The 50758-nt window shown below is 41.8% G+C and carries 49 protein-coding genes; 6 read left to right on the top strand and 43 right to left on the bottom strand.

What is annotated here, in order from left to right:
* Positions 1-98: 98 nt before the first annotated feature.
* From J2S23_RS08225 to J2S23_RS08200, 6 genes are all read right to left on the bottom strand, one after another.
* On the bottom strand, positions 99-1055 hold the full coding sequence (locus J2S23_RS08225; RefSeq protein ID WP_307122238.1) for a siderophore ABC transporter substrate-binding protein: 957 nt from the start codon (positions 1053-1055) through the stop codon (positions 99-101).
* Between the two features lie 21 nt (positions 1056-1076).
* Entirely contained in the window at positions 1077-1826 is a 750-nt protein-coding gene (locus J2S23_RS08220) for an iron ABC transporter ATP-binding protein (RefSeq protein WP_307122237.1), read from the bottom strand.
* Positions 1823-2788, bottom strand: coding sequence for an iron chelate uptake ABC transporter family permease subunit (locus J2S23_RS08215; protein ID WP_307122236.1), 966 nt, complete (start codon positions 2786-2788; stop codon positions 1823-1825). Before J2S23_RS08215 ends, J2S23_RS08220 begins: the two co-directional genes overlap by 4 nt.
* Complete coding sequence (locus tag J2S23_RS08210) at positions 2781-3737, bottom strand: ABC transporter permease (RefSeq protein WP_307122240.1); 957 nt, start codon at positions 3735-3737, stop codon at positions 2781-2783. Before J2S23_RS08210 ends, J2S23_RS08215 begins: the two co-directional genes overlap by 8 nt.
* 189 nt (positions 3738-3926) lie before the next feature.
* The gene (gene galT / locus J2S23_RS08205) at positions 3927-5393 is read right to left on the bottom strand and encodes a UDP-glucose--hexose-1-phosphate uridylyltransferase (protein ID WP_307122235.1); all 1467 of its coding nucleotides are present in this window, start codon (positions 5391-5393) and stop codon (positions 3927-3929) included.
* Positions 5394-5415: 22 nt separating this feature from the next.
* A complete protein-coding gene (locus tag J2S23_RS08200; protein ID WP_307122234.1) occupies positions 5416-6591 on the bottom strand; it encodes a galactokinase in 1176 nt (391 codons plus the stop codon).
* Positions 6592-6734: 143 nt separating this feature from the next.
* On the opposite strand from J2S23_RS08200, the gene J2S23_RS08195 reads away from it, so the two are divergent.
* Positions 6735-7739, top strand: coding sequence for a LacI family DNA-binding transcriptional regulator (locus J2S23_RS08195; protein ID WP_307122233.1), 1005 nt, complete (start codon positions 6735-6737; stop codon positions 7737-7739).
* Positions 7740-7762: 23 nt separating this feature from the next.
* Here J2S23_RS08195 and J2S23_RS08190 read toward each other — a convergent pair whose 3' ends face one another.
* From J2S23_RS08190 to J2S23_RS08165, 6 genes are all read right to left on the bottom strand, one after another.
* Positions 7763-8638 carry an aldose 1-epimerase family protein gene (locus tag J2S23_RS08190; protein WP_307122232.1) on the bottom strand — a complete coding sequence of 292 codons (876 nt, stop codon included), beginning with the start codon at positions 8636-8638 and terminating at the stop codon, positions 7763-7765.
* 68 nt (positions 8639-8706) lie between these two features.
* Entirely contained in the window at positions 8707-9618 is a 912-nt protein-coding gene (gene whiA / locus J2S23_RS08185) for a DNA-binding protein WhiA (protein ID WP_307122231.1), read from the bottom strand.
* On the bottom strand, positions 9615-10589 hold the full coding sequence (locus J2S23_RS08180) for a gluconeogenesis factor YvcK family protein (protein WP_307122230.1): 975 nt from the start codon (positions 10587-10589) through the stop codon (positions 9615-9617). The genes whiA and J2S23_RS08180 overlap by 4 nt, the downstream gene beginning before the upstream one ends.
* Positions 10586-11476, bottom strand: a complete 891-nt coding sequence (gene rapZ, locus J2S23_RS08175) for an RNase adapter RapZ (RefSeq protein ID WP_307122229.1) — start codon at positions 11474-11476, stop codon at positions 10586-10588. The genes J2S23_RS08180 and rapZ overlap by 4 nt, the downstream gene beginning before the upstream one ends.
* A 43-nt stretch (positions 11477-11519) precedes the next feature.
* On the bottom strand, positions 11520-12287 hold the full coding sequence (locus tag J2S23_RS08170; protein ID WP_307122228.1) for an alpha/beta fold hydrolase: 768 nt from the start codon (positions 12285-12287) through the stop codon (positions 11520-11522).
* A 5-nt stretch (positions 12288-12292) separates the two neighbouring features.
* Complete coding sequence (locus J2S23_RS08165) at positions 12293-12676, bottom strand: RidA family protein (RefSeq protein WP_307122227.1); 384 nt, start codon at positions 12674-12676, stop codon at positions 12293-12295.
* Between the two features lie 128 nt (positions 12677-12804).
* On the opposite strand from J2S23_RS08165, the gene J2S23_RS08160 reads away from it, so the two are divergent.
* Positions 12805-13215, top strand: coding sequence for an OsmC family protein (locus tag J2S23_RS08160; RefSeq protein ID WP_307122226.1), 411 nt, complete (start codon positions 12805-12807; stop codon positions 13213-13215).
* Positions 13216-13432: 217 nt separating this feature from the next.
* Here the strand turns inward: J2S23_RS08160 and J2S23_RS08155 are convergent, their stop codons facing one another.
* The 7 genes from J2S23_RS08155 to J2S23_RS08125 all read right to left on the bottom strand — a co-directional run bounded on the left by J2S23_RS08155 (position 13433) and on the right by J2S23_RS08125 (position 20200).
* Positions 13433-14605, bottom strand: a complete 1173-nt coding sequence (locus tag J2S23_RS08155) for an ATP-grasp domain-containing protein (protein WP_307122225.1) — start codon at positions 14603-14605, stop codon at positions 13433-13435.
* Positions 14606-14614: 9 nt separating this feature from the next.
* Positions 14615-15355 (bottom strand): esterase family protein, encoded by a 741-nt coding sequence (locus tag J2S23_RS08150; RefSeq protein WP_307122224.1) that lies wholly within the window; start codon positions 15353-15355, stop codon positions 14615-14617.
* A 270-nt stretch (positions 15356-15625) separates the two neighbouring features.
* Positions 15626-16453 carry an alpha/beta hydrolase gene (locus J2S23_RS08145; RefSeq protein ID WP_307122223.1) on the bottom strand — a complete coding sequence of 276 codons (828 nt, stop codon included), beginning with the start codon at positions 16451-16453 and terminating at the stop codon, positions 15626-15628.
* A gap of 184 nt (positions 16454-16637) precedes the next feature.
* Positions 16638-18074, bottom strand: coding sequence for a 6-phospho-beta-glucosidase (locus J2S23_RS08140; protein ID WP_307122222.1), 1437 nt, complete (start codon positions 18072-18074; stop codon positions 16638-16640).
* 136 nt (positions 18075-18210) lie between these two features.
* The gene (locus tag J2S23_RS08135) at positions 18211-18555 is read right to left on the bottom strand and encodes a Lin0368 family putative glycerol transporter subunit (protein ID WP_307122221.1); all 345 of its coding nucleotides are present in this window, start codon (positions 18553-18555) and stop codon (positions 18211-18213) included.
* Positions 18540-18908: a Lin0368 family putative glycerol transporter subunit gene (locus J2S23_RS08130; RefSeq protein ID WP_307122220.1), complete on the bottom strand. Its 369-nt coding sequence runs from the start codon at positions 18906-18908 to the stop codon at positions 18540-18542. Before J2S23_RS08130 ends, J2S23_RS08135 begins: the two co-directional genes overlap by 16 nt.
* A gap of 125 nt (positions 18909-19033) precedes the next feature.
* Positions 19034-20200 carry an MFS transporter gene (locus tag J2S23_RS08125; protein WP_307122219.1) on the bottom strand — a complete coding sequence of 389 codons (1167 nt, stop codon included), beginning with the start codon at positions 20198-20200 and terminating at the stop codon, positions 19034-19036.
* 174 nt (positions 20201-20374) lie between these two features.
* On the opposite strand from J2S23_RS08125, the gene J2S23_RS08120 reads away from it, so the two are divergent.
* Positions 20375-21250, top strand: coding sequence for a MurR/RpiR family transcriptional regulator (locus J2S23_RS08120; RefSeq protein ID WP_307122218.1), 876 nt, complete (start codon positions 20375-20377; stop codon positions 21248-21250).
* A gap of 71 nt (positions 21251-21321) precedes the next feature.
* Positions 21322-22245 carry a KPN_02809 family neutral zinc metallopeptidase gene (ypfJ, locus tag J2S23_RS08115; RefSeq protein WP_307122217.1) on the top strand — a complete coding sequence of 308 codons (924 nt, stop codon included), beginning with the start codon at positions 21322-21324 and terminating at the stop codon, positions 22243-22245.
* Positions 22246-22379: 134 nt separating this feature from the next.
* Here ypfJ and J2S23_RS08110 read toward each other — a convergent pair whose 3' ends face one another.
* From J2S23_RS08110 to J2S23_RS08045, 14 genes are all read right to left on the bottom strand, one after another.
* Entirely contained in the window at positions 22380-23732 is a 1353-nt protein-coding gene (locus J2S23_RS08110) for an MATE family efflux transporter (protein ID WP_307122216.1), read from the bottom strand.
* A 165-nt stretch (positions 23733-23897) separates the two neighbouring features.
* The gene (gene araA, locus J2S23_RS08105; RefSeq protein WP_307122215.1) at positions 23898-25319 is read right to left on the bottom strand and encodes an L-arabinose isomerase; all 1422 of its coding nucleotides are present in this window, start codon (positions 25317-25319) and stop codon (positions 23898-23900) included.
* A 45-nt stretch (positions 25320-25364) separates the two neighbouring features.
* Positions 25365-26060 carry an L-ribulose-5-phosphate 4-epimerase gene (locus tag J2S23_RS08100; protein ID WP_307122214.1) on the bottom strand — a complete coding sequence of 232 codons (696 nt, stop codon included), beginning with the start codon at positions 26058-26060 and terminating at the stop codon, positions 25365-25367.
* 8 nt (positions 26061-26068) lie between these two features.
* Positions 26069-27658, bottom strand: a complete 1590-nt coding sequence (locus J2S23_RS08095) for a xylulokinase (RefSeq protein WP_370868706.1) — start codon at positions 27656-27658, stop codon at positions 26069-26071.
* 112 nt (positions 27659-27770) lie between these two features.
* Positions 27771-28589 carry an aldo/keto reductase gene (locus J2S23_RS08090; protein ID WP_307122213.1) on the bottom strand — a complete coding sequence of 273 codons (819 nt, stop codon included), beginning with the start codon at positions 28587-28589 and terminating at the stop codon, positions 27771-27773.
* A 15-nt stretch (positions 28590-28604) separates the two neighbouring features.
* Entirely contained in the window at positions 28605-30044 is a 1440-nt protein-coding gene (locus J2S23_RS08085; RefSeq protein ID WP_307122212.1) for an alpha-N-arabinofuranosidase, read from the bottom strand.
* A 61-nt stretch (positions 30045-30105) separates the two neighbouring features.
* On the bottom strand, positions 30106-31614 hold the full coding sequence (gene arfA / locus J2S23_RS08080) for an arabinosylfuranosidase ArfA (protein ID WP_307122211.1): 1509 nt from the start codon (positions 31612-31614) through the stop codon (positions 30106-30108).
* A gap of 14 nt (positions 31615-31628) precedes the next feature.
* Positions 31629-32828, bottom strand: coding sequence for an arabinan endo-1,5-alpha-L-arabinosidase (locus J2S23_RS08075; RefSeq protein WP_307122210.1), 1200 nt, complete (start codon positions 32826-32828; stop codon positions 31629-31631).
* A gap of 38 nt (positions 32829-32866) precedes the next feature.
* On the bottom strand, positions 32867-34522 hold the full coding sequence (locus J2S23_RS08070; protein WP_307122209.1) for a glycoside hydrolase family 43 protein: 1656 nt from the start codon (positions 34520-34522) through the stop codon (positions 32867-32869).
* A gap of 29 nt (positions 34523-34551) precedes the next feature.
* On the bottom strand, positions 34552-35499 hold the full coding sequence (locus tag J2S23_RS08065; RefSeq protein WP_307122208.1) for a glycoside hydrolase family 43 protein: 948 nt from the start codon (positions 35497-35499) through the stop codon (positions 34552-34554).
* The gene (locus J2S23_RS08060) at positions 35489-35902 is read right to left on the bottom strand and encodes a DUF4064 domain-containing protein (RefSeq protein ID WP_307122207.1); all 414 of its coding nucleotides are present in this window, start codon (positions 35900-35902) and stop codon (positions 35489-35491) included. Before J2S23_RS08060 ends, J2S23_RS08065 begins: the two co-directional genes overlap by 11 nt.
* Positions 35903-35910: 8 nt before the next feature.
* The gene (locus J2S23_RS08055) at positions 35911-36753 is read right to left on the bottom strand and encodes a carbohydrate ABC transporter permease (RefSeq protein ID WP_307122206.1); all 843 of its coding nucleotides are present in this window, start codon (positions 36751-36753) and stop codon (positions 35911-35913) included.
* A 9-nt stretch (positions 36754-36762) separates the two neighbouring features.
* Positions 36763-37641 (bottom strand): carbohydrate ABC transporter permease, encoded by an 879-nt coding sequence (locus tag J2S23_RS08050; RefSeq protein ID WP_307122205.1) that lies wholly within the window; start codon positions 37639-37641, stop codon positions 36763-36765.
* A gap of 70 nt (positions 37642-37711) precedes the next feature.
* Positions 37712-38941 carry an extracellular solute-binding protein gene (locus J2S23_RS08045; protein ID WP_307122204.1) on the bottom strand — a complete coding sequence of 410 codons (1230 nt, stop codon included), beginning with the start codon at positions 38939-38941 and terminating at the stop codon, positions 37712-37714.
* A gap of 285 nt (positions 38942-39226) precedes the next feature.
* Here J2S23_RS08045 and J2S23_RS08040 point away from each other — a divergent pair, with 285 nt between their 5' ends.
* On the top strand, positions 39227-40117 hold the full coding sequence (locus tag J2S23_RS08040; RefSeq protein WP_307122203.1) for an ArsR/SmtB family transcription factor: 891 nt from the start codon (positions 39227-39229) through the stop codon (positions 40115-40117).
* A 58-nt stretch (positions 40118-40175) separates the two neighbouring features.
* Here J2S23_RS08040 and J2S23_RS08035 read toward each other — a convergent pair whose 3' ends face one another.
* The 9 genes from J2S23_RS08035 to dnaG all read right to left on the bottom strand — a co-directional run bounded on the left by J2S23_RS08035 (position 40176) and on the right by dnaG (position 49635).
* Positions 40176-40418 carry a DUF6171 family protein gene (locus tag J2S23_RS08035; RefSeq protein ID WP_307122202.1) on the bottom strand — a complete coding sequence of 81 codons (243 nt, stop codon included), beginning with the start codon at positions 40416-40418 and terminating at the stop codon, positions 40176-40178.
* A complete protein-coding gene (locus tag J2S23_RS08030) occupies positions 40411-42357 on the bottom strand; it encodes a glycoside hydrolase family 127 protein (RefSeq protein WP_307122201.1) in 1947 nt (648 codons plus the stop codon). Before J2S23_RS08030 ends, J2S23_RS08035 begins: the two co-directional genes overlap by 8 nt.
* 289 nt (positions 42358-42646) lie before the next feature.
* Positions 42647-43717 (bottom strand): GntR family transcriptional regulator, encoded by a 1071-nt coding sequence (locus tag J2S23_RS08025; RefSeq protein WP_307122200.1) that lies wholly within the window; start codon positions 43715-43717, stop codon positions 42647-42649.
* Positions 43718-43889: 172 nt separating this feature from the next.
* On the bottom strand, positions 43890-44783 hold the full coding sequence (locus J2S23_RS08020; protein WP_307122199.1) for an RluA family pseudouridine synthase: 894 nt from the start codon (positions 44781-44783) through the stop codon (positions 43890-43892).
* The gene (gene lspA / locus J2S23_RS08015) at positions 44767-45231 is read right to left on the bottom strand and encodes a signal peptidase II (RefSeq protein WP_307122198.1); all 465 of its coding nucleotides are present in this window, start codon (positions 45229-45231) and stop codon (positions 44767-44769) included. The genes J2S23_RS08020 and lspA overlap by 17 nt, the downstream gene beginning before the upstream one ends.
* The gene (locus J2S23_RS08010; protein ID WP_307122197.1) at positions 45228-46136 is read right to left on the bottom strand and encodes a LysR family transcriptional regulator; all 909 of its coding nucleotides are present in this window, start codon (positions 46134-46136) and stop codon (positions 45228-45230) included. Before J2S23_RS08010 ends, lspA begins: the two co-directional genes overlap by 4 nt.
* Positions 46137-46305: 169 nt before the next feature.
* The gene (locus tag J2S23_RS08005; RefSeq protein ID WP_307122196.1) at positions 46306-46638 is read right to left on the bottom strand and encodes a metal-sulfur cluster assembly factor; all 333 of its coding nucleotides are present in this window, start codon (positions 46636-46638) and stop codon (positions 46306-46308) included.
* A gap of 96 nt (positions 46639-46734) precedes the next feature.
* Positions 46735-47853 (bottom strand): RNA polymerase sigma factor RpoD, encoded by a 1119-nt coding sequence (gene rpoD, locus J2S23_RS08000; RefSeq protein ID WP_307122195.1) that lies wholly within the window; start codon positions 47851-47853, stop codon positions 46735-46737.
* Between the two features lie 3 nt (positions 47854-47856).
* Positions 47857-49635: a DNA primase gene (gene dnaG / locus J2S23_RS07995; protein WP_307122194.1), complete on the bottom strand. Its 1779-nt coding sequence runs from the start codon at positions 49633-49635 to the stop codon at positions 47857-47859.
* Positions 49636-49904: 269 nt separating this feature from the next.
* Between dnaG and mscL the strand changes: the two genes are divergently transcribed.
* Complete coding sequence (mscL, locus tag J2S23_RS07990) at positions 49905-50285, top strand: large conductance mechanosensitive channel protein MscL (protein WP_307122193.1); 381 nt, start codon at positions 49905-49907, stop codon at positions 50283-50285.
* An 88-nt stretch (positions 50286-50373) separates the two neighbouring features.
* On the opposite strand, the gene rpsU is transcribed toward mscL, so the two are convergent.
* Positions 50374-50550: a 30S ribosomal protein S21 gene (gene rpsU / locus J2S23_RS07985; RefSeq protein WP_002884573.1), complete on the bottom strand. Its 177-nt coding sequence runs from the start codon at positions 50548-50550 to the stop codon at positions 50374-50376.
* Positions 50551-50758: the final 208 nt, after the last annotated feature.

Below are 50758 nucleotides of genomic sequence, written 5' to 3'. Positions count from 1 at the left end.
CGAAAATTGGATCAATCATTATCCTAAGAAAATACTGAACTATTTGTCTCCTGCACAGTTTCTTAAAAATGGCTAACTTCTACTTGAAATTTAGCCTATTATTTCGCATAATCTTTAACATCGTCAATCATTAATTGTGTGGATTCAAGACCACCTCCTGAGAGGTACCAGAGGTCAGAGGTCAAGTTCACAATACCATCGTTTTGAGCTGCCTTTGTGGCTTGAACCAACTCGTTTTGCAAGAGGCTTTCATTGCTTGAATTATCCCCACCGATGGCTAGGGTACGGTTTAAGACAAAAATAAGATCGGGGTTGATTTCGCTAATCCCTTCAAAGCTAATCTCTTGACCGTGACGTGACTCTTCAATCTCTGCTTCTGTCGGATGGAAACCAAGTGTGCTATATAAGAAAGCAAAGCGTGAGTTAGGACCAGAAACAGCCATATTCCCTTCGTTCAAGACCATGGCAAGGGCTTTTTTATCTGAAGCTTCATTGGCCGAGGCTATGTCAGCGATTTGGCTATCGAGATTGGCCAATTGTTTTTCTGCTTCTGCCACAGCATCTTCACCAAAGATGCTAGCAAGTGCTGTGATATTCCCTTTTACCGAAGTCCAGTAGTCTGTATTGTCCACCTCAAACATGATAGTTGGTGCAATTTCACTAAACTGGGCTACATAATCTGCCGTGCGACCTGATGCAATAATCAGGTCTGGTTCAAGAGCTGCAATAGCTTCTAAATCCGGTTCTTTCATGTTTCCGACACTGGTGAGATCTGACAGGTCTGAGAGATAAGCTGGTAGACCCTGAGTCGGCAAACCTACAATTGCCTCTTCAAAGCCAATTGCTCGAATGGTATCTGCAGCTCCGAGATCAAAGGTCACAATTTTTTGAGGGTTGACTGGCACAGTAACGTCACCAATGGTCACTTCTGCTGCAGTTTCACTTGTTTTAGTCGTTTCTGATGTCGTGTTCGATGTGTTAGAGCAGGCGATGAGCATGAAGCTTGTTAGCATAGCAACTAAGAGGACTGATAATTTTTTTAACCAATTGTTCATTTTATGTTTTCCTTTTCTTTTTTAATAAATACAATGTTGTTTGCCGTCTATATCGACGATTCGCACTGACATGTCATAGAGCTTGTCCAAGACTGACTTGGTCATAACGGTAGCTGTGGGGCCAGATTCAAAGACCTGACCATCTTTAAAGGCAACCATATGGTAGACATAGCGACTAGCGATATTGATGTCGTGAATAACAATGACCACCGTTTTGCCTAAATCGTCCACTAATTTCCGTAAAATGGTCATCATGGCAATACTTTGCTTCATATCCAAATTGTTGAGTGGCTCATCAAGGAGAATGATATCCGTGTCCTGGGCTAGAACCATAGCGATATAAACCCGTTGCAACTGTCCACCAGACAGGGTATGGATGTAGCGATCCTTGAATCCTTCTAGTCCCATGTAGGCTATTGCTTCTTGAATTTTAGTCTGGTCTTCTTCTGTTAGACGATTGCCACTGTATGGAAAACGTCCAAAGCTAACTAACTCTTCCACTCGCAATCGGGTATGGTAATGCTGGGATTGCTTGAGTAAAGAAAGTTCTCTCGCTAACGCTTTATGGTCCCAAGCCTCAATTTCCTGCCCCTTGATCCAGAGGTAGCCACTTTCTTTGGGCAACAAACGGCTCATAATATTGATGAGGGAGGATTTGCCTGCTCCGTTTGGCCCGATAAAAGCTGTGAAGCTCCCAGATGGGACTTCCATGGAGATATCGATCAGAACAGCTTCATCCCCAAAATGTTTTGAAATCGCTTCTAATTTCATAGGTGTTTTTTCTCCTTAAAGATTAAGTAAAAGAAGAGTAGGCCGCCAATAAGTTCGATAATCATGCTGATGTTAAAACGATAGCCTAAGATACGTTCAATAACAAATTGACCAATGACTAATATCAGAAATCCTAGGAGACTCGCTACAACAAAAAGTTCTTGATGACGATATGTTTTTACGAGCTGATAAGTTAGATTAGCTACCAAAAACCCTAAATAACTTAAAGGGCCAACCAAGGCAGTGATTGTCGCCACCATCATGGCAATAACCCAGAGTAATAGCCGCTCTTCTCTCACAACTTCGACTCCTAGAATGGTGGCTGACTCAGTCCCTAAATGGAGGACATCAAGGATGGCTGATTTCTTCCAAAGAATGAGAGCAAAGAAACATATTAGACCGAATCCAAGACCTAGAATTGAGACATTCATTCGCTGAAAGCTTGGAAATAATCTGGATTGAAGTTGGTCAAACTCATTGGGGTCCATGGTGACTTGGATAAAGGTCGATAAACTACGAATCATGGTACCCAACGCCATACAGATGAGTAAAATCAAGTGTAAGCCTTGATTTAATAACTGTTTCAAAGCCGGCTGTAACAGAAAGAAAAAGCCAGATTGCACAGCTATCAAAATCAAGCATTCAAGGATAGGGTGGAGAAAGAGATCGCCTACTAAACGCCAAGATAACCAGTACAAAATGGTTTGAAGCAAGACATAGACAGCTTCTAACCCTAAAATGCTAGGTGTTAAAAAACGGTTGCCTGTTAAGGTTTGAAAGCTAACAGTTGAAAAGCTAACACCTACAGCGATTATAAAGTAAGCAAGTAATTTCTGACTTCTTGCTTTTAAGGCGTAAGTCGTTAAAGGAGAGCCAAAGGGAAGGACGTAAAGCACTGCCACCAGTATAGCCAGGACCAGTAAACTAGTGATCCATTTCCTTGAGGAACTTGAGTTACTCATAAACACGTCCCTTCCATAAAAGCATGACAAATCCTAAACTTCCAAGAATCCCCAAAATCACACTAACAGACACTTCATAGGGCGCAATAACGACTCTAGCCAGAATATCACAAATCATCACCAAGCAAGCTCCAGCTAAGGCTATTGTCGAAACAGAACGCTTCAAATGATCCCCTTGATATAATCTCACAACATTTGGAACGATCACTCCTAAGAAAGGAAGAGAGCCAACCGTCATAATCGTGACACTAGTCGTCAGCGCCACTAACACAATAACTAAGACTTCATAACGTCGGTAAGACAATCCCAAAACACGACTAGAGTCTTCGCCCAAACCCATCAGGGTTAACCCTGATGACAGAGCCCAGGCCAATACTAAGATGATTAGATTCAGAAAAAGCCATTCGTACTGATTGGATTGAATCATGGCAAAGGACCCTTGTAACCAAGAAGACATGGACTGCACTAAATTAAAACGATAGGCGACGATAGTGGCTAGAGAACCGATAATGCCACTATAAACAACTCCTATTAAGGGTAAGACCCACTGCTCTTTGATTGGTAAACTTTTGACCAACTTTAGGAAAAGCAGTGTTAATAGAATCGCTGTCAAAAACGAAAAGGTCATTTTCTGAGCTAATGTTGCCTGCGGAAAGACAAAGAGGCTCAACAATAAGCCTAATTGAGCAGCTTCAACAGTACCAACTGTCGACGGTGCTGCAAAGGGATTTTGCGTCATGGTCTGCATCAAGAGACCAGCTACGGACATGGACGACCCAGCTAGGAGAATACTTAGCGTACGAGGTAACCTAGAGGCTTGAAAAATAAGCCACATGTTTTGATCCCCAGCGAACAAAGCGGACCAAGAAAATCCTGTTCTAGCCCCGATTGTTAAGGAAAATAGAGAAAGTACTATTAAAAGACCTCCTAAAAAGAAATTCCTTTTTATGCTAAACTACCCCCTCTTTACATTTTTTACCCATCTACCTTAACAAAATTTTTCATAAAATGCAAGCTTTTATTAAAATTATCTGACAATTTAATGATTTTAAAAGGACCCAAAAGTTAGCCTGCTATCGGATAACGTAGTGCTACAAAGACAAAAAACTGAAGACAGCAACGCTGCCCTCAGTTTTAATTATTTGATACTAGTGACAAACCTTAGAAAACCAGCTTGTCCTTCTGGTGTGCGTTTATAGACCCCAGCGTCTTCAAGTACGCGACTAAAGACGAGACCAATTTCCTGCTGGATAATCGCAGTCACATTAGCTGGCGTGATGGAAGGGTGTTTGGCTAAAATCTGATCGGCCCATGTTTGATGGTATGGAGCGACATGCTGGCTCTTTCCAAGCAAATAGTCTTCTACTTCTGCCATTTCAGCCTTAAGGCGGGGTGGTAGGATAGCAAGCCCCATGACCTCAATCAAGCCGATATTTTCTTTTTTGATGTGTTGGACATCCGGATGGGGATGGTAAATCCCGTCTGGAAATTCCTCGGACGTCTGATTGTCACGTAAGACCAAATCCAGTTCAAAAGCGTCACCCACGCGTCTAGCAATCGGCGTCACCGTGTGATGCGGTGTCCCGTCAGTCTCAGCTTTGATCTGTAAAGTATCGTCTGAGTATGATTGCCAAGCTGCCAGAATTTTTTCAGCCAAGGCTAAGATATCTGCTTTGCTCTTTGAGCGCAAGCGAAGGACTGACATCGGCCACTTGACAATACCTGCCTCTACCGATTCAAAACCAGCAAAGGCTACAGGTGTCTCAATAGGCGCCTTCTCCATCGGGAAGGTATGACGACCTCCTTGGTAATGGTCATGGGTCAAAATAGAACCGCCAACAATCGGAAGATCGGCATTCGAGCCAGCGAAGTAACCTGGGAATTGCTCAACAATATCTAGAAGCCGACTAAAGGTTGCTGGCGTGATGCCCATGGGAACATGCTGGCCATGCAGGAAAATACAATGTTCGTTAAAGTAGGCATAGGGTGAGTATTGGAAGCCCCATGTTTGCCCTTGCAGGTCAAAACGAATAATCCGGTGATTGGTCCTAGCAGGATAGCCAATACGCCCTTGATAGCCTTCGTTTTCAAGGCAGAGCATGCACTTTGGATAGTCAGAGGATGGCATTGCTTTGGCAGCCGCAATTGCTTTAGGATCTTTTTCAGGCTTAGAAAGGTTAATGGTGATTTCTAACGCTCCAAACTCTGTCTCTGTTTCAAAGGCAATATTTTGGGCAATCGCCTTCACTTTGATGTAGTCATTGGCCTGACTAAGGTGGTAAAAATCAGCAATCGCCTTTTCTGGACTTTCCGCATAAGTCTCCCAAAACTGACGGTTAACCTGGCTAGGGCTCGGCGTGATAAAGTTCATGAGCTCAGCCCCTAGCATATCCTGCTCATCCGCTAAATCCGAAATCTTTCCAGAAGTAATAGCTTGCGCTACCAAGGCATCCTTGAGTTCCAAAATGGACAGTTCTTCAGCTACTTCTGTGTCATGTTCTCCAACTAAGGCAAAGACACGATTGACCAGATAGGCCCGATCCAGCTCTTCAAAGAGCCCGTGAGCGATGACTGTGGTCACAAATTGTTGAACAAGAGTTGGCATTTGCTCCTCCTTATTCTAGCGATTAGGCACGCGACAAGACTTTAGCCCCGTCAGCAATCTCAGCAACATAAAATTCAGCATCATAGCCCACAACCTCACGGTAATGGTCACCGACAGCCTTAATAAAGGTATCTACCTTGTCTTTCGCAACAATAGCAATGGCACAGCCACCGAAGCCTGCACCTGTCATGCGGGCACCAACAACACCGTCTTGCTCCCATGCTGTGTGAACCAGAGTATCGAGCTCAAGGCCAGTTACTTCGTAGTCATGCTCCAATGAAACATGAGAAGCATTCATCAAGCGGCCAAATTCTGGGATGTTTTCTGCTTCTAAGGCCGCAAAAGCTTGCATGGTACGACCGTTTTCCAAAACGGCATGGCGGGCACGTTTCAAGCGATTAGCATCCTTAATTAAGTAGCCATACTGATCAAAGGATTGCCCGTCCAGCTCACCAAGGGTTTGAATGTCGACGCCACCAGCTTGCAGCTCGCTGACCGCTTCTTCACACTCTGCTCGGCGTTCGTTGTACTTGGAATCCACCAACTCACGGCGTTTCTTGGTATTCATGATGACCACGACATTGTCGCCCAAATCGAGCGGAGCGAGTTGGTATTTCAGGGTATTGGTATCAAGCAGAATCGCTTGATTTTCAGCTCCCATCCCAACGGCAAATTGGTCCATAATTCCTGAATTGACACCGATAAAGTCGTTCTCTGTTTGTTTCCCAATTTTGACCAAATCGAGACGCTCAAGATTAAGACCGTAGAGTTCTTCAGCGATGATACCTGTCAACAGTTCAAGGGAGGCCGATGAGGAAAGGCCAGAGCCATTAGGAATATTCCCATAGACATAAACATCCATCCCTGTCTCAATAGGATGCCCAGCCTCCTTCAAGAATTTGAGCACACCCTTAGGGTAGTTTGCCCAGTTATGCTCTGGATCATTGACGAGATGGTTAAGGTCGACTTCAATAATACCCTTGTCCTCAAAGTTAGCCGAGTAAAAGCGTAGCTTTTGGTCATCGCGTTTTCGGGCTGCACCAAATGTACCCAGTGTGATGGCACACGGAAAGACGTGACCGCCATTATAGTCGGTATGCTCCCCAATTAAGTTAATACGGCCTGGTGAGAAGAAAGTCGCCTCGGCTTTCTGACCAAAAACGTCTAGGAAAGCTTGTTGTAGTTCTTCAGTTATCATAAAAACCTCCATTTAAAGCTGTTTTTCTTTAATTATACAATTTTTAAGTAAATATTTCAATATATTTAGTAAACTTTTATAATGTTTTACTTACAGCTCATTTGATGGTATAATGTTTGAATAATACTAGAGAAGGAGATATTATGGCAACCATTAAAGACATCGCCCAAAAAGCCGGGGTCTCTAGCGCAACTGTTTCTCGAGTACTCAATTATGACCAAACCCTATCCGTTAGTGACGAGACCCGTAAGAAAATTTTTGACACCGCTGATGCCCTTAACTACACCAAGCATATGAAAAAAGCTCCTGTCAAAACAAGCCAGTCCAAACTCGCTGTCATTCAGTGGTATAGTGAACATGAGGAACTCGATGACTTATACTATTATGCTATCCGAACAGGTCTAGAAAAACAAGCTCAAGATCTTCATTATGAAATCATCCGAATTTTTGACCAAGAAGACCTCGAACCTATTAAGCAAGCAGACGGCATCATTGCCATCGGTAAGTTTAGTAAAACCCAATTGAAAGACCTGGCTAGCTATAAGCTTCCCTTAGTTGTTGTAGACAGTAATACCTTAGCCTATGGTATTCCATGCGTGACGACTGATTTTACCTTTGGTGTCCAAACAGCTCTAGAGCATTTTTGGCAGCAGGGGATCAAAGATATCGGTATGCTAACTGGTCAAGAATATACGGCTGACGAAAAGGAAATGGTTGCCGACCAACGATTGATTGCTTTTCAACAGTTCTTGGAAAAACGACAAGCTTATCAGTCTCAATGGCTTAAAGTAGGGGCTTTTACAGCTGAAAGTGGCTATCAAATGATGAAAAAGCTCATTCATCAGGAAAATGACCAACTTCCCCATGCTTTTTTTATAGCGAATGACAATCTGGCCATCGGCGCCCTCAAGGCACTTCAAGAAGAACGGATTGCCGTTCCTGAACGTGTCAGCCTTATCTCTTTTAATGACACAGCTGTGACCAACTATGTCTATCCAGCTCTATCCAGTGTTACTGTTTTTACAAAGGAAATGGGAGCTACTGCTGTGGACCTCATCCACCAGGAATTAAGCAGTGACGAAACGGATTTGCCAGTCAAACAAGTCAACCTTGCTACCAAGCTAACCATCCGAGCATCGAGCATATAAAAAAGGAGCTGCTGCTCCTTTTTCTATGCAATTGTTACAGTATAACTAAACCTTTTTGAGGCGTCAACTGGCAGGATGCTCACACCTATTTTTTCTTCAAAAATATCCGATTCTGTGTCAAAGGTAGCAAGTCCTGTCCACGGCTCTAGAGCAATAAAGGGCGCGTTTGTCCCTGAAGACCAGATGACCAGATTAGGAAAATCCTCATAATCAAAGGAAAGTACTTTTTCCCCAGAACGTGTTTCAAGACTAACAGACTTAGCTGTAATGTTTTCAAATGCCATTGAGTCATCTTCAAAAAGAGCTTGATCCAACGGTAACACTTCTCCTTCAAATGGAACTAAAACACGCTCTTTTCTCGTTAACAAGCCACCGCTGATATTCTTATGGGCATACGGCTCAATACCATGTTCAAACCGTAGTTGATAATCCTTGTAATCCAGTCCCTCTTCTATTGGACAATTAAAGGCCGGATGGCCACCAATAAAGAAGGGCAGAGCTTCATCACCAGTATTACGCACTTCGTAAGTGGTTTTGACCGATTTCCCATCCAACTCATAGCCAATTATCAATTCAAAGGCAAAGGGAAAAACTTCACACGTCTCCGCATTATCTCTTAAAATGAAACGTATAGAGTCTTTATCCTGGTCTAGGAAGTCAAAGTTTTGACGCCGTGCCAGACCATGACGGCCTAAAGTGATTGACTTACCATCCTGTGTCACAGCTTTACCATCTCTCAGACTCCCACAGATCGGAAAACAGACTGGTGCTTGACCAGGCCAGTGAGCAGGGTCTCCCTGCCACAGATATTCTGTTCCTACCTTGTCTTTCAAGGAACTGAGCTCAGCACCAAGTGGTTTAATAGCTATAGATAGGTCATCGTTTTTCAAATAATACATATTATCTCCTTAAAGCGGTTACATTCTCTTTGTATAAAAAAGGACAAGGTCCTTTTCAGATGTCTAAATCAAAGGTCATCAGCCATTTTATTTAACTTTCTTAACCTATGATTGACACCACTTTTACTAATTGGCTGACTTAAGCTATCAGCCAACTGTTGGATCGAATAATCTGGGTGTTCTAACCGTAGGGTTGCAACTTCTTGTAGATCTGCTGGAAGATTATCTAGTCCGATTGCGCCGTCCAATTTGACCAAGTTATTAATGGTACGAACACTTGCTGACACCGTTCGGGCGATGTTAGCTGTTTCAACATTATTCGCTCGGTTGAGATCATTGCGTGTCTCTCTTAAGATTTTGACCTCTTCAAAACTGTCTCGCGCAACCATTGCACCAATCACAATAAAGAAATCCATGATATCTTCTGCCCGTTGCAGATAAGTAACCGCTCCTTTTTTTCGCTCAATAACCTTAGCATCCAGCAAAAACCCTTGCATTAATTGGGCCAAGTCAGTCGCATGGTCACTGTAGATAGAGGCAATCTCCAGCTGATACTTGCCTTTTTCAGGATCTTTGACTGAGCCACTCGCTAAAAAAGCACCTCGTAAATAGGCTCGACTGGCCTCTTCGTTAGAGAGGATAAAGGGTGTAATGCCTGTCTCCAAACCGAAAAAACTATCGGCAAGATGGAGGTCATTGAGAATTTCTTCGACGAATTGGTCTAAAAAAACTTGATAGACCCTGTTTTTCTTGAGGTTTGTTTTCTGGTGGTAGCGGATATCTGCTTTGACGTCGTAGTTTCTATGAATAAGCTCATAGACATGGCGGGCTACCTTGGCGTTTTCACTAGATAATGATAAGGTTAAGCCCTGTTGACCTATTCCTAAATTCCCCGATAATTTAATCATAGCAGACAACTCTGACTTGTCATGGCCTGATAAAGCTATTAATTCCTCTTTAACGGTAACTGTAAAACTCATCTCGCCACCCGTATAATATTGAGAAGTTCCTCGACAACCAAAGGGCCATCATGAAAGGCGCCGCCATTTTCAAACTCAACAAAATGAGATGAAATAACGCGTGGTACTTGGTCCTGTAATCCCTTAAAATCATGGGTTACTTGCACCAAATACTCATCAAATTGGTGGAGATCCATATAATCTTGAGGAACTTCCTCGATATTGACTAAAACCGTGTCGATAAAAGGTTGGCCTAAATGACGATTGAGTACTGCAACATGATCGGCATCCGTAAAGTGTTCGGTCTCGCCTCTCTGGGTCATGATGTTGCAGACATACACCACTTCTGCTGCTGTTTCCAACAAGGCTTTTGAAATGTCAGGAATGACTATGTTAGGCAGTATTGAGGTAAACAGAGAACCTGGCCCTAAAACAATCATATCAGCTTCCATAATAGCGGAAACCACTTTACGGCTCGCTGTCGGCGCCTCGTCGTTATAACTATTGGTCACAAAAACATGATCGATATGCCCCTGATGCTTAGCAATCTGACTTTCTCCTACAACTTCAGTGCCGTCCTTAAACACAGCATGTAAGGTTAATGCATTGTCACTAGATGGGTAAATTTTCCCAGTGACATGGAAAAATTTAGTCAAGAGCTGCATGGCATTGTAGAGTGAGCCCTTCATTTCAGAAATTCCTGCAATAATCAGGTTCCCTAAAGGATGGCCTGCTAAAGGTCCGTCATTTTCATGAAACCGGTATTGAAATATCTGCTCATAGGTTTTTGGCATATCTGACATGGCTACCAAGACATTCCTTAAATCTCCAGGTGGCGCCATTCGCATGGATTCGCGCAATTGTCCTGAAGATCCGCCGTCATCTGCCACGGTGACAATAGCTGTGATGTCAACGGCATGCTGACGAAGGTTATTGAGTAGTACAGGAATCCCCGTTCCTCCCCCAATAACTACTATTCTCGGTTTTCTCATGAACGGTTTACCGTCTCTTTCCGTCGATCTTTGTCTCTATGGCCAAGGTTAACAGACCAATGCGTTTGCAAATCTTCTGCCAGTCGCTTGGCAAATGCAACAGAGCGATGTTGCCCACCTGTACAGCCAATAGCAATCGTTAAGACGGATTTCCCTTCTTTTTGATAGCCTGGTAAAATCGGTTTAATAAGGGCAACTAAATGTTGGTAAAATGCTTCTGATGCCTCGTGCCCCATTACATAATCATAAACAGCTTGATCCAGACCTGTTTGAGGACGCAGTTCAGGGACATAGTGAGGATTTGGTAAGAAACGCACATCAAAAACTAAGTCCGCGTCGAGAGGAAGTCCGTATTTAAAGCCAAAGCTCACCACTTCAATCCTAAAAGCGGCTTGTTGATGATCATCTGAAAACGAATCGATAATGGCTTGGCGTAACTTTCTAGGCGTTAATTCTGTCGTATCAATGACATGCTGACTGGTGCTTTTTAAAGGCGCTAAGAGTTCTCGCTCCTTTGCTATCCCATCTAAGACGCGTCCATCAGCAGCCATTGGATGACTACGGCGAGTTTCCTTATAACGCGCAACTAATTCATTATCAGTAGCGTCCAAGAATAGGATTTTGACATCTACAGATGCATTGCTGTCCAGCTGATCAATAATCGATCCCCCATCGGCAAAGAAGGAACGACTGCGCATATCTACAACAACAGCCACCTTGTCATTATCTTGACTTGTTCTTAAAAGCTCAATAAACTTAGGTAAGAGTGCCGGTGGCATGTTATCAATGGTAAAATAACCCATATCCTCAAATGATTGGATAGCGACTGTTTTACCGGCGCCACTCATACCTGTAATGACAACTAATTGCAAAGGTTTTTCTGACATTTTCTCCTCCTATATATATAGATTCTCAATCCACAACTACCGTTTAGATAAATTGTTTTTGACCCAGCCAATCCCGTATAACGGCTAGGGTTTGGTCTTGGAATTTTCCTGTTTCATACATATGATCTGCGCCAGTAATGGATACTAAAAGCGAGCCGGGGTAATTTCGCGCTGTTTTACGTGCAATTGGGGATACGGTCATCTTGTCTTCACTTCCAGTAATGACCAAGACAGGCCCCTTAATTTTAGAAAAATCCACATAGCTAGCACGAGTCTTATCGGCAAATGGAAATGCCATCTGGGTATAAACTTTCCCAGACTCTGGTACCAAGTCCTTGAAAATATCTTCTTTAAGCTCAGGATCTTGGACATTCATGCAATAATTAAAGAACTCCACCTTATAAGGCGGCATTGGCTTTTTCCAAAAGCCCCAACGCAGGAAGTGGCGAATAAAACAGCGAACCATTGTTGGGTAAAGGGCAAAGATATCAGCTGTTGGCGCTGGCCCCATCAAGATCATCCCAGCAACCTCGGTCCGCTCCGCAACCATTTGAGCGAGGAGACATCCTAAAGAATGACCTAAAAGTATGGGCTTCTCAGGCAAACCGTCTACCAAAGCAACCAGATCGTCCGCATAGTCTGTTAAACTGACCGCTCCAACCTTGGCTTCCACCTCTTCATAGGTTAAGTCATGGTAGCGAAGACTAGGGGTATGAACAGTCAACCCCATAGCCGTTATTTTGTCCGCAAAACTTCCCCAAACATTTCCGTCACACCAAGTGCCATGGATCAATACAATATGCTTGGTCATCTGTTCTAGGCTTTTGTAATCTCAGCAATGACTTCGATTTCCACCTTAACATCTCGTGGAAGACGAGCTACTTCAACAGCAGAACGGGCAGGAAAGTCTGCCTTAAAAGCTGTGGCGTAAACACCGTTAAAAGCTACAAAATCATTCATGTCTTTGAGGAAACAAGTGGTTTTAACCACATGGTCAAAGTCTGTTCCAGCAGCTTCCAAGATTGCTTCAATATTTTTTAAAACTTGTTCCGTCTGTTCTTCAATAGTCACTCCCACAACTTCACCTGTCTCAGGTGAAAGGGGAACTTGACCACTGGCAAATAATAGATTGCCAACAACTTTTCCTTGCACATAAGGTCCAATAGCTCCTGGTGCTTTGTCAGTGTTAATAATTATCATGTGACATCTCCTTATAATCGATTATTTCCTATATTATAGCACATTTCAATACCATCCGTTTCGTCCATCCTTTATTTTTTGGTAAAATAAAAGCAAGGACTCTTCAAGAACTCTTTAGGAGGAAAATCATGTCTCTTTACTCTGTCTCTTCTCATAACAATCAAGGTATCGATGGTACTGTCCGCCTGTCAAATGGAAAAACGGTTGCAACCAATCATCCCCTGAACGACCAACCAGGGTTTAACCCAGAAGAGCTGATCGCTCTCGCCTGGTCTACTTGCCTCAAAGCAACTTTAGATGCCGTTTTAGAAGCAAAATCAATGAGCAACCATTCCTACGTAGAGGTTCACGTTGATCTTGAAAAAGAGCCAACAACACCTGGTTACTTTTTTGCAGTTAGAGGGCAAGCTAGCATTCAAGGCCTTTCCCTAGATGAGGCCGACATTCTCATTCAAGAAGCCCACGCTCGCTGCCCAGTGTCTAAACTCATTGGCCAGGCTAATAGTGTTACACTAGAGACAGTAGCCTATGTCATCTAAGTTCTTTCTATATAATAGATAATAGAGCTATACAACAAAACAAAAAAGACTGAGATAGACTAGTACGATTACAAAGTAATCGTGTTAGTCTATCCCAGTTTCTTTAAGGTTGATCTCTTTTAAACAGATACTTTATAAAAAGTCACGATTCGACTAGACACTAAAATCCAGACCTAGAAGCTCTCTATCACTAATTGACAGGTCCTGAATGTGATTGTTAAAGCGTCTCAACTCTTTCTGTTACAAACTGATAGATGGCATCCACCTCAGCCGGATCGTCAAACACAAAGAAATAATTGACATCGCCTAGAAGTTCCGCAAAGGCACCCTTCATTTCTTTTCGGTCAATCATATGAGCACCATATTTATCTTTTATGTCCTGCTCACTATGGAGGTAGTCCGTATGCTTGCGTCTTGAGCAAACTAGAGAATATTGACTAAACTGTCGCTCTGGTAGACGTTCACCAACCACCATTGCAGCATAATCATGAAACAGATTAACACGATGCCCATGGTTATAAACATCCACTGTATACCCACCAGCTGCACGATTATTGTATTCAATGGCAACATAGGAGCCATCTTCATATCTGAAAAACTCAATATGGAAGAACCGTTCTTTCATATCAAAAGCTTTAACAGCGGCTTGACCATATTCACGAAGGACGGGATCGATTTCTTTTTCAGCATAATAGCCCATATCAAGCTGTTGTTCAACCATATCAAAAGGAGTATTATTGTAGGTTAAACTGGTTTCATAAATGATATTGCCATCAATATCAACAAGACCATCGTAAGTACAGACCACTGCCTTGTCAACAAAGGCTTCTAGGAAATAAGGGGTTACACCATCCCAGGCTTCTTTAAAGGCCTGAACCGAGGCATCATCAGTTAATTTGAAGACGCCAGACGCTCCAACTCCACTATCAGGCTTTGCAATTAAAGGAAGACCAATTTTGTTGATAATTTTATCGACATCATCAAGCTCTTCAGCAACTTTCCCTGGAACAACTGGAACACCTGCTTTTTTGAAGTATTTCTTCATTTTGGACTTAAATTTGGTCTTTTTGAGGTGCTTGTAACGCATGCCAAAGACATTGAACTGCTCACGAAGCGCAGCATCATGCTCTAACCAGTGTTCATTCTGAGACTCGATCCGATCAAATGGTCCGTGTTTGTAAAAGAGAAAAGCTGCTGCACGCTTCACTTCATCTAAGTTTTCCAAATCTTCCACTCGAAAATACTCAGTAATGGCAGCTTGTAAGCCTTGGCCTAGCTGTTCATAGGGCTCTTGGCCAATGGCTAAGACAGTCACCCCTTTTTTTGACAACTCGATTGAAAACTGTTGAAAATTCTCCGGATAATAAGGAGATAGGACTAAATAATTCATAAAAACCTCCTAAAAGCCCAAAGCAGTTAAAAAATAAGGCATCTGCACGCGCCACCATTCCCAATCATGGGCGACATCTTCACCCCATTCGTCAAACCAAGCAGGGATATTTTTCTCTTGAAAGGCCTGTTTCAATTGGTAATAAGACGGCAACCCATCTTGTTCCCAAGCGCCGAGACCCGTGCAAACAATAATATCCGACTGGCGGTAACGGTCGATAAACCAGCCATCGTTTTGCTCCCAGATATAGTCAGAAGGCGAATTATAGTAAACTGCCTGATCGTCACCAAAGTCACCGCCAAAGAAGCGGGCATCGTAAACACCAGACAAGGCTATCACCTTGTTAAAAACATCTGGATGTTGTAGGAAAAAATTGAGCGCGTGATAAGCTCCCATCGAGCAACCTGTGGTCATCAGGGGATCAAACCAACCCGTCTTATGCTTGATAAAGGGAATGGCTTCTGAAATGACATAACGATCATAGGCCTGATGCGCTAAGGCTTTATCATGCATAGACTTGCCATCAGCCAACCAGCTTTCAGCGTCAATTGAGCTCAAGGTAAAGAATTGGATTCTGCCCGCTTCGATAAAACTCTGACAAGCTTCAATCATACCAAAGTCAGCATACTCGTTGTGTGTGCCTCCAGATGATGGAAAAACCACTACTGGCATCCCATCATGACCGTACCGATTCAGAGCCATCTCTCGACCGAGTTGTCCTGACCAATGACTTAGCGCTTCAAAATGCATCCTAATACCTCTAACTCTTAGTTTCTCCTTTTATTTTACCACAATTTTAGGGTTTTACAAACTATTATTTTCAGAAAATTCTTTCAATCGTTTTCATAGATAGTTCTGCATCCTTATATCAGGTTAAGAAGATGAAAACACTGTAGTCTAGTTACCTTTATTGTCTTTTTTGGTTTTATATTACTTGCTCAACAATGACTGACTACATGTCTCGCTCGAAATCAAGAATAAAGAGGCTGGATTATTGTCCATCCCCTTTTCTATATTTGACTACTCCCAATCTTCACTGATGTGCCTCAAGCATTCTGGAAGATAGGTTGCCCAGACATGTTCATGGTGCACTGCACCTACTACGACATTAAGTTTGATATGGTCAAGTGGTAAACCACCCTCTAATAATTGGCGATAATAGAGCAAGGATTCATCAATATACAGTTGCTTGATATTTCCTTGAGTTAATGTCTCATCAGTGTCGTCACCTTCATCAGTCCCCACTTGGATATAAACGCGTTGGTCTGGATCCAGTGTATGGCGTTTGACAAACCTGTCAAACTCTGTTCGATTAAGCCAGTTAGCGGAAGAAAAGACGCCTAAACCACCAATCTGGTCCTGATAGACAACACCCATGAATTGAGTAATATTCCCCCCTAAGGAGGAGCCTACCATAGCAGTATGCTTTCTGTCCGACTTGGTCCGATAAGTTTGGTCTATAAAGGGCTTGACCACCTGCATGACAAATTCCGCATACTCCATTCCCTTACCACCCATATTTTGATCCGCTTCATGATGAATGTTTGAGAACCGCCAGGGAGCATACTCATTCATCCGAGTTGGATGGTTGTCAATCCCGACGACAATCATCCTTGGAATGTCAGGATTTCGCTTGATGGTTGGGATCACCTTCCAAGAATAACCTGTATAAGCCTCCTTGCTATAAAAAACATTTTGCCCATCGTGCATATAGACAACAGGATAATGCCGCTCCTTATCACGGTCATAATCCTTAGGAAGAAGGACCCTTATTCGACGCTTTTCCCCTAAGTATGGCACATCAAGGTGATGCTCTTTCATCTCTAAATAATAATAATGCTTGTTCATCCCTCACCTCCAGACCATTTTCTTGATTATACACTAAAAACGCTATCATGAAAACCCAAAGAGTGATTTTTCATTTAAATATTCGGAAAAGATAACCACCTAGCCAAAACGACGAGGTGGTTATCCAGAAATCATCACGGTATTGTTAAAGCCATCAAAGACTTATTTAACTAATCTTACCCTGTTAAACCACTTCACCGTTTGAAGCAATGACTTGTTTGTACCAATCATAAGAATCTTTCTTAGATCGTTCAAGGGTACCGTTGCCCTCATTATCACGATCCACGTAAATGAAGCCATAGCGCTTCTTCATTTCACCGGTGGTGAAAGATACGCAGTCGATACATCCCCAAGGTGTGTAGCCCCAAAGTTCAACACCGTCTTCATTAACCGCTTTTTCCATTTCCTTGATATGGGCACCAAGATAGTCAATACGGTACTGGTCATGGACGGAACCGTCCTCTTCTTTGACGTCAATAGCTCCAAAGCCATTTTCAACGATAAAGAGTGGCAATTCATAACGCTCATAAAAAGCATTCAGCGCATAGCGAAGACCAACAGGGTCAATCGCCCAGCCCCAGTCTGATTCTTTGATGTGAGGGTTCTTCACGCTATATGGGTTAGAGGCTTCAATGGCACTTGAGACATCTGATTGGGCTTTTTGAGAATCCACAACGTTTGACATGTAATAGCTAAAGCCAATGTAGTCAACGGTTCCTTCAGCAAGGACTTTCTTATCTTCTTCCGTGATCGGAATCTGGAATCCTTTGCGTTCAAACATCTTAAGGGCATAAGCCGGATAGTGACCACGAACTTGAACATCACAGAAGAACCAACGGTCATGCATGGCCTGATTAGCTAGCAAGACATCTTCTGGACGGCAAGAATAAGGATAGATAGGCACCATGGCAATCATATTCCCAATCTTAAAGTCTGGGTTAATCTCTTTTCCCGCTTTAACAGCCAAAGCTGACGCCAAAAGGGTGTGGTGGCCACAGATATACATCGCTTCTTCTGGATTATCATAGTCGCCAAAATGAGCCCCTGAATTGGTCCAGCCAAAGATGTCATTTCGGAAGTTCATTTGGTTGTTGATTTCGTTAAAGGTCATCCAGTATTTGACTTTATCCTTGTAATGGCTAAAGACAACTTTTGCAAACTTGACGAATTGGTCAACGGTGTCGCGACTCATAAAGCCACCATTTTTCTTAGCCAGCTCGTAAGGCATTTCAAAGTGGGACAAGGTAATCACGGGCTCAATCCCATATTTCAAGAGTTCATCGAAAACAGCATCATAAAATGCCAAACCTTCTTGGTCTGGTTCTGTTTCAAAGCCTGTCGGGAAAATACGTGACCAAGCAATTGAGGTACGGAAGCATTTAAAGCCCATATCCCCAAACATGGCAATGTCTTCCTTGTAACGGTTATAAAAATCAATCCCGACATGGTTAGGGTAGTAATTCCCTTCAACGACACCATCCGTAATGACACGAGGGACACCGTGAGCCCCTGCTGTCATGACATCTGCGACACTGAGACCCTTAGAGGTCTCAAGAACACCACCTTCAAATTGATGAGCAGCTAGTGCACCACCCCATAAAAAATCCTTTGGAAACGTCATTTGGTTTTCTCCTTATCTGTAATTAAGTTTATCCTAACATTTATGCTTATCTCCTTCAAGCCCGCTTTTATATTTTGGAACAAGGTTTCACAATATAAAAGCTTAGCCTTCATTTTATTGAAACATCAGTTTACGATTAAGAAATCAAGGCGAGTAAAATGCCAGCCAAAAAACCACCAATCAGAGCTGCACTCAAGTTAAACAGGGTCTTTTTCCACCTTGCTCCTGTCAAGAGATGATAGGTCAAAATACCGACACCTGTTGCCAACCCCATATCGATTTGATGAGGGCCGTACTGAGCAATCCATGGACTAATTTGACCATGATTGAGGTACCACACGGGACCTATAATTACAAGTAAAGCCAAAAAACCACCTTTGACCTGCCATTTTCGAATAAGGCTACCCATCACGATCAGAATCAAAAAAGGTAACAGGCCACTGCCTAGCAGGGTCAATAAAATGCTCAATGTCTTGCCCACCCTTTCTTTCGCCATTTGTGATCAAGGGTAAAGGCTAGCCATCCCCCTAAAACAGCACCGACACTCACAATCAAGATTGTTAAGAGACTCCACTCGATGTCCTTTGGCCCTTTTTGCACGATATCTTTGGTCAGGATAGCAACTGCAATAGTAAGCCCCATATCAATGGGACTTCCTCCTTGACGAGTGGCAATCCACTCCCTATAATGGACCAAGTACCAAACTGGGCCCAGTACGAGGAATCCTGCCACAAAGCCGCTCCAAACACCAAACGGTCCACCAATAAGTGACCATAGTAAGGGGACCGTAAGGGCCGCAAAAAAATAGGCTGAAACACTTTTAAACCACTTCATCCCTTAACCTCCTGCGATTATCTTCCCTCAACTATTATTAAGCCATCAACAGGATTATGTTGAAACAACGTTCAAAACATAAAAAGTAATGATGACTTCGGTTAAAGGTCTGTTTTATGTTAAAGCTAACTGTACAATTTTTGATCTTGTCCAGTCGGTAATTTTAAAAATGGAATGAAAACAAGAAGTAACACGGAGACTATTGCTAAAAACCAACTCATCGCCGAATAGGAATAATGATCAAGAATGTGCCCAACAATATTTTGAGTCATAATGGATCCTAAACTTCTAACCGCTTGAACAAGAGATAAGGCAGTGATAAGGTATCTGGGCTGTATCAATGAACTAACTATTTTCATGTTGACCATGATAAAGAGCATGCCTGTCGTATGTTTTGCAAGAAGCGTCATGATCACTTTGGACGGAAGCCCTAAATCCAGGGCATAGATACCATACTGAAGGCATACTAGCAATGTTGCTATCATGAAAATTCTCTGGCTAGTCATCTGGTCCATGAATTTATAGGAGAATAATGTTAAGGGTGCCTCGCATAAAACAGAAATCGCCACAACAGTCGTTGCCAATCGAATCGATAACCCAGCGTCCTCCAGCATGGCTGGAATGTAGGTGTGCCCAGTGTTGGTCACTCCTGAAAAGACCATGGCAATCATGAGATAGCCTAGATAGGTCTTATTGGAAAAAAGCACCTGTCGCGCTGAAGAAGGGATGTCATAGTCGACCGTTTCTAGAGGAACTTCCTCAGAAACCTCTGTCCCCCAGATTCCTAATAAGGTCATTAACATGGCCAGAATAAAGCCTGCAAAGAGGGCTTTGGGAGAAATATAATCGTAAATAAGTCCAGATAACTGACTCCCTAGAGCAAAGCCAATAGTCCCCCAAATCCGAATCTTACCATAGGAAAAAGGGCTGCTCGTCGCAATCTTTTCCATGACAGGGACAGAGCCATTGACTAAAAGCAAAACCCAACTATAGGCAATGGCTATCCACCAGAAGTCCTTGACAACCAACATCGCTGCGCCACCAATAATACTCGACGATAGCAAGAGCCAGGTTACTTTTCGAATGCCTAACTGGTCATTTAACCAACCAATGAGTGGCTGACTGACCATGGAGGCAACAAAGGAAATTGATACGACAAGGGAAACTTGGCTCGCCTTAAACCCCAAATCCAACAAATAGACCGAAATGAGAGACGAGAACATGGCCCAGGAGAGATAGTAACTGAGGTACATTAAAAGATATGCCCAGTAAGAATTTTTAAGCGCTTTCATTTTTGACCTACTTTTTGTGAATTCATCTTATTTATGATACCATGAATTTAACCATAACTCTGTCAAAAAATTAATCTTGGAACACCGTTTACATCATTAACCTCCTTTGCGAGAACAAAGCCTTTAATGGGTTCCAACCTTACCTTATTTCACCATTTTTTAGAAAGGTCTTGCATGTTAATTACGGAAAAATTAGAAACCTATTCATTCTCACCTAGTGAACAATCTATCGTCTCCTTTTTACTAAAGAATCCAAATGTTATTAAGGATTTGACAACCGCTCAAATCGCTGATCAAACCTTCACGTCTAAATCCACCTTGGTCAGAGTGGCCCAAAAGCTCTCCTTTCAAGGTTGGAATGATTTTAAACAGGCTTTTTTAGCTGAAGTTGACTATCTCGACAAAACAGTCTCCTATGTAAATGCCAACTATCCTTTTGGACGATATGATGGGTTGACACGAATTGCCCACAAAATGGCCAAACTAAAGCAAGAAGTCATCACTGAAACGCTAGAGTTACTGGACTCAGCTATGCTTGAAAAGGTAACAAAGCTTTTAGACTGTGCAAAAACCATCCATCTCTTCGCCATTAGCAACAACGCCCTCTTAACCAAAGAATTTGCCTTGCAAATGGGACGAATCGGTAAAGACGTTCGCGTCCATGATTTGATTGGTGAAACAGTCTTTAATGCCTACTTTGCCGATAAGGATAGCTGTGCCATCATTGTTTCCTATTCAGGAGAGAACCGGACCTTAAATACGATTGCCAATCTCTTAAAGGAAAAAGATATTCCTATCATCCTCTTAACCAGCCTAGGTGAAAATAACCTAACGATCCTGACAGATAATATCTTGCGGTTATCGACGCGTGAAAAATTGTATTCTAAAATTAGTTCTTTTGCGACGGACGAATCCATCATATTCCTCTTAGATACTTTATACGCCTGTCTTTTTTCATTGGATTATGATGGTAATCGCCAAAAACGAATAACGGCTTCTCAATTATTAGAAGTCAATCGCACCTCAAATTCCTTTGTTTTAAGAGAATGAAAGGGCTTTAGTTTTCTTTTTAGCCATTTTAGTTTATAATATAAGTATATAAAATGTAAAGGGATATCGATATGAAAATAGATGATTTAAAAAAGAGTAATCGCGTTGAAGATCGACGTGGTCAGCGCTCTACCGGTGGTGGCTTTGGCCGTTCCTCTGGAGGAGGCGGAGGGTTAGGAACAGGTCTTCTGCTTCAACTCCTCCTTTCCTCAGGTAAAGGAAAATGGTTAATCCTTGGCTTACTTTTGTTAACCTTTATCGGAGGAGGTTCTAATCTGGGTAGCCTTGTCGGATTAGATACAGGTGGTTACTCCAATACTTATCAAGAGGCTGCGGAGTCAAGTAGCACAGATGTGACAGATGATGAAGCTGTTTTTCTGAGTAAGGTTTTTCAAAGCACTGAAGATTTCTGGACCGAAGAGTTTGCTAGCGAAGGCAGGAGGTACAACCCACCGACACTGGTTTTATACAGCGGTCGCACGAGTACTGCTTGTGGGTTAGGAGATGCGGCAACAGGGCCCTTCTACTGCCCTGGGGATAAGAAAGTTTATATCGATTTATCTTTTTACCGTGATTTAACAACCAAATATAATGCTGAGGGCGACTTTGCCATGGCCTATGTTATTGCCCATGAGGTTGGTCATCATGTCCAAAATGAACTTGGAACCATGAAAGAGTTTTCCCGTGCTCGGCAACAACTTTCTGAAAAAGAAGCCAATGCACTGACAGTTCGACTTGAACTTCAAGCAGATTATTATGCTGGAGCTTGGGCGAAATACGTCGGAGGTCAGGGGCTCCTAGAGCCTGGTGATATTGATGAAGCCATGGCTGCTGCCCATGCAGTCGGTGATGATACTCTCCAAGAACAGGCATATGGACGTGTTGTCCCAGATAGCTTTACACATGGAACTTCGGAGCAACGTCGTAAATGGTTTGATCGTGGCTACCAATATGGTGACCTCGCCCACGGAGATACTTTCAGTGGGGACATCTAAACTGCTATCGATAGGTGATCCATAAGAGATTGCCCACGCTACAATTAAAACGTGCAAAATAAGGACTTAGTTCTGATTCACTCAGAGCTAGGTCCTTTTTCATTTACTATTTTGAGAGAAAGGCACTGATAACATCAGCTTTTCTTTTCGTTTGCGATAAATCCTTTGAGCTGTTTCGTCACGATATAAGTCGTCGGGATCAAAATGGCCACACTACCAATCCAGGCTGCCGGATTGGCTGCTGCAACACCGGTAAAGCCAAAATAATGCAAGCCAATTAAGGCAACAACAACCCTCATGATTAACTCCATTATACCAGCGAGCGTTGGGGCAAAACTTTTTCCGAGGCCTTGGATGAAACCTCTTAAAACGAAAAGAATCGCTAAAATCCAGTAACATACCCCATTAATCACGTAATAACTAAATGCCATTTGGTAAATCGATTCCGATCCATTAGGTAGGAACAATGATGAGAAAAAGCGATTGCCCAAGAGAAGAATGACCACAAAAAGCAATGACCATATCACAGATAATGCAACTGTCTTTTTGACCCCATCGAAAATCCTTCGGTAGGCCTTGGCACCGTAGTTTTGGGCAGTAAAGGTTGAAATAGCCTGACCTAAATTAATCATTGGAAGCATCGCGAGTTGATCAGTACGACTGGCTATGGCTTGAGCAGCAATAGCCTCTGTTCCTAACTGGTTAAGCGCATACTGTAAGGTCATGGTCCCAATAGCAATAATTGAAGCTTGAAAGCCCATAGGAAGGCCTAATTGAAGGTGTTTTTGACATTCTTCCTTGGTAACCAGATGCCAATCATTTTTAGATAATTGTAGTAGAGGAACTTTTTTCTTGATGTGCCAGATTAGGAAGAGGACTGATAAAACCTGAGCAATTATGGTTGCAACCCCAGCGCCAAAAACGCCTAATTTAAAATTCAAGATAAAAACGAAGTCCAAAATAACGTTCAAAATGACAGCAACAATTAAGGCATAAAGGGGTGTTCGACTGTCCCCTAAGGCTCTGATACTATTAGATAAATAATTATATAATATGGTTGCTAAACTACCTCCAAAGATGGCCGTCAGAAATTGTTTTGACTGATCGATTAACTCAGGAGGTGTTTGCATGAGTTCTAATAGATTACCCAAAAAGGTAAGGGCGATGAGGGATAAAACTAATCCAATGGCAAGGGAAAGTGTCAAACCCGTAATAAATGATCGCTTAATATCCGTATTATCTTTAGCCCCATAGCGTTGGGCTAAAATAACGGAGAAACCACCTGTTAACCCTTGTGCAAAACCGAGAATGAAAAAGACAATACTGCCTGTTGCTCCCACAGCTGCAAAAGACTGTTCTCCCAGGGTATGACCGACAATCATACTGTCTGCGAAGTTATAAAATAATTGAAAAATACTCCCTACAACAAGAGGAATGGTAAATAAGAGAATGACCTTAATCGGCTTCCCCTTGGTTAAATCATGCATGTCTATCTCCTAAATCCTATTAAATCTTTGATTGCATGAACCAGAATACCCTAAATAGATAGGGATGTCAATACTGAAATACTAATAGAAATGCTAGAAGACGTTTTCTGTCTTCCAGCACTTCAGTTTATAGGAGGGGCTTCAGTTTATCGTAATGAAAACTATCTATTTAATCAACACGTAGTCTAATCCAACTAACTTAGCCCAAGTGATGATTTGATCACTGGTTAAGTTAAGAGAAACAACTGTATGGTGACCACCACCAGCTTCGATCCAAGCTTTAATGCCGTCTTGGAAGTTGGGTTTAACTTCCCAAAGCACACGCGCTACTGGGAGATTTGGTGCTTCAACAGTCGGTTCAAAGGCTGTCACTTCGTTGATCAAGAGTTTAAACTCAGAACCAAAGTCAGCCATTGACACAACGACACCGTCACCCGCTTTACCATCAAAGACTAGGCGGGCTGGATCTGCTTTGCCCCCAATACCAAGTGGTGATACTAGGATTTTTGGCTTGTTTTTCGCAAGGCTTGGATCTACTTCAAGCATGTGTGATTGCAAGATTGCTTCTTTACCAAGACCCATTTCATAAGTGTAATCTTCCATGAAACCAGTGTTTTGGTTGTGAGACATAATCTTCATGAAGCGATCGAGAGCCGCTGTTTTCCAGTCACCTTCACCAGCAAAACCATAGCCCGCAGCCATCAAACGTTGTACTGCAAGACCTGGCAATTGTTCCAAACCGTGGAGGTCTTGGAAGTTGCTCGAAAAGGCTGTGTAGCCACCTTCATCTAAGAAACGTTTCAAGGCAATTTCATATTTCGCCTGTTCCTTAACATGGTGTTCCCAAGTTTCTTTGTCATAATCTGCATAGTCAAAGTCGTACAAGTCTGCATAAGTTGCAAATAAGTCATTCACTTCTTCATCCGTCACAGCATTGACAACCTCAACCAAATCACCGACTGCATAGTAGTCTACTGTCCAACCAAATTTGATTTGAGCTTCGACTTTGTCACCATCTGTTACAGCCACATCACGCATGTTGTCGCCAAAGCGGGCCACCTTGATGTTAAAGCCTTCATTGTAAGCAACTGCAACATCCATCCAGGCACCGATGTCTTTTTGGACAGACTCATTTTGCCAATAACCAACGATAATTTTGTTGTTTTTCTTGAGGCGTGCGTTGATGAAACCATATTCACGGTCACCGTGAGCAGCCTGGTTCAAGTTCATGAAGTCCATATCGATGGTTGCCCATGGAATAGACTCATTGTATTGGGTCGCCAAGTGAAGCAATGGTTTGTGGAGAAGGTTCGTTCCACGGATCCACATTTTTGCTGGTGAGAAGGTATGCATCCAAGTGATGACACCCGCTACTTCATCCCGGTAGTTTACTTCCTTCATGAGCTTAGTGATCACATCTGCTGAAACGGCTAATTCTTCTTGGAATTCAACAGGATAAGGCAAATGACCTGACTTGTTAAGTACATCAGCCATTTCACGACCGTGTTTGCGTACTTCTTCTAGCGCATCTTCGCCATAAAGATGTTGGGAACCGATGACAAACCAAAAAACTTTATTATCTGACATGTTGTATTTCTCCTTTTTGAGATGATTCTTATTTTTTGTTTACGATTATTTTTGACCATAGTAAGCATTCTTACCATGCTTACGGAGGTAGTGTTTATCTAAAACATATTGTGGCAATTCAGGGGCAAATGGATTAAGCATGCGGGTATAGAAGTTCATTTTGCACACTTCTTCTAGGACAACAGCATGCATGACAGCGTCAGCTGCATCTTTCCCCCAAGTAAAGGGACCATGACCTTGTAGCAAGATACCAGGTATAGCCACCGGATCAAGACCGCGTTTTTCAAAGGTCTCAACGATGACATTGCCAGTTTCATGCTCATAACCAGCATCTAACTCTTCCTTGCTTAAAAAGCGGGCGCAAGGTACCGTGCCATAAAAGGTATCGGCGTGAGTTGTTCCCATGGCAGGAACATCCTGACCAGATTGGGCCCAGCTAGCTGCCCACGGTGAGTGAGTATGGACGATACCGCCAATGCTGTCGTAGGTTTTATATAAGACTGCGTGCGTTGGCATGTCAGAGGATGGGCGTAAATCGCCTTCAACGACATTTCCGTCAAAATCACAAACCACCATATCATCGGCAGTCATAATGTCATAGTCAACACCAGATGGCTTGATGACAAACAATCCTGATTCACGATCGACGGCGCTGACATTTCCCCAAGTATACTTAATCAAGTCTCGCTTAGGTAATTCAAGATTAGCCTGAAATACGGCTTCTTTTAATGCTTCTAACATGATTCCTCCTATTTGATCAGGTCAACAGCTAATTTTTCCAGCTCTAAACCTGGCTGGTAACGCTCCATAAATTGCTTGAAGCCGTCAATATCATCTGCTTCTGGAGCGATTGTTTCTGTTGCGGCTGTCGCAAATACTTTCGTTTCCAAATACTCTGCCAACGAAAGGTCTGAGTGGTTGAGGTAATCGGCCAAGAGAGCAATTCCCCACGCTCCCCCTTCTCCAGCTGTTTCCATGACAGAAACCGGTGTTTCAATAGCTGAAGCCAAGAGGCGTTGAGCCACTTCTGGGGTTTTAAAGATACCGCCATGGCCTAAAATACGGTCAATATGGATTTTTTCTTCTTGGGTTAAGATATCCATCCCTAAGGACAGGGTCGCAAAGGCTGATAGGATATGGCTGCGCATGAGGTTGGCCACTGTCAACCGACTTTCTGGTGTGCGGACTAACATCGGACGTCCTTCATCGATAGCTGTAATGCTTTCTCCTGAATAGTAACCGATGCTCAAGAGTTGACCACAATCTTTTTCACCTTTTAATGCTTCTTTAAAGAGCAATTGATAAGTGGAATCCATAGACAAGTCTTGGCCTGCTAATCGGCTAAATTCATGGAACAGTTTCACCCAGGCGTTGATATCTGAACTACAGTTATTGGCGTGAACCATTGCGACAGTATCGCCAACTGGCGTTGTTACCACATCGATTTCAGGGTAGCGATTTTTGAGGTCATCTTCCAAGACAATCATGGCAAAGATAGAGGTTCCAGCGGAAACATTCCCTGTTCGAGGAGCAATACTGTTGGTGGCAACCATACCAGTTCCAGCATCGCCTTCTGGAGGGCAAAGTGGAATACCAGCTTCTAAGAGACCAGAAGGATCAAGAAGCTTGGCACCTTTTTCAGTTAGTTTGCCAGCTGCTTGACCCGCACTTAAAACAGTTGGTAAGACTTGTTCAAGGGTCCATGGGAAATCTTTAGGTGCGATTAAATCATTAAAGCTTTGAACATAGTCCTGCCGATAGTCAGCGGTCTTTGGATCAATCGGGAACATGCCTGACGCATCCCCAACACCCAATACCTTCTCACCAGTTAACTGCCAGTGAACGTAGCCCGCAAGTGTTGTGAAGAAAGTGAGGTCTGGCAGGTGTTTTTCGTCATTTAAGATAGCCTGATAAAGATGGGCAATGCTCCAGCGTTCTGGAATATTGAATTCAAGACGCTCACTTAGAGCCTCAGCTGCCTGTCCAGTCATGGTATTGCGCCAAGTACGAAACGGCACCAACAACTGATCATCTTTGTCAAACGCCATATACCCATGCATCATGGCGCTAATACCAAGGCTACCAAAAGTAGTCAATGGTGTTTCAAATTTTTCCTGAACATCCGCCACTAAGTTTACATAAGCATCCTGAATGCCAGTCCAAATGGCATCTAGGTCATAGGTCCAAACCCCATCGACCAACTGGTTTTCCCATTCATGGCTACCAGAAGCAATCGGTAATTGACGACTATCAATCAACACAGCCTTAATCCGCGTTGATCCAAATTCAATCCCAAGAGCTGTCCGACCATTAAGGATGTCTTGTTTTTCTTGAAGCATGATAACCTCCTGTAATCGTTTTCTAAGATACTTTTATTTTACCAGATGTGTCCAGACATGTAAAGAGATAACTCGATAAATGTATGGACATTTTAGAGTTATCTCTTTTTCATTATAAGCTGTCTAGATAAGCAACATCTTCTGGCTCTATAGTAAAGTCAACTTGGCCATTTTGAAGGATGTAATCCTCATGGACAGATTTTGGCAATGGGAGAATATTTTTTTCCAAAAGGTAACGGATACAGATTTGAGGGATTGATTTGCCATATTTATCAGCCATCTTCTGAATCCCTTCATCACCGAGTAAACGCCCTGTCGCAATCGGTGAATACCCTTCTACCAAAATATTGTGTTTTTCACAAAAAGCGAGCACTTCTGGATTAGTATTTCCGATATGGTAAATGATCTGGTTGACCATCGGTGTAATACGCGCTTTTTCAAGCAGATGTTCCAAATCGTCAACGCTAAAGTTAGACACACCAATAGCACGGAGTTTTCCTGCTTCATAGGCATCTTCTAAAGCGCGCCACATTTCTGCATTTTCGTCATAATAGTGGTTAACGATAGGACGTTCATGCATTTCACTCCAAGGACGAGGAGCATGAATCAACATGAGGTCAATGTAATCCACCCCAAGTTGCTCTAAACTCTCTTCAATGGCACGAACAGACTCCTCATAGGATTTCCATTCTGCAGGGATTTTCGACGTGATAAAGACGTCTTTGCGGTCCAAACCGCTATCTTTAACACCACGCCCCACTTCTTCTTGGTTACCGTAGACGTAAGCGGTATCCACATGGTAATAGCCATTTTCAAGGGCAAACTTAGTGGCACGATAAGCATCATTAGGTGCAGATTGCCAAGTTCCAAGGCCCACTTTGTGGATTTCCACCCCGTTTGCTAAGGTAAAGGTCTCTTTTAAAATAGACATGAGGTCTCCTTTTCATTATTGTTCGAGCTGTACGGTTACAACAGACATCGGTGGCACGGTTAAGTTCACAGTCCCATCTGTTGTTGATACTCCCTCAAAGGATTTGATGGTAATGGTTTCTGGGTGATCAAAATCGTTATGCGCATCCATCGTATCTGCCGTAATATAGCGTGCATCCACTACTTTGCCAGAGCATGCCCCTGTAAAGTCTAAGGATTTCGATTCCTCTAATGAGTAGTTACATACAGAAATAGAAACAAGACCATCTTTTTTAGATACCGTGTAGGAAACAGTGTCGTCGCTTTCCCCATATGATGAAACCAGCTCAGCATCTTGATGGACTTTATAAAGATCAAAGACATGATAACTTGGGGTTTTCACCATTTGATCCCCTTCTGTCAGGATCATGGATTGCAAAACGTTAACGGTTTGAGCAATGTTAGCCATGTGAACACGCTCAGCATGTTTATGGAAAATATTAAGGGTCACTGCTGCTACCATAGCATCACGGATCGTGTTTTGCTGGTAAAGGAAACCTGGATTGGTTCCTGGTTCAACCGCCAACCATGAGCCCCACTCATCGACAATAAGCCCAACCCGTTTTTCAGGATCGTATTTGTCCATGATAGTGCTGTGTTTGGTAATGAGCTCATCCATCTTTTGAGCACTCTTGATGAGAGACCACCAGTGTTCTTCTTTGAAGCCAGTAGCAGGGCCTTTATCCAGCCATTCACCAGTCAAGGCATAGTGGTGTAAGCTGATGCCATCCATAAAGGGTGCAGCGATTTGCATGACCTTATCCATCCAGTTATAGTCATCAATATTTGGCCCACAAGCAATTTTGTAAATCTTTTCAGTGCCATATTGGCGAACATAAGTCTGATAGCGTCTGTACTCATCCGCATAATACTCAGGTCGCATGTTTCCGCCACAGCCCCAGCTTTCGTTACCCACACCAAAGAACTTAACAGACCACGGTTCTTCTTGGCCATTTTCACGGCGAAGGTTGGCCATAGGAGACTCACCTCCCATGGTCATGTATTCAACCCATTCTTGCATTTCTTGAACAGTGCCACTACCAACGTTACCGTTGACATAAACCTCACAGCCGAGTTGCTTGGTTAGTTCAAAAAATTCATGAGTCCCAAAATGGTTATTTTCTGTGACACCACCCCAGTGGGTGTTGACGATTTTTTTACGATTTTCTTTAGGGCCAATACCGTCTTTCCAGTGGTATTCGTCTGCAAAACAGCCACCCGGCCATCTAAGGACTGGAATTTGAATGTTTTTCAGGGCTTCAACGACATCAATGCGCATGCCATTAACATTAGGAATGGATGAGTCTTCGCCCACATAGAGGCCTTCGTAGATACAGCGGCCAAGATGCTCCGCGAAATGACCGTAGATGTATTTTGAAATTTTTGGACCCTGTTGTTCGGTCAATGTTACTTTCATGTTTGCTCCTTTTTAAACGTCAAATTAGATAATTCTCTTTAGCTAATAATGACTAAATATGTTATTTAATCGCTAAGCGAATCACATTCCAAGACAATGGCTCTAATTGTAGGGCAACACTATCTTCTGATAGCTCATAACGATCTGAGTCAACAGGCTTGACATCGTTTGATGCTAGTGTGTTGACTGCCTTAATATCATGTCCTGCAATTTGAGTAAAGGCAGTAACACCTGTCACATCAAGGCCAAGGCTGTCGATGGTAAAGGCCATTTCCTCTCTTGAGCGGTTAACCGCAAAGACAGTAACTTCTGTTTCATCTTCGTTGAGGACTGCAATAGATTCCAGATAAGGAATAGCCTCGTAGTTACCAGCACTATAAGACTCCGTTTGGATGAGTGGTGTCAACACGGTACCGCGTCCATATTTAGCAGCCTGCATGAACGGGTAGAAAATGGTCTGACGCCATGCTGGGCTTTCATTATCGTTTTCTTGCGTAAAGATAGGCGCGATAACATTAACCAACTGAGCCAAACAAGCGATTTTAATGCGATCAGCGTGTTTTAGTAATGTGATTAACAGTGTCCCCAAAACAAGTGTGTCTTCAAAGTTATAATGATCTTCCAACTGTGGTGGGGCAATCAACCAAGGCTTGATGGTCTTGTCAAACTCATTAGAGTGGTACCAAATATTCCATTCGTCAAAGGAAAGGTTCATTTGTTTTTGACTATGTTTTTTAGCTTTGATGGCATCACACATAGCAGTTACACCCTTAATAAACGCATCCATATCAAGAGAGCAAGCCAAGTACTCTTCTAAGTTGTTGGCATGGTTGCCGTAATATTGGTGAAGGGAAAGGTAATCCACATAGTCATAAGTATGGTCTAAAACAGTTAATTCCCAGTCTCCAAAGGTTGGCATTTGGCTATTTGAACTACCACAAGCGACAAGCTCAATGGAATCATCCACCAACTTCATTGCTTTGGCTGTCTCACTCGCTGCACGCCCGTACTCTTCAGCTGTTTTATGCCCAATTTGCCATGGACCATCCATCTCATTCCCGATACACCAGGTTTTAATGGCAAAGGGTTCCTGACGGCCATTGGCAATGCGTCGGTCACTCCACTCTGTCCCACTTGGGAAATTACAGTATTCGACGAGTTGTCTAGCTTCATCTATCCCGCGCGTTCCCATGTTGACCGCCATATTGACCTCTGCTCCGACTTCTTCCGCCCAATCAAAGAATTCATGGATGCCGACTTCGTTGGTCTCGATCGCCCGCCAAGCTAAATCTGTACGTCTAGGACGCTTATCTTTAGGGCCAACACCGTCTTCCCAGTTATAACCAGATAAGAAGTTCCCGCCTGGATAACGGACCAGGGTAACTCCTAATTCTTTGACCAATTCCTTAACGTCGTTCCGGAAACCATTGGCATCACTCGACGCGTGATCTGGTTGGTAAATCCCTCCATAAACCGCACGTCCCATGTGCTCAATAAAGGAGCCATAAATCCGTTTATCCACTTGTGAGATTTGCATGTCTTTCACAAGTTTTAAAGATGCTTTTTGCATATCTGTTCCTTTCCTTATGTTAATCGTTTTTTTCCGATGACAGCAAAACCGTCGGCATTCAGACCAGCCAAGCATGGTGTCATCACACCATTTTCTAACTCCTGCCAGAAAAGAAGGCTGTACCCTTCCCAGAGATATTCATTGTCTGTAACAGCTGTCAAATCCTGTTCCTTCAGTGAAACCAACTCACTTTGTTTCAAGTCACTGTCAGCTGCAAATCGGATAATGTCCCATTCTCCTAGTAAATCATTAACGGATTGCGGTTGACCGCCATCATAAAGGAGCGGCGAAATAACAGGCCAACCATTGGACAACCATTTCAATTCCCTGACATTTAAGAAAAATTGATCCGAAAAAGTTTTCCGTCTAGCATGATGGACAACAAACAATCGGCCATCAGAACGTTTTAAAATGGAATTGTGGCCTGGTGCATAGACTGGTAATTCATCCTCAAACTGGAAACTACCCAAGAGTTTCACCCCATTTAAGAGCGGATCAATCTCTAAATCATTGATGTCTTGTCCCTTTATGTCCACATAAGGGCCATCGACATTGCGAGAGCGTGCCACACGAATATGATAGGTATTGCTCAAGGAATCATAAGAGCTAAAGAGATAGAAATAATCCGTTTCTGGATGGTAGTAAACAAAGCAACCTTCTATGGCTGTATCCACACTCTTAGGTCGCGCTGCGATTCGTTTGCCAAATCCCTCTTGACTTGGTTTTCCGGTTTTTTTATCGATCGGTAAAATGTAAATCCCACCGAAGAAAGACCCATAAACCATCCACTGCTCACCGTCGCGATCTGTTACGATATTGGCATCAATAGCGTTATGCGTACAGAGGTCAGGACTTGTCTTGACAACAAGACCCTGATCTACAAAAGGTCCTGTAGGTGACGTTGCCGTAGCAAGCCCTATGTAAGAAGTTGTACTGCCAAAGGTCGACGCCGAATAATACATGCGATATTCCCCTTGGTAGTTGATGATTTCTGGAGCCCATAACCCGACAGCCTTACTCCAGGATTTGGCATCCTCTGGCACACCATCTAGCGCACTGCTATCGAACTTCCAATAGACCAGATCCGAAGATTTACGAATAGGAACCCCTGATGTTTCTGGCTGTCTCGTATCTGTGGAATACAGATAAAAAACACCATCTGCTTCAATAATTGTCGGGTCATGAACACCGAATTCCAGTTGACTTTCTCTCAATTCAGCCTCCTTTATATAAATTATATTAAGTTTATTTGTTAACGAAATAAATCTCGAAACCAAATAAATATTTTATTCCAAAAACTAGTTAATGACGACGCGTCACTATCTTTACTTCCCCAAAGAACCGTATTATCATCACCGACAAGAGCGAAAACAAGTTTCACTTGACTAGACCTTTCAGCATATTGAAGCGCGAATTGGCCTTTATAAACATGACCATCCGCACTTGTGAGGTTAAGGTGATAGAGACCATCTTGAGATGCAGTTGTCCAAGTTCCTGTAAATCCTCCTGAAACTGTGCCATCCTCATGTAAAATGACAGAAGCTTTTGGAATCGCGCGACCGCTACTATCTGTCCCGTGATTAACAAATTCATACTCACCAGCCAACTCAGAATCAGAAGCCAAGGCAAGCGCTCTTTCTTTTTCGTAAAATTCATACGGCAAGGCTACTGGCCAGCCGTCTTCCGTCATGACCATGCGATGCACTCTGACTTCATGATACTCACTACCTTGATCAAATCGAGTATGGTATACCAGGTACCAGTCACCATTTTCATCAATGAAGGCTGAGTTATGGCCCGGAGACATGTAAGGTGCATCAAAGTCATTAAAATTATAATTCCCCATCAACTTGAGCCCATACGCCGTATTAATTGGGTCAGGCGTCCATCCAGTGTATTGGGGATTATTGCCTTGGGTATCTACATACAAGCCGTCTACCGTTTTAGAACGGAACAAGCGCATGTTATACCCACCCTCACGGGTCAAGCCACCATAAGTGACAAAGAGGTAGTAATAATCGGTATCGGCATCGTAAACAATGTAGGGGGCTTCACCGGATTGGTGCCATCCGCCTAGCAAGTGGGTACCGAAATAGCGATCAATTCGTCGGCCATCAGGGGTTACACCATCGACACCCGGGTAAATCGCTTTACCGGTTACAGGGTCAAGTTCTAAAAGATAGATACCGCCTGACCACGACCCATAAGACATATAAAGCCGATGATCCTTATCGAAAAAGACATTAGCATCAATTGCATTTGGTGCATAGTCATTATCATAGGTATGACCGTTGTCACGGTTCCACTTGTCATTGAAACCATCTACGATAACACCTGCTTCGATCAATTCGTCGATATGAGTATTGGTGTAATGAATGTTACGACTGCTACCATCCGTTGCATTTTCTTTGGTGAATCCTGAGTAGATCAGCGTATCTTTAAAGTCGTAAGGGCCTTCTACTTCCTTAGAGACCGCATAACCAATGACAGACCGTCTCCATGTTGACGAGGAGGAGAAATAATACATGTATGCCCCTGCTGTGCCATCCTCCCACTGATAAGAAGGGTTCCATAACACATCAGGTGCCCAGACAGAATATCTACCTCCAGCAGTATCTGCATCATCATAACCAGCCCATTCAAAGACTGGCGCTAAGTTCTCATTGAGCTCTCCCAAAACACTAGATGGATTTTCATATTCTCTGCCAAATAGTGCTGTCCAATTCTGTAAATCATCTGACTTAGCCTGAGCTAAGTGAGAGCCAAAGACATAGTAAGTGCCAGTGGTGTCATCATAAAAAATGGATGGGTCATGGACAGACACGCGACTATTTGCATCTATACGTTGAAACGGTAAAAGAGACAGGATAAGTATTACTATGAAAATAACATATGCTTTAAATTTCAAACACTTACTCCTTCAAGTATGAATAGTTATTATGCTTCTCCTGGCACACCAAATACCGGGAAACCATTCTCATCCCAAGTAAAGGCTTGAGCATTGGCATGACGGTTTGGATTGTCCAAAGGATCGCCTTCTTTGTTCTTTTCAGGGCGCGCATGGAAGATCATCACATCTTCAGTATCATTTTCATTACGCGTAAAGGAATTATGCCCTGGTCCATACAGGCTATTTTTCTCCGACGACACAAAGACTGGTTTGTCCAGTTTGTTCCAAGAATAGCCATCTAAAAGATCATCGCCAACATTGGCCCACAACAAACCTACAGCATAGTTTTCATCAGTCGCACTAGCAGAGAAGGTCACAAAAACTTTACCATTTCGGATAATCGCTGCCGGCGCTTCATTAACCATAAAGCCGATTTTTTCCCAATCGTATTCAGGAATGGTCAAGACCGTTTGCTTACCTTCTAATGTCCATGGATTAGCCATTTTTGAAATGTAAAGGTTGGAGTTCCCAGGAATCCTTGGATCCAACTGTGCCCAAATGTAATACAATTCGTTTTTTAGCTCAAAAACTGTTGCATCAATACTGAAACTTTCAAACTGTGTTTTGATTTGGCCTTTTTCCACCCAGTCACCTGTCATTGGATCAGCGTTGCTATTTTCAATAACAAACATTCTATGGTGATTGTGCTGGTTACGTTCAACCGCGTGGTTACTCGCTGCGAAGTAGATGTACCACTTTCCTTGAAGAAAGTGAATCTCAGGTGCCCAGACCAACTCACTGAGTGGCCCAGTTTCATGCGCTTCCCAAACGGTCACGATTTCTGCATCATCGCCCAAATCATTCAGAGTTTTGGCACGGCGCAATTCAATTGACTGGTAGCCAGGGACTGAGCCTGTGAAATAATAATACCCGTCAGTGTGTTTATAAACCCAAGGATCTGCTCGCTCTATGACGATTGGGTTATTATAATCCATAATATTCAACTCCTTTTTTCTTTAGTGCTCTGTTTCTCGCAATATATATCGTAATAGTAGATAAATAGAACACGATCGCTATAACATCATAAGAAATAAAACTAAATAACAAACATGCTAAAATCCACAAAATAATCTTTTTATTCGGCTGTGGCTTCATAGTTTTAGCAATTATAAAAGTAATAATCCCAATAATTAAAGTTAGTAATCCATAAAGCATAACTACTTTTGAAATAGTATCTACTAAACTTGCATTAAGATACGTTAAATTATTACCAGACTCTAATAAGTCATTACTTTCTGATTGGAACCATGACGAATATCCAAAAATAGTTAAAATACTATTAATGATATTCCAACCTGCAGCTAGATATAAAAGTATCTTCTCTGCTTTTCTAACCATAATTCCTCCTAACCTTTAACACCAGCGTTAAGATTAATTGATTGTACGAAATATTTTTGAGCAAATATAAATAACAACATTGTTGGTATAATAGCTAAGAATGCAGATCCCATTAACTGACCAATCAATCTATAGTTACCATAAATATCCTGAAGCAACAATAGACCAGCGGTAATAGGCATTTTTTGAACGTCATTAAACACAATCACAGGCCACAAAAAGTCATTCCAAGATCCGGTGAACGAAAATAGTCCACAAACAATCAAGACTGGTTTAATCATAGGCATAATGATTTTTGAATAAATAACAAATTCACTAGCACCATCAATACGAGCTGATTCATCAAACTCTCTTGGAATTCCTTTCATAAATTGCCTAACAAGGAATATATTTCCCATTCCTGAAAGTCCAGGAATAATCATAGCAAGAGGAGAGTTAACCCATCCAAGAGTCTCAATGATTTTATAAGATGGAATCAAATTTACTACTCCAGGAAACATTGAAATTCCCAAAAGTGTGAAAAAGATAGCATCTCTGTGCTTAAATCTCAATCTAGAATAACCATAAGCTGTAACTGAGATTACTAATATTACTAATATCGTATGGGATATTGCAATGAAAAGAGAATTTCCTAACCACCTTAAAATCGGTGCTGTAGAAGTATTTTCTAAAATAGCAATATAGTTTTCCACAACCCAATCAACTGGCAATAATCTAAATCCTACTGAGACAACTTCTGTTTGAGACCTAAAAGATGTTGTAATCCCAAATACTATAGGGAACATCCAAATAATTGACAATATGATTAAAAATAAGTAGGAAAGCCATTTTGTTATTTTTCCAGTTTTCATATTCCCCTCCTACCCAGCATTTTTATTCATCACATAATATTGTAAAGCTGAAATAACTAATATTATGAGACCTAACAAGACTGCCATTGCTGAAGCCATCCCTGCAATAGATTCTCCATGACCAAATGCTAACGTTCTAATATACATCATTAAAACATGAGTGGATTGATTTGGTCCACCCTTCGTCATCATCAACGGTTGAGCAAATACATTAAAACAACCTGCAGTTGTCATAACTAACGTGTAAACCAGAGGGAACTTGATAGACGGCAAAGTCACATATAGGAACTTTTGAAACGCATTTGCACCATCAATATCAGCCGATTCATATAGCTCTTTATTAATTCCAGCGAGGGCAGCACGGTAAATAATCATGTTTCCACCGATACCACCCCATAGACTTACAATTACAACCAATATCCATGCATGAGGTTGCGAAGCAGCCCAGGTAGTGTTAAATCCAAATAAGTTGTTAATCATCCCTAATTTTGAATGGAAAATAAGGGTCCAAATAATCGCAGCGGCAGATATTGAAATCAATCCAGGAACATAAAGCATTCCTTGAAATAGTCCTTTATGTTTGACTTCCTTATGTTCTAGAGCAACAGCAATAATCAAAGGAATAATAATTAGCAATGGTACCATCAAAACAACATATACTAATGTATTTTTTAAACCATTTGTGAATTGAAAATTAAATGTTGACGTTTGGTCAAATAAAATTGTTTTGTAGTTATCTAGACCAACCCATTGAGGATCATTGACCAAGTTCCACTTAGTAAACGAAGCATAAATACCATATATAGTTGGAACACAAACAAATAAAGCAAACAACAACAGATGAGGTCCTATGTATAAAATAGGGTTTAAATCTATTTTCTTTTTCAAGACTTTTACCTCCTATAATGAAATGGCTACTGTAATTTTTTCATCACAGTAGCCAATAACAAGCCTATAATTACTTAGTATTTTCGGCAACTTTGTCTTCTACAAATTTTTGCATTGTTGCTAATCCTTCATCAACTGTTATATTACCATAGATAATATCCAAGCCGTAGGTATTGAGCGCTTCTTCTACATATGGATAATGCTCATAAGTAAAGATGTAAAGTGATTCGATTTCAGTCTCATCAGCGGTAAAGAAAGATTGTTTGTAATTTTTAAATTCAGGATCTTCAATAACATCCTTACTTGCTACAATCTGTCCAGCTTTAGCCCATTCCATCGAATTTTGTCGAATGTATTCTAAGAAATCAGCAATTCCTTGTTCTTTTTCATCCGTTCTCGCTTCATTACTCAACATTGAGAATAAGTGGGATGATGCACGGTTAGTGAATTTGTCAGGAGTAACAGAATATATATTTGTAACACCATAATTTAACCCTTCAACAGCATCATGTGCCGTTGAAGTCCAAGTTCCATCTGTAGAGAATAAAACATTTCCTGATTGGAACATCAAGTACCCATCCTCACCGTTAGGCGTCATTAGACCTGCGTCTACAACTTCTTTTATTTTCTCAAGAGCGTTCTTCATTTCAGGCGTATTAACCGTTGGAGCACCATCTTTTTGAATATCACCACCCTGGTTAACAATTTGTCCTAAAACAACCCATGATAATAAGGCGTTGTTCACAACATAATCACCTTCATCTAATTTACCCTTTAATGAGAGCATTTCATCAATTGTGACCACATTATCATCTAAGAAGCTAGTAGCACCATATTGCTCTAATTTATCAATATTGTAATACATAGCATTTGAGTGAATATCCAATGGAATTGTGTACTGGGTTCCATCTACAGTACCAGCGGACCAAGCTTGAGGGAGATAGTTTCCTTCACTAATATCTGGTTTAGCATCTAGTACAGCTTCCATATCTTCAAGCATGCCACTTTTTACAAAACCAGGAACACGGTCAGCGTGAATCAACGTTAAGTCAGGAATATCTTTTCCTGAATTCATGACCGTATAAATTTTAGTATACATATCAGAAGTGATGACAGATTTTACAGGATACTCAGGTTCTGTAGCATTATAGTCTTTCACCATCTGATCCATATATGCCCCATCATCACCTGTAAGAGGGTTCCAAAAAACAATAGTATTAGGATCTTCTTTTTCACCACATCCAAATAAAAGCACACTTGCGCTTGCTAAGAGGACTGCACTCTTTAAAAATTTCTTCATTTATGTTTCTCCTTTATTAATAAATTGAAATATTTATACGCCTTGTAAAAGATTAACTTTTTTGTTATTGTTAAAAACCCCACCACCTTTTTTATTTTTTTGTAAGCGTTTCATTTATTTTTATGAGTCCAGTATATCCTTATAAAACAGCTTTGTCAACACTTTTTATCAAAAATATTAATATTTTTTGCTTGATTAACTAATTGGTTAACCTAAATATAAAATATGCAGAAATCGTTTGCAATTATTAACTTTTTTGTTATAATTAATAAAAGGAGATAAATCATGGAATTAGAAACAAATCAGGATGCTTTACCAGTCTATGAAGCTCTTGCTAGTAAGGTAAGGTTAGAAATTGTCCAACTACTCGCAAAACATAAAATGAATATCAGGGAACTTGCTGACACTTTAAAACTCAGTAGCGCTATCACAACGAAGCATATTCAAAAACTGGAAAAGGCTCAATTGATCAAAACGGAACGCAATGGGCACCAAAAGGTGTGTAGCCTTAGAGTAGAGAAAGTCGTCATCCACTTTCCAAAGCAACTCTTCAGTTCGTACTCAACCAAGGAAATTTCTATTCCTGTTGGACACTATACTGATTATTCTGTAGTGCCTACCTGCGGTCTCGCTAGCTCCGAAGAGTTTATCGGTCCGGTGGATGAACCTAAGTACTTTATCGTCCCAGAGCGGATGGATGCACAGATTGTTTGGTTTACCAAAGGATTTTTAGAGTATAAATCCCCCAACTTACTGAACAAAGATGAAGAATTGACCATGATGGAAATCTCATTTGAGATTTCATCTGAATTCCCCTTTGCCAATGACAACTGGCCATCAGACATCACTTTTTTTCTTAACGATATAGAATTGGGAACCTGGACCAGTCCTGGAGACTTTGCCGATATTCGAGGCAAGTACACACCGGATTGGTATCCCGATAATTTAAACCAGTATGGACTCTTAAAGACCATTCGTATCATGAATCACGGAACCTATATGGATGGAGATCCCATCTCAGACCTCCTAATTTCAGACATCGATCCACTGTTTGATACCTGGAAATTTAAAGTCGAGGTCAAGGAAGATGCTAAAAATGTTGGTGGCTGTACCTTATTTGGGAAAGCTTTTGGCAACTACGACCAAGATATCAAGATAAAACTCTTTTATAACTAACAAAAAACTAGCGACACTAGTCACAATAGCTTTCGTGACCAGTATTGCTAGTTTTTTATTACCAAAGATTAATCGGGCAGGATTTCCCTTCAAGAGCCGTTCTAAACTTGTAGAAACAACCGCATTTGCTGCATGTAGGCCCTTGACGGGCAGGACAATTTTCACAAATGGCTTGTCGCTTATACCACTCCTTTTCATTCACTTTATTAACTTCCATAGCCAATTGAAAGGCAATCATTTCTTCAATTGCTTCGTCTTCAACATGTTGTTTTGTATCACACCCAAAACAGAGATTAGTCATCTACTACCTCCTTAGGGAACCACACACGCATGCCACTCACCCCTTGGTTAGCCCAGAGGAAATAGGGGATCAGATGAAGCGACATTGACTCAGGCACTTCGCTGTCTCCATTAAAGCGATACAGTCCATCCCAAGCTGAAACTTTTGAAGCTGGGATTGTTACAAGCGAATAAGGAAGAGCAAGATCAGTTGCTAGAGTAGTCTCATATTCATCCTGAAAATGCTTCGGAACACGACACCTATCGAGGGATGGATTTTGAAGAGTTTGCCCACAGTATACAAAAGGCCCTTTTTGGAAGGCTACTTTTCCGACCGTAGACTGGACCAATGGATTAGCTGTAATGGTCAACAAGGGTTGTTTAAAGACAATCTCAATCTCGGCTTCATTACTGACTGCCACTGTTACCCAGTCAAAAGTCTCAGCTATTATGTCTCCACCACGACAAGTGACCTTAAATTCAGTCGCCCAATAGGGTTTTCTAAGCACTAAGTGGTTAGACACACCTTTATAAAACACGCTGACACTGTCATCATTTGGAAAAGCTGTTTCTTGACGTAACTCAAAGTCTTCTGTGACCAGATTAGATGCCACATAGAGATTGAGTGAGACAGAATCCTCAAACTGGGTATAGATATAGGTCCCAATAGACGAAATGGTTCTTGCGAAATTTGGCGGACAACAGGCACACCCCAACCAGTCAGGACGTTCTAGTTTGACATGCCCCTTATCCGGATTAAAGCGACAAGATTCTATGTCTACCTCTAACGGATTAACATAGAAGAAATGCTTGCCGTCTAAGGCAGCGCCTGACAAGATACCATTGTAGAGAACCCGCTCCATCACATCAATATATTCACCCTTTGGTGACAGTTTAAAGAGTTCATAGGCAAAATAGAGGAGAGCGATAGAGGCACAGGTCTCACAGTACATGGTATCATTGGGCAAATCGTAGGGACCTACAAAGGCTTCCCCATGGACCGTACTGCCCACGCCACCCGTAATGTACAGCTTACGTTGGGTAATGTCATTCCAAATCTTATAGCAAGCATCTTCTAACTCTTCATTATCCAGATACTGAACGAGCTTAGCCATCGCTGTAGACATGTATAGCATACGGACCGCATGGCCAAGCGCTAGCTCTTGATGCTTAGGTTGAGAATAGGCCTGTAAATAGGTCAAATCGACTGGTGGATTATCTGACGACAAGCCATCTTTCACATTACGGACAATTTCCTTTCGGTAAAATTCAGGGTCTAACCCTCTGACTTCTATGAAAAAGTTTGCTAACTCTAGACACTGTTGCTTACCTGTATAATCAAAGAGCTTCAAAAGAGCGAGTTCAATTTCTTGGTGCCCATCTGCTCCCTGTATCTGTCCTTCAGCCCAGCCGAAATGCTCTGCTATATCGTCCACAAACCGAAGGGCAACATCTAAAATCTTTGCCTTACCCGTCGCCTGATGATAAGCAATAGCTCCTTCTATCAAATGGCCCGCACAATAGAGCTCATGGCTAAAATAGAGCTGACGGTATTTTAAGTCTGGATAACGCAACTGAAAATAGGTATTCAGGTAGCCCGTCGATTCCTGAGCCTGGGCAATGATATCAATGAGCTCATCAGCTGCAGCTTCTAACTTAGAATCTTCAGTTATTTGCAGTTGGTAACCAACTGCCTCCAACCATTTATAGGCGTCACTGTCTTGGAAAAACCAGCCAAAATGATCCCCCTCTGATAAGCCGGCTGCAATTTTAAAATTTTCAATGGCATGGCTTTTCCCAGCGGGCAAGCTAGCATCCTGACGTTCTGCCTGCACATCAACATCAATTTCGTCTTTTAAAACTGCTAGTTGATAAGGTAGGGTCTCCGTGCGAATAAGGTCAAGGTAATAGTTCCAAAACTCTGACGTTATGTTTACTTGGTTTAAACGAAATGTTTTCATCTTTCCTCCATAACCATAAAACGCTTACAGTTCATTTTAACAACTTTGTCCGGACATGTAAAGCTATTCATAAAATAGTGAAGAAATAGTGAAGTATTTTTGGACACAAAGAAATGAAAACACTAGCAGTAACAAACAGAAAAAGCGCCTGAAACACGATAGGTGTAGGCACTTGTAACGTTGCTATCAGGGTAGGAGGGACCACTGTCCATTATTCATAAAAATCTATCTACGTCCTAAAAGTCAGCACTTCAATAGAGCGTTTCCTTAAATCATTGAATAACTCTCTTTAGGACCGGTTTTCCACCGAACTTCTGATTTTTAACTCAGCTGAAAACTCTTTGCTTTGAAGGGGTTTTTGTTTTTCGATGCATTGTATTAACTGCTCAGCTGCATATTGTCCGAGTTTTCGCTGGGGATGGACGACGCTGGTGAGTTGATAGACCTTAGCAAGGTAAGAGTTATCATGACTGACGATTGATAAATCTTTTGGGACAGTATAGTGATGTTTTTGAAGCTGCCTGATGAGCTGACTAGCCACTTCATCATTGTAACAGACGACTGCTGTTGGTGCACTGTCTGAAGCTACGAGAGAATCAGCATAAGCTTTAACAACCTCCTTTTGGTCCTTGGTGGTAAAGGTAGCGATGTTATCAGCTGTAAAGGTTATATTTTCAGCTTCATGGGCGCGTACATAGCCCTTCATCCGTAATTTCCCTTGCAGGTCATCAAGCTTTGTTAACAATCCAATTTCTGTATGGCCATTTTCAATCAAGTAACGAGTGGCAAGTTCTCCTGCACTGCTATCATCCAAACTGACATAGGGAATGTCCAACATATCATAGTAGGCGTTAAGAAATAGAATAGGCAATCCACTCTCTTTAATTTTGGCATAATAGGCAATATTCGCATTATAGAGGTTACTGGAGGTCGGCTCAATCAAAAGTCCATCGACACCTTGCGCAATCATAGCTTGAAGGCAGGCTTCTTCTTGGATAGGATCATTATGGGTTGCGCTTAAAAGGAGTGCATAGCCCTTAGAGCGAAGCACTTCCTCAATACTTTCAATAATGGTTGGAAAAATATAGTCTGACAAGTATGTCGTCATAACCCCAATCGTCTTGGTTGCTTTTTGAGCTAACGGTACATCGGGATCCAATACATAAGTTCCAGCTCCTTTTTCAGCTCTTAAGTATCCCTTATCCACTAATACACCGATTGCTTGACGGATCGTGTAGCGACTGACTTGGTAGATTTCCCTTAACTTACTTTCTGGTGGGATCATACTCCCTGTTGGGTACTCTTGCTTTTTTATTTTTGACTGCAAATCATCTGCGATTTGCTGATACTTAGCTACCATAATTATTCTCCTAATTGTCCATACATCTAGTCTAACACACCAAAGAGATGTATGCAAGTCAAACCTCGATGGATCACCCTGTCGATACCACTCCAATTATCCAAAATCAAATATGATTAATCGTCTTACTTAAAAAACCAGATTAGTCAACTGCTGATCTGGTTTGCTAGGTTCAACTATTTTGACGAAGTTTCGTTAACGTTTTTTCGAACACTTCTGGTAAGGGAGCTGTGAATGTCATCAGCTCTCCAGTAGTCGGATGTGTAAATCCTAGAGTTTCTGCATGGAGAAATTGGCCCTCACCAGGCAAGGTTTTCTTTGGTCCATAAGCTGGGTCCCCCGCAACAGGATGACCGATATAGGCCATATGAACACGGATTTGGTGAGTACGACCTGTTTCAAGGGTTAGCTCCACTAGAGTATAGTCTCCAAAGCGTTCCAACACCTGAAAGCGCGTGACAGCTGGTTTTCCTTTTCCTGTCACCGCTTGCTTCTTGCGATCTTTGTCTGATCGACCAATAGGTGCTTCAATCATCCCTCGGTCATTGGGCAGATTACCATGGACAATAGCCAAATATTTTCTCAAGGACTTCTGAGCCTTTAGTTCATCAGCAAGAGCTAGGTGAGCCAGGTCATTTTTGGCAATCATTAAAAGACCTGAGGTATCTTTGTCAATCCGATGCACAATTCCAGGACGAATAACGCCATTGATAGCTGATAGGTCCTTAATATGATACAGCAAGGCATTGACTAATGTTCCTCTAGTATGGCCTGCTGAAGGGTGTACTACCATCCCTTGTGGCTTATTGACAACTGCCACGTCATCATCCTGATAAATAACGTCTAATGGGATATCTTCTGCAACATAATCTAACACTTCTTCAACAAGAGCTTCATAAGTCACCACATCACCAGCTTGCACCACATACTTAGCTTTTTTTTCTTGACCATTGACTAGAACCTGACCTCTTTTAATTTGCTCGTTAGCAATGGTCCGAGACAAGTCTGTTTCATCAGCCAAGGCCTTATCGAGGCGAACACCCCCAGTTTTAATGATGACTTCCATGCATCTCCTCTTTCAAAATATAGACAAATAGCAGGACAACTCCAATAGTCAAATAACTATCTGCAACGTTGAACACTGCAAAATTCATAAACTCCGTTTGAAACATATCGACAACATAGCCCAGACGAACGCGATCAATAAAGTTACCAATCCCACCAGCAATGATTAAACTGATACTGGTTATTAATGGAGGCCCCTCATCAAGATGATGTAACAAATAACGTATAGCAATCCCCATAATGACAATTGTGATGAGAATGAAGAACCACTGTTGATTTTGTAGAATTGAAAAAGCGGCGCCATAATTTTTCAAATAGGTTAAACTCATAATCCCTGGTATAAACGATTTTGTTTCTCCTAACCCAATGTGATTAACCGTATAAAGCTTAACCCATTGGTCCAAAGCGATTAAAACGACAATTACAAGAGCAATGATTCTCTTTCTCATATATTCCTCTTTTTATCAAAATAGTCTTGCATGACGGCCACAAATTTGACAGCAACTTGCGACAAGGCTTGATCCTTACGCTTTACGTAGACCATACGGTTTTCTTGACCATCCTTTACTGGAATAACCATAATACCATGGACACTTTCACTATCTAAGAAGCCTGATCCTGTTGCATAGGCATCTGTCCGTTCTAAAATTCCATTTAAGGTAGCGCGATCGGTCACATTAAAGGTCTTACTGGAATCACTAGTATCAAAGAAATTTTCAGAGTAATAAAGGTACTCTTCCTTTTCTTGAGTAAATCGAACCGTCGGTAACCCTTTTAAATCACTCAACTCAATCAGACTTTTCTTTGTCAGAGGATGCCCTTTTCTCAAGTAAATGTGAGTCTGAAAATCAATCAAATCAACGATTTCTAAGCCAAGTTTATTGAGTTTTTGAGTGATACCTTTGACATTAGTTTTATTCAGATATATAATACCGATTTCGCTAAACCCTTGAGCGACTTCATCCAATATTTGAACCGTTGTCGATTCAAAAATTCTAAAGTTTGAATGTTCTGGGTAATTGTCTGAGAACTCTACCATCAAAGGTGGCAAAAAATCATAATGTTGACTTGAAATCGAAAACTCTTCGTGGTCATCTTCGCTTTGCAAATACTGATTTTCAAAAGAATCAAACCGTTTAACCAATTCGACAGCTTTCTCATAAAAGGTCATGCCTCTTTGTGTCAAAACTGTTCCAGAACTGGTACGGTTAAAGACTTTAAATCCAAGTTCTTCTTCCAAATCACGCACAGAAATGGAAAGACTTGGTTGACTAACAAACATTTTTTCAGCTGCTTCTCGAAAAGTACCACTGTTTGCAATTGCAACGACATACCTTAATTGTTGAATATTCATATTATTTCCTCTACTTATCTCATTATTATACCAGAAATAGAAAGCATTCGCTAATCCTCAATCGCATTCAAGTCAGAACTTTAAAATCGATTTTCGTTTTTCCACCCAAAACAAAAAAGATAGATCTCAGCTAAGTCATCAACAAAGCTCAAATCTATCAATCTTTCTCTTAATGAATACCAAGCGCAATACGAGCGTAGCGACTCATTTTATCAACCGTCCAAGCTGGTGACCAGACTAAACGAACGTCTATTTCAGTTACGTCTGGAACTTGACCAACCACATCATAGATTTGATCGGTCAAAAGATCTGCCAAGGGACATCCCATAGTTGTCAGTGTCATATCAATTTCCGTTTTTCCTTGGTCAAAACGGATGTCATAGACGAGGCCAAGATTAATAATATCGATCCCTAGCTCAGGGTCAATAACCATTTCAAGCGCTTCAAAAATGTTTTGCTTGATAACGTCCACCTCTTCAGGGGAATAGATTTTTTCTGACATGGCCTTCCTTTCTTATCTTTCAATTAGTGTTCTTTTTCCTTGTCGTTTTAAGGCATCACCCTAAAACGGTCGCTTCAAAAACGATTCATCCCCACTCTAATCCTCAATAAAGTCACGGAGCGGTTTGCTACGGCTCGGATGGCGGAGTTTGCGGAGGGCTTTCGCCTCGATTTGACGGATCCGCTCACGGGTCACGTTAAAGACTTTGCCCACATCTTCAAGTGTGCGCATTTTACCATCATCAAGACCAAATCGTAGACGAAGGACATTTTCTTCACGGTCCGTAAGGGTATCTAAAACTTCATCTAACTGCTCACGCAAGACGATACGAGTTGTATACTCTTCTGGGCTTTCAATGACTTCATCTTCGATGAAATCTCCCAGATGGCTGTCATCTTCTTCACCGATAGGTGTTTCAAGAGAGACCGGTTCTTGGGCAATCTTTAAGATTTCACGGACCTTATCAGGCGTCATATCCATACGCTCAGCAATTTGCTCAGGTGTTGGATCTTGACCAAGTTCCTGCAGGAGATTGCGTTGTTCGCGGACTAACTTGTTGATGGTTTCAACCATATGAACCGGAATACGAATAGTACGGGCCTGATCGGCAATCGCACGAGTGATTGCTTGACGAATCCACCAAGTCGCATAGGTCGAGAACTTAAAACCTTTTGAATAGTCGAACTTGTCAACAGCCTTCATTAGACCCATATTCCCTTCTTGGATAAGGTCCAGGAACTGCATGCCACGACCAACATAGCGTTTGGCAATGGAAACCACCAGACGCAAGTTGGCTTCAGCCAGTCGTTGTTTAGCTTCCACGTCGCCTGCTTCAACCGCGAGAGCCAATTCTTGTTCTTCTTCATTGGTCAAGAGTGGCACTACACCGATTTCCTTGAGGTACATGCGGACGGGGTCATTGACTTTCGCTGAGTTACTTCCTAAGAGTTCCTCGTCTGAAAGCTCAGGCTCTTCTTCTGTTTGCATGACACGGGCAGAAGGATTCCCTTCCTTATCCACAATGGCAATCCCTGCATCCTGAATACGCTGCAACAAATCGTCAATGGCATCTGCTTCTAATCCAAAAGGCACCACCAATTTCTCATTGATATCGTCATCAACTGCATTTCCGTCTTGTTTACGACTTCGAATGTATTCAGCAACTTGGACATCAAAAGTGGTTACTTCTTTTTTTATATCTTTTTTTGTTGACATAGTTTACTCCATATTTCTTTTCTGGGCGATGAGACGATTAAGTTCATCTACAGCAGCGATATCGTTCCCGATATTTGATTGTTCACGGATGCGTTGCGCTATTTGACGGCTGTCTTGCTTGAGCAATTCACGCTGGCGCGTTCGTTCAATGTCATAAAGTTCATCCATAGACACATCCTCAGGAAGATTCTCTTCCATTGCAAGATACCAGGCATTCTGAACCGCTTCATCCAATTGGCTTAATTCTACTGCAGTAATCTCCCCTTGCTGACACAATAATTGATAGAGAGTCTGTAATTCTTGAGATACGAATTGAAAATCATCTCTTTGTCTATAGTCATTCAGAACAAATCCATGGTGGACCATTCGATTGAACAGTTGGTTTTCTGCCCTTTGCAAGGGACTAGGCTGCCTTAAAAAAGGCATCTCAGTGACTCGTCGCCTATAGGATTCTTGTTGTATAGGTTGTTGATGATGAGTGCGTTGAGCAACCCTAACTTGATCCACAGATGCTTCTACTTGGCCAAAATCAAAATCAGGTAGTAATTCTGCCAACTTGTGAATATAAGTATTTTGAGCTGTTATGGAAGATGTTTGCGCAATGATAGGGGCCATCTGCTCCACAAATCTTATCTGAGCCTGTAAATTCTCAAGATTATCTGGCTTAAGGTAATACAGTAGAAACTCAACAGGACTCAGACGTTGCTTGGTTAAAAAATTGGCTAGTTCCTCTGTTGAATTTTTCTGAATGAACTCATCCGGATCCATTTGATCTGGCAATCGCACTATCTCAACGACAAATGGTTTTAATACATCCAAAGCTTTAGCCGTTGCAGCCTGACCAGCTTTATCACCATCATAAACGAGGACTGCTTTTTGGGTATGGTGTGAGAGATGCTGGACATGCTCTGAGGTTAATGCTGTTCCCATAGAGGCTACTGTATTTTCAATGCCAGCTCTATAGGCAGCAATCACATCCATAAACCCCTCCATGATGTAGACTTCATGGTGTTTCCTTATGGATGCTTTAGCTTGACTGAGATGATAGAGTTCATAACTTTTATTAAAAATTAAGCTAGCTCGACTATTTTTATATTTAGCTTCCTGACTAGACATGTCTTGTGTTTGCCAAATACGACCCGAAAAGGCAATAATTCGACCACTATCATCTGTTAGTGGAAACATGATACGGTTTTGGAAGGCATCATAAATCTTTTGATTCTCACTCGGATTGAATAATGCTGAATTTAACAAGGTCTGCTCATCGAATTGAGCCGACAGAGCCTTGTAGAGGTAGTCACCTTCATTAGGGGAAAGTCCTAAATGGAAATGCTTAATGACGTCATCATCCAGCCCTCGATCATATAGATAAGAACGGGCACGCTCACCCAATTTCGTCGTCATCAAAACTGTATGATAAAAATCAGCTGCAGCTTTATGAATGTCGTAGAGAGACTGATGAGGACTTACTTTTTGACGAGAAAACTCAACATTAACCGTTGGCAATGGGATGCCCGCTTTTTCCGCAACAATGGCGACACTGTCAAGAAATGAAACATCTCGATAGTCCTGGATAAATTTAAAGACATCACCAGATTTCCCACAACCAAAACAATGAAAAAACTGCTTGTCCTCAACGACATTAAAAGAGGGGGTCTTCTCCCCGTGAAAAGGGCACAAGCCTAGGAAATTACGGCCTGCTTTTGTCAAGCTTACCACTTCTCCGATGACATCAACAATGTTGACATTACTTTTTACTTCTGTAATAAAGTCTTTGTCCATGAAGCATCACCCTCCTTCAATGCAAACTCTGAGCACAGTATAACATAATAATGATAACACGATTGAGACTAAATGTAAAATAGAAAAAACGGGTGTTCCATATTATGCTAAACAGGTGTTTTCTTCCATTAGAATCCATAGAAAAGACTTTGAAATCACTTACAGTTCTTGTTTTATCCTTTGTTAAACTTTGTGATTCAAATCTCTTGACTAGGTCTTAAGACTGATATATACTTAGTTAGTAAATTTAATAAAGGAGTTTAACAAAAATGTTAAAAGATTTAAAAGCTTTCTTGCTTCGTGGCAATGTCGTTGATTTGGCTGTTGCTGTTATCATCGGTGGTGCTTTCGGTGCTATTATCACCTCATTTGTAGAGGATATCATTACACCACTCATTCTCAACCCTGCTCTTAAAGCAGCAAACGTTGAAAACATTGCTCAGTTGGCATGGAATGGTGTTAAATACGGTAGCTTCCTCAGCGCTGTTATCAACTTTATCATCGTTGGTACTTCTCTCTTCTTTGTCATCAAAGGAATTGAAAAAGCGCAATCAATCGGTAAAAAAGAGGAAGAAGTGGAAGAAATCCTTGCACCAACACAAGAAGAACTTCTTACTGAAATCCGTGATTTGTTGAAAAACAAAGCATAATAATAAAGAAACAGGCTTCGGTCTGTTTTTTTGTTTCTTAAAAAAAGAGGAGACGAAAAAAACAGCCCGAAGGCTGCTTTTAAATCCCTTAGAATTTTTTACGCTTGCGTGCTGCTTCTGACTTACGTTTGCGTTTTACTGATGGTTTTTCATAGTGTTCGCGTTTACGTGCTTCTTGAAGCGTACCAGCTTTGGTCACAGAACGTTTGAAACGACGAAGGGCATCGTCAAGTGATTCATTCTTACGTACGACTGTTTTTGACATTTTTTTCACTCCCTTCAATTTCAAAGATATTACTGTTCTATGTTACATGACTTTCATGAAATTGTCAAGAATTAACGAATATTTTTATTAAAAAACCAATAAGGGAGTGGGACCGAAAGTTCTAAAATGGAGTTAGCCACTTTCTAGTTGAGAAAAAAGTATACAAAAACACCTCAGAGAGATATAATGTAGTTCACCACAAACACAC

This window comes from Streptococcus moroccensis, from assembly GCF_030812835.1.
GTDB classification, from domain to species: domain Bacteria; phylum Bacillota; class Bacilli; order Lactobacillales; family Streptococcaceae; genus Streptococcus; species Streptococcus moroccensis.
This window is presented reverse-complemented; position numbering and strand designations above follow the sequence as displayed.

Coding starts and splice junctions, on each gene's coding strand:
- J2S23_RS08225 (WP_307122238.1), bottom strand. CDS start 1,055: ATGAACAATTGGTTAAAAAAATTATCAGTCCTCTTAGTTGCTATGCTA.
- J2S23_RS08220 (WP_307122237.1), bottom strand. CDS start 1,826: ATGAAATTAGAAGCGATTTCAAAACATTTTGGGGATGAAGCTGTTCTG.
- J2S23_RS08215 (WP_307122236.1), bottom strand. CDS start 2,788: ATGAGTAACTCAAGTTCCTCAAGGAAATGGATCACTAGTTTACTGGTC.
- galT (WP_307122235.1), bottom strand. CDS start 5,393: ATGCCAACTCTTGTTCAACAATTTGTGACCACAGTCATCGCTCACGGG.
- J2S23_RS08200 (WP_307122234.1), bottom strand. CDS start 6,591: ATGATAACTGAAGAACTACAACAAGCTTTCCTAGACGTTTTTGGTCAG.
- J2S23_RS08195 (WP_307122233.1), top strand. CDS start 6,735: ATGGCAACCATTAAAGACATCGCCCAAAAAGCCGGGGTCTCTAGCGCA.
- J2S23_RS08190 (WP_307122232.1), bottom strand. CDS start 8,638: ATGTATTATTTGAAAAACGATGACCTATCTATAGCTATTAAACCACTT.
- whiA (WP_307122231.1), bottom strand. CDS start 9,618: ATGAGTTTTACAGTTACCGTTAAAGAGGAATTAATAGCTTTATCAGGC.
- J2S23_RS08180 (WP_307122230.1), bottom strand. CDS start 10,589: ATGAGAAAACCGAGAATAGTAGTTATTGGGGGAGGAACGGGGATTCCT.
- rapZ (WP_307122229.1), bottom strand. CDS start 11,476: ATGTCAGAAAAACCTTTGCAATTAGTTGTCATTACAGGTATGAGTGGC.
- J2S23_RS08170 (WP_307122228.1), bottom strand. CDS start 12,287: ATGACCAAGCATATTGTATTGATCCATGGCACTTGGTGTGACGGAAAT.
- J2S23_RS08165 (WP_307122227.1), bottom strand. CDS start 12,676: ATGATAATTATTAACACTGACAAAGCACCAGGAGCTATTGGACCTTAT.
- J2S23_RS08160 (WP_307122226.1), top strand. CDS start 12,805: ATGTCTCTTTACTCTGTCTCTTCTCATAACAATCAAGGTATCGATGGT.
- J2S23_RS08155 (WP_307122225.1), bottom strand. CDS start 14,605: ATGAATTATTTAGTCCTATCTCCTTATTATCCGGAGAATTTTCAACAG.
- J2S23_RS08150 (WP_307122224.1), bottom strand. CDS start 15,355: ATGCATTTTGAAGCGCTAAGTCATTGGTCAGGACAACTCGGTCGAGAG.
- J2S23_RS08145 (WP_307122223.1), bottom strand. CDS start 16,453: ATGAACAAGCATTATTATTATTTAGAGATGAAAGAGCATCACCTTGAT.
- J2S23_RS08140 (WP_307122222.1), bottom strand. CDS start 18,074: ATGACGTTTCCAAAGGATTTTTTATGGGGTGGTGCACTAGCTGCTCAT.
- J2S23_RS08130 (WP_307122220.1), bottom strand. CDS start 18,908: ATGAAGTGGTTTAAAAGTGTTTCAGCCTATTTTTTTGCGGCCCTTACG.
- J2S23_RS08125 (WP_307122219.1), bottom strand. CDS start 20,200: ATGAAAGCGCTTAAAAATTCTTACTGGGCATATCTTTTAATGTACCTC.
- J2S23_RS08120 (WP_307122218.1), top strand. CDS start 20,375: ATGTTAATTACGGAAAAATTAGAAACCTATTCATTCTCACCTAGTGAA.
- ypfJ (WP_307122217.1), top strand. CDS start 21,322: ATGAAAATAGATGATTTAAAAAAGAGTAATCGCGTTGAAGATCGACGT.
- J2S23_RS08110 (WP_307122216.1), bottom strand. CDS start 23,732: ATGCATGATTTAACCAAGGGGAAGCCGATTAAGGTCATTCTCTTATTT.
- araA (WP_307122215.1), bottom strand. CDS start 25,319: ATGTCAGATAATAAAGTTTTTTGGTTTGTCATCGGTTCCCAACATCTT.
- J2S23_RS08100 (WP_307122214.1), bottom strand. CDS start 26,060: ATGTTAGAAGCATTAAAAGAAGCCGTATTTCAGGCTAATCTTGAATTA.
- J2S23_RS08095 (WP_370868706.1), bottom strand. CDS start 27,658: ATGCTTCAAGAAAAACAAGACATCCTTAATGGTCGGACAGCTCTTGGG.
- J2S23_RS08090 (WP_307122213.1), bottom strand. CDS start 28,589: ATGTCTATTTTAAAAGAGACCTTTACCTTAGCAAACGGGGTGGAAATC.
- J2S23_RS08085 (WP_307122212.1), bottom strand. CDS start 30,044: ATGAAAGTAACATTGACCGAACAACAGGGTCCAAAAATTTCAAAATAC.
- arfA (WP_307122211.1), bottom strand. CDS start 31,614: ATGCAAAAAGCATCTTTAAAACTTGTGAAAGACATGCAAATCTCACAA.
- J2S23_RS08065 (WP_307122208.1), bottom strand. CDS start 35,499: ATGGATTATAATAACCCAATCGTCATAGAGCGAGCAGATCCTTGGGTT.
- J2S23_RS08060 (WP_307122207.1), bottom strand. CDS start 35,902: ATGGTTAGAAAAGCAGAGAAGATACTTTTATATCTAGCTGCAGGTTGG.
- J2S23_RS08055 (WP_307122206.1), bottom strand. CDS start 36,753: ATGAAAACTGGAAAAATAACAAAATGGCTTTCCTACTTATTTTTAATC.
- J2S23_RS08045 (WP_307122204.1), bottom strand. CDS start 38,941: ATGAAGAAATTTTTAAAGAGTGCAGTCCTCTTAGCAAGCGCAAGTGTG.
- J2S23_RS08040 (WP_307122203.1), top strand. CDS start 39,227: ATGGAATTAGAAACAAATCAGGATGCTTTACCAGTCTATGAAGCTCTT.
- J2S23_RS08035 (WP_307122202.1), bottom strand. CDS start 40,418: ATGACTAATCTCTGTTTTGGGTGTGATACAAAACAACATGTTGAAGAC.
- J2S23_RS08030 (WP_307122201.1), bottom strand. CDS start 42,357: ATGAAAACATTTCGTTTAAACCAAGTAAACATAACGTCAGAGTTTTGG.
- J2S23_RS08025 (WP_307122200.1), bottom strand. CDS start 43,717: ATGGTAGCTAAGTATCAGCAAATCGCAGATGATTTGCAGTCAAAAATA.
- J2S23_RS08020 (WP_307122199.1), bottom strand. CDS start 44,783: ATGGAAGTCATCATTAAAACTGGGGGTGTTCGCCTCGATAAGGCCTTG.
- lspA (WP_307122198.1), bottom strand. CDS start 45,231: ATGAGAAAGAGAATCATTGCTCTTGTAATTGTCGTTTTAATCGCTTTG.
- J2S23_RS08010 (WP_307122197.1), bottom strand. CDS start 46,136: ATGAATATTCAACAATTAAGGTATGTCGTTGCAATTGCAAACAGTGGT.
- J2S23_RS08005 (WP_307122196.1), bottom strand. CDS start 46,638: ATGTCAGAAAAAATCTATTCCCCTGAAGAGGTGGACGTTATCAAGCAA.
- rpoD (WP_307122195.1), bottom strand. CDS start 47,853: ATGTCAACAAAAAAAGATATAAAAAAAGAAGTAACCACTTTTGATGTC.
- dnaG (WP_307122194.1), bottom strand. CDS start 49,635: ATGGACAAAGACTTTATTACAGAAGTAAAAAGTAATGTCAACATTGTT.
- mscL (WP_307122193.1), top strand. CDS start 49,905: ATGTTAAAAGATTTAAAAGCTTTCTTGCTTCGTGGCAATGTCGTTGAT.
- rpsU (WP_002884573.1), bottom strand. CDS start 50,550: ATGTCAAAAACAGTCGTACGTAAGAATGAATCACTTGACGATGCCCTT.